The 57,671-nt window shown below is 64.8% G+C and carries 50 protein-coding genes and 2 tRNA genes (2 of these 52 cut by a window edge); 23 read left to right on the plus strand and 29 right to left on the minus strand.

From position 1 onward, the window contains the following. The 13 genes in view from AAGD32_00800 to AAGD32_00860 are tightly spaced (at most 35 nt apart) and all read right to left on the minus strand, a layout consistent with a single transcriptional unit that may run on beyond the window. Positions 1-378, minus strand: partial view of a sulfotransferase family protein gene (locus tag AAGD32_00800; protein ID MEM8872771.1) — the 5' portion only. Its footprint begins 333 nt before the window's first position; the window shows 378 of its 711 coding nt (coding positions 1-378); the start codon lies at positions 376-378; its stop codon lies beyond the left edge, outside the window. A 1-nt stretch (position 379) separates the two neighbouring features. Further along, positions 380-1,510: a glycosyltransferase family 4 protein gene (locus AAGD32_00805; GenBank protein ID MEM8872772.1), complete on the minus strand. Its 1,131-nt coding sequence runs from the start codon at positions 1,508-1,510 to the stop codon at positions 380-382. 35 nt (positions 1,511-1,545) lie between these two features. Continuing rightward, a complete protein-coding gene (locus AAGD32_00810; GenBank protein MEM8872773.1) occupies positions 1,546-2,742 on the minus strand; it encodes a glycosyltransferase in 1,197 nt (398 codons plus the stop codon). After that, positions 2,739-4,013, minus strand: coding sequence for a glycosyltransferase family 4 protein (locus tag AAGD32_00815; protein MEM8872774.1), 1,275 nt, complete (start codon positions 4,011-4,013; stop codon positions 2,739-2,741). Before AAGD32_00815 ends, AAGD32_00810 begins: the two co-directional genes overlap by 4 nt. After that, a complete protein-coding gene (locus AAGD32_00820) occupies positions 4,010-4,465 on the minus strand; it encodes a serine acetyltransferase (GenBank protein ID MEM8872775.1) in 456 nt (151 codons plus the stop codon). The genes AAGD32_00815 and AAGD32_00820 overlap by 4 nt, the downstream gene beginning before the upstream one ends. Position 4,466: 1 nt before the next feature. After that, positions 4,467-5,966 carry an O-antigen ligase family protein gene (locus tag AAGD32_00825; GenBank protein ID MEM8872776.1) on the minus strand — a complete coding sequence of 500 codons (1,500 nt, stop codon included), beginning with the start codon at positions 5,964-5,966 and terminating at the stop codon, positions 4,467-4,469. Then, positions 5,942-7,162: a glycosyltransferase family 4 protein gene (locus AAGD32_00830; GenBank protein ID MEM8872777.1), complete on the minus strand. Its 1,221-nt coding sequence runs from the start codon at positions 7,160-7,162 to the stop codon at positions 5,942-5,944. Before AAGD32_00830 ends, AAGD32_00825 begins: the two co-directional genes overlap by 25 nt. Further along, positions 7,159-8,544 (minus strand): oligosaccharide flippase family protein, encoded by a 1,386-nt coding sequence (locus AAGD32_00835; GenBank protein ID MEM8872778.1) that lies wholly within the window; start codon positions 8,542-8,544, stop codon positions 7,159-7,161. The genes AAGD32_00830 and AAGD32_00835 overlap by 4 nt, the downstream gene beginning before the upstream one ends. Next, positions 8,541-9,518, minus strand: coding sequence for a glycosyltransferase family 2 protein (locus AAGD32_00840; GenBank protein ID MEM8872779.1), 978 nt, complete (start codon positions 9,516-9,518; stop codon positions 8,541-8,543). Before AAGD32_00840 ends, AAGD32_00835 begins: the two co-directional genes overlap by 4 nt. Further along, positions 9,515-10,546, minus strand: a complete 1,032-nt coding sequence (locus AAGD32_00845; GenBank protein ID MEM8872780.1) for a polysaccharide pyruvyl transferase family protein — start codon at positions 10,544-10,546, stop codon at positions 9,515-9,517. The genes AAGD32_00840 and AAGD32_00845 overlap by 4 nt, the downstream gene beginning before the upstream one ends. Before the next feature lie 18 nt (positions 10,547-10,564). Further along, on the minus strand, positions 10,565-11,578 hold the full coding sequence (locus tag AAGD32_00850) for a glycosyltransferase (GenBank protein ID MEM8872781.1): 1,014 nt from the start codon (positions 11,576-11,578) through the stop codon (positions 10,565-10,567). Continuing rightward, entirely contained in the window at positions 11,571-12,401 is an 831-nt protein-coding gene (locus tag AAGD32_00855) for a sulfotransferase (GenBank protein MEM8872782.1), read from the minus strand. Before AAGD32_00855 ends, AAGD32_00850 begins: the two co-directional genes overlap by 8 nt. Further along, on the minus strand, positions 12,398-13,363 hold the full coding sequence (locus tag AAGD32_00860) for a glycosyltransferase family 8 protein (protein MEM8872783.1): 966 nt from the start codon (positions 13,361-13,363) through the stop codon (positions 12,398-12,400). The genes AAGD32_00855 and AAGD32_00860 overlap by 4 nt, the downstream gene beginning before the upstream one ends. Before the next feature lie 57 nt (positions 13,364-13,420). On the opposite strand from AAGD32_00860, the gene AAGD32_00865 reads away from it, so the two are divergent. The 3 genes from AAGD32_00865 (at position 13,421) to AAGD32_00875 (ending at position 14,794) form a co-directional block, all read left to right on the plus strand. Beyond that, a tRNA-Val gene (locus AAGD32_00865) sits at positions 13,421-13,494 on the plus strand. Positions 13,495-13,519: 25 nt separating this feature from the next. After that, a complete protein-coding gene (locus AAGD32_00870) occupies positions 13,520-14,653 on the plus strand; it encodes a hypothetical protein (GenBank protein ID MEM8872784.1) in 1,134 nt (377 codons plus the stop codon). A 54-nt stretch (positions 14,654-14,707) separates the two neighbouring features. After that, positions 14,708-14,794: transfer RNA gene (locus tag AAGD32_00875), tRNA-Ser, on the plus strand. A 16-nt stretch (positions 14,795-14,810) separates the two neighbouring features. On the opposite strand, the gene AAGD32_00880 is transcribed toward AAGD32_00875, so the two are convergent. From AAGD32_00880 to mnmA, 4 genes are read right to left on the minus strand one after another with little or no spacing between them, the layout of a single operon-like run. Further along, on the minus strand, positions 14,811-15,650 hold the full coding sequence (locus AAGD32_00880) for a glycosyltransferase family 9 protein (protein MEM8872785.1): 840 nt from the start codon (positions 15,648-15,650) through the stop codon (positions 14,811-14,813). A gap of 49 nt (positions 15,651-15,699) precedes the next feature. Then, positions 15,700-15,975, minus strand: a complete 276-nt coding sequence (locus AAGD32_00885; protein ID MEM8872786.1) for a hypothetical protein — start codon at positions 15,973-15,975, stop codon at positions 15,700-15,702. Next, positions 15,972-16,415: a hypothetical protein gene (locus AAGD32_00890; protein ID MEM8872787.1), complete on the minus strand. Its 444-nt coding sequence runs from the start codon at positions 16,413-16,415 to the stop codon at positions 15,972-15,974. Before AAGD32_00890 ends, AAGD32_00885 begins: the two co-directional genes overlap by 4 nt. 41 nt (positions 16,416-16,456) lie before the next feature. Then, entirely contained in the window at positions 16,457-17,578 is a 1,122-nt protein-coding gene (mnmA, locus tag AAGD32_00895; protein ID MEM8872788.1) for a tRNA 2-thiouridine(34) synthase MnmA, read from the minus strand. A gap of 56 nt (positions 17,579-17,634) precedes the next feature. On the opposite strand from mnmA, the gene AAGD32_00900 reads away from it, so the two are divergent. The 10 genes from AAGD32_00900 (at position 17,635) to AAGD32_00945 (ending at position 31,183) form a co-directional block, all read left to right on the plus strand. After that, complete coding sequence (locus tag AAGD32_00900; protein ID MEM8872789.1) at positions 17,635-18,216, plus strand: DUF3592 domain-containing protein; 582 nt, start codon at positions 17,635-17,637, stop codon at positions 18,214-18,216. Positions 18,217-18,246: 30 nt separating this feature from the next. Then, positions 18,247-19,137 carry a prepilin-type N-terminal cleavage/methylation domain-containing protein gene (locus tag AAGD32_00905; GenBank protein ID MEM8872790.1) on the plus strand — a complete coding sequence of 297 codons (891 nt, stop codon included), beginning with the start codon at positions 18,247-18,249 and terminating at the stop codon, positions 19,135-19,137. Positions 19,138-19,279: 142 nt separating this feature from the next. Beyond that, a complete protein-coding gene (locus tag AAGD32_00910; GenBank protein ID MEM8872791.1) occupies positions 19,280-20,317 on the plus strand; it encodes an isocitrate/isopropylmalate dehydrogenase family protein in 1,038 nt (345 codons plus the stop codon). Positions 20,318-20,425: 108 nt separating this feature from the next. Further along, on the plus strand, positions 20,426-22,603 hold the full coding sequence (locus AAGD32_00915; protein MEM8872792.1) for a glutamine synthetase III: 2,178 nt from the start codon (positions 20,426-20,428) through the stop codon (positions 22,601-22,603). Between the two features lie 104 nt (positions 22,604-22,707). After that, a complete protein-coding gene (locus tag AAGD32_00920) occupies positions 22,708-23,895 on the plus strand; it encodes an anthranilate synthase component I family protein (GenBank protein MEM8872793.1) in 1,188 nt (395 codons plus the stop codon). Positions 23,896-23,925: 30 nt separating this feature from the next. Further along, positions 23,926-24,813 (plus strand): aminotransferase class IV, encoded by an 888-nt coding sequence (locus tag AAGD32_00925; GenBank protein MEM8872794.1) that lies wholly within the window; start codon positions 23,926-23,928, stop codon positions 24,811-24,813. Further along, positions 24,800-25,882: a Nif3-like dinuclear metal center hexameric protein gene (locus AAGD32_00930; protein ID MEM8872795.1), complete on the plus strand. Its 1,083-nt coding sequence runs from the start codon at positions 24,800-24,802 to the stop codon at positions 25,880-25,882. The genes AAGD32_00925 and AAGD32_00930 overlap by 14 nt, the downstream gene beginning before the upstream one ends. Positions 25,883-25,902: 20 nt before the next feature. Then, positions 25,903-28,887, plus strand: a complete 2,985-nt coding sequence (locus tag AAGD32_00935) for an amidohydrolase family protein (GenBank protein MEM8872796.1) — start codon at positions 25,903-25,905, stop codon at positions 28,885-28,887. 104 nt (positions 28,888-28,991) lie between these two features. Further along, positions 28,992-29,921, plus strand: a complete 930-nt coding sequence (locus AAGD32_00940; GenBank protein ID MEM8872797.1) for a class I SAM-dependent methyltransferase — start codon at positions 28,992-28,994, stop codon at positions 29,919-29,921. Beyond that, on the plus strand, positions 29,918-31,183 hold the full coding sequence (locus AAGD32_00945) for an amidohydrolase family protein (GenBank protein MEM8872798.1): 1,266 nt from the start codon (positions 29,918-29,920) through the stop codon (positions 31,181-31,183). Before AAGD32_00940 ends, AAGD32_00945 begins: the two co-directional genes overlap by 4 nt. Here AAGD32_00945 and AAGD32_00950 read toward each other — a convergent pair. The 6 genes from AAGD32_00950 to AAGD32_00975 form a co-directional block, all read right to left on the minus strand. Further along, positions 31,175-32,233: an aldo/keto reductase gene (locus AAGD32_00950; protein ID MEM8872799.1), complete on the minus strand. Its 1,059-nt coding sequence runs from the start codon at positions 32,231-32,233 to the stop codon at positions 31,175-31,177. The genes AAGD32_00945 and AAGD32_00950 overlap by 9 nt on opposite strands. A gap of 5 nt (positions 32,234-32,238) precedes the next feature. Then, entirely contained in the window at positions 32,239-33,216 is a 978-nt protein-coding gene (locus tag AAGD32_00955; GenBank protein ID MEM8872800.1) for an MBL fold metallo-hydrolase, read from the minus strand. A 23-nt stretch (positions 33,217-33,239) separates the two neighbouring features. Beyond that, complete coding sequence (locus AAGD32_00960) at positions 33,240-33,893, minus strand: NAD(P)-binding domain-containing protein (protein MEM8872801.1); 654 nt, start codon at positions 33,891-33,893, stop codon at positions 33,240-33,242. 4 nt (positions 33,894-33,897) lie between these two features. Next, a complete protein-coding gene (locus AAGD32_00965; GenBank protein MEM8872802.1) occupies positions 33,898-34,467 on the minus strand; it encodes an NAD(P)H-dependent oxidoreductase in 570 nt (189 codons plus the stop codon). A 46-nt stretch (positions 34,468-34,513) separates the two neighbouring features. After that, complete coding sequence (locus AAGD32_00970) at positions 34,514-35,395, minus strand: trypsin-like peptidase domain-containing protein (protein ID MEM8872803.1); 882 nt, start codon at positions 35,393-35,395, stop codon at positions 34,514-34,516. Between the two features lie 131 nt (positions 35,396-35,526). Continuing rightward, positions 35,527-36,015 carry an FHA domain-containing protein gene (locus tag AAGD32_00975; GenBank protein ID MEM8872804.1) on the minus strand — a complete coding sequence of 163 codons (489 nt, stop codon included), beginning with the start codon at positions 36,013-36,015 and terminating at the stop codon, positions 35,527-35,529. Positions 36,016-36,365: 350 nt separating this feature from the next. On the opposite strand from AAGD32_00975, the gene AAGD32_00980 reads away from it, so the two are divergent. The 3 genes from AAGD32_00980 to AAGD32_00990 are packed head-to-tail and all read left to right on the plus strand — an operon-like array spanning position 36,366 to position 46,821. Beyond that, positions 36,366-44,855, plus strand: coding sequence for a kelch repeat-containing protein (locus AAGD32_00980; GenBank protein MEM8872805.1), 8,490 nt, complete (start codon positions 36,366-36,368; stop codon positions 44,853-44,855). A 19-nt stretch (positions 44,856-44,874) separates the two neighbouring features. Continuing rightward, complete coding sequence (locus AAGD32_00985) at positions 44,875-45,711, plus strand: Cof-type HAD-IIB family hydrolase (protein ID MEM8872806.1); 837 nt, start codon at positions 44,875-44,877, stop codon at positions 45,709-45,711. Positions 45,712-45,714: 3 nt separating this feature from the next. Next, positions 45,715-46,821: a tRNA pseudouridine(13) synthase TruD gene (locus tag AAGD32_00990; protein ID MEM8872807.1), complete on the plus strand. Its 1,107-nt coding sequence runs from the start codon at positions 45,715-45,717 to the stop codon at positions 46,819-46,821. Positions 46,822-46,908: 87 nt separating this feature from the next. On the opposite strand, the gene AAGD32_00995 is transcribed toward AAGD32_00990, so the two are convergent. Beyond that, positions 46,909-47,277: a hypothetical protein gene (locus tag AAGD32_00995; protein MEM8872808.1), complete on the minus strand. Its 369-nt coding sequence runs from the start codon at positions 47,275-47,277 to the stop codon at positions 46,909-46,911. Positions 47,278-47,602: 325 nt separating this feature from the next. On the opposite strand from AAGD32_00995, the gene AAGD32_01000 reads away from it, so the two are divergent. After that, positions 47,603-48,001: a DUF4174 domain-containing protein gene (locus AAGD32_01000; protein ID MEM8872809.1), complete on the plus strand. Its 399-nt coding sequence runs from the start codon at positions 47,603-47,605 to the stop codon at positions 47,999-48,001. 39 nt (positions 48,002-48,040) lie between these two features. Here AAGD32_01000 and AAGD32_01005 read toward each other — a convergent pair whose 3' ends face one another. Both AAGD32_01005 and AAGD32_01010 read right to left on the minus strand, forming a co-directional pair. Beyond that, positions 48,041-48,949 carry a lactate dehydrogenase gene (locus AAGD32_01005; GenBank protein MEM8872810.1) on the minus strand — a complete coding sequence of 303 codons (909 nt, stop codon included), beginning with the start codon at positions 48,947-48,949 and terminating at the stop codon, positions 48,041-48,043. A gap of 48 nt (positions 48,950-48,997) precedes the next feature. Next, complete coding sequence (locus AAGD32_01010; protein MEM8872811.1) at positions 48,998-49,999, minus strand: mechanosensitive ion channel; 1,002 nt, start codon at positions 49,997-49,999, stop codon at positions 48,998-49,000. Positions 50,000-50,019: 20 nt separating this feature from the next. On the opposite strand from AAGD32_01010, the gene AAGD32_01015 reads away from it, so the two are divergent. Next, positions 50,020-50,778: an alpha/beta hydrolase gene (locus AAGD32_01015; protein ID MEM8872812.1), complete on the plus strand. Its 759-nt coding sequence runs from the start codon at positions 50,020-50,022 to the stop codon at positions 50,776-50,778. Between the two features lie 33 nt (positions 50,779-50,811). After that, positions 50,812-51,321 carry a YajQ family cyclic di-GMP-binding protein gene (locus tag AAGD32_01020; GenBank protein ID MEM8872813.1) on the plus strand — a complete coding sequence of 170 codons (510 nt, stop codon included), beginning with the start codon at positions 50,812-50,814 and terminating at the stop codon, positions 51,319-51,321. Here AAGD32_01020 and AAGD32_01025 read toward each other — a convergent pair. Together AAGD32_01025 and AAGD32_01030 are read right to left on the minus strand one after the other, a co-directional pair. Next, positions 51,312-51,638 (minus strand): hypothetical protein, encoded by a 327-nt coding sequence (locus AAGD32_01025; protein MEM8872814.1) that lies wholly within the window; start codon positions 51,636-51,638, stop codon positions 51,312-51,314. The genes AAGD32_01020 and AAGD32_01025 overlap by 10 nt on opposite strands. Positions 51,639-51,897: 259 nt before the next feature. Then, the gene (locus AAGD32_01030) at positions 51,898-52,476 is read right to left on the minus strand and encodes a hypothetical protein (protein MEM8872815.1); all 579 of its coding nucleotides are present in this window, start codon (positions 52,474-52,476) and stop codon (positions 51,898-51,900) included. 280 nt (positions 52,477-52,756) lie between these two features. On the opposite strand from AAGD32_01030, the gene AAGD32_01035 reads away from it, so the two are divergent. The 4 genes from AAGD32_01035 (at position 52,757) to rarD (ending at position 57,447) form a co-directional block, all read left to right on the plus strand. Next, complete coding sequence (locus tag AAGD32_01035) at positions 52,757-54,907, plus strand: sigma-70 family RNA polymerase sigma factor (protein MEM8872816.1); 2,151 nt, start codon at positions 52,757-52,759, stop codon at positions 54,905-54,907. Between the two features lie 95 nt (positions 54,908-55,002). Continuing rightward, positions 55,003-55,284 (plus strand): hypothetical protein, encoded by a 282-nt coding sequence (locus tag AAGD32_01040; protein MEM8872817.1) that lies wholly within the window; start codon positions 55,003-55,005, stop codon positions 55,282-55,284. Beyond that, positions 55,281-56,540, plus strand: coding sequence for a glucoamylase family protein (locus AAGD32_01045; GenBank protein ID MEM8872818.1), 1,260 nt, complete (start codon positions 55,281-55,283; stop codon positions 56,538-56,540). Before AAGD32_01040 ends, AAGD32_01045 begins: the two co-directional genes overlap by 4 nt. A 31-nt stretch (positions 56,541-56,571) precedes the next feature. Beyond that, positions 56,572-57,447: an EamA family transporter RarD gene (gene rarD, locus AAGD32_01050; protein MEM8872819.1), complete on the plus strand. Its 876-nt coding sequence runs from the start codon at positions 56,572-56,574 to the stop codon at positions 57,445-57,447. Here the strand turns inward: rarD and AAGD32_01055 are convergent. Beyond that, positions 57,442-57,671 carry the final stretch of a polynucleotide kinase-phosphatase gene (locus AAGD32_01055; GenBank protein MEM8872820.1) on the minus strand. It continues 2,293 nt past the right edge of the window, so only the last 230 of its 2,523 coding nucleotides appear in the window; its start codon lies beyond the right edge, outside the window; its stop codon occupies positions 57,442-57,444. The genes rarD and AAGD32_01055 overlap by 6 nt on opposite strands.

The raw sequence follows: 57,671 nt of genomic DNA on the forward strand, positions 1-57,671 counted from the left end.
GGCAGGTCCAAAGATCCAGTCGCGCATCGGCGTCCGGTACTTCGGGCCGAAGTATCGCTCCACGCTCCCGATCCAACTCCGCAGGTCGCGCGTGCTGAGGATGAACTTGCTGCCCGGATAAGCGGCGTCGAGTTCGGTAAACAGCACCGGCCAGGGATTGTCCTGCACCGCGTCGTAGTGCTCGAGAACTTCCTGAGCCCGAGGCCAAGCATGCTCGGCAATCCGAGGATCATGGATCCCGAACGGCCCAGCAACGCGATAACCGAGCACCTCGAGTGCGGCACCCAGCGACGTCGTGCCGGTCTTCATGAAGCCGATGCAGAACACCTTCGGACGGTCGGCACTGCCATTTTGCGGATTGCTCGCTGCTGAACTCATGTCACTTACTCAGATCGACTGCTTGACGATAAACCCCAGCGACTTGCCCGGCGATGCGGTCCCACGCAAACCGATCGACCGCATACGCCCGGCACTGCTCGGCCGTCGGCATCTGCATCTCACCGGACAGCGCGGCGGCAAGGGTATGCGCGATCACGTCACTCGACGTTCCGGGCATCACGAGATCGGCTCGCCAGTCCTGCACCACCTCGGGCAGGCCGCCGACCGGCGTGACCAAGGCCGGCGTCCCGGCGGCAAGCGATTCGGCCACGATCAGTCCGAACCCCTCCAGCGCTTGCGTCGGCACCACGCTCAAATCCGCCGCCCGGTACGCCAACGGCAACTGCTCGTCGGGCATGTACCCGAGAAGTTCGACGTGATCGGCGAGCCCCGCCTCGCGCACACGACGCTCCAACGCGTCGGCGAGCCGGCCCTTGCCGATGATCTGGACCAACACGTCCGGGTGCCGCTCGCGCAAGGTCGCCGTTGCATCCATGAGAGATTCCAGACCCATGCGGGCGACAAGGCGCCGTACGCAGACGACGATCGGCCGATCGGACGGCCAGCCGAGTTGGGCCCGGGCATCGGCCCGTGGCATGGACGCGTCGAACCGCTCGATGTCGACGCCGCCGGGAATGATCGTAATGCGTGCGCGATCGACGCCATAGTCCTTGGCCAGGATGTCCGCAAAGGCGTTGGAGAGTGTGATGAAACGGTCGCCGGTGCGGTAGACCGCGCGTTCGACGCGGTGCTTGATGTGCGTGGCGATCCGACCGAGTCCCTCACGTGAACTCTCCGCCGCCCACGGGCCATGAAAGTGCACGACATGCGGCCGATCGCGAAGCAGATCCCGGCAGCCGCGGGCGTACAAGGCGAAGTGCGTCACGGCGAGATCGGCGTCCGGCAGACTCGCCCGCACCGCGCCGCGCATCCGGAGCAAGCGCCGAAACACCGGCTCGTCCGGGCCCGCGACCGACGCCACTTCCTCGCGCGCCTCAATCTCCTCCGACTCACCCGCAACCAGCAGCAGCTTCTGGTCGATACTCGCCGAGCCGAGGCTCCCGTGCAAACCGTGGACGTACCGGTTGAGCCCGCCGGGCTGTTTGGGAAACCAGCCCACGCCCAGGGTCATCGCCCGGAGCGTTCGTTGCCGTGGAGCTTGCGAGGTCATGGGTAATCCGGTGCGGCGTCGAAAGCCCTGTCGATCACGTCGGCGTAAGCGTCGGCCGTTCGTGACCATGTCAGTTCCGACACTGAGAACGGTGCGGCGTGTCGTAGTTGATTGACGAGCCCGGGTGATTCGGCCAGCCGCCGGAGCGTAGCGGCAAGGCCATCGACATCATTGGTTCCGGAAAGAACGTAGCCGTTCTCCCCGTCGCGGACCAGCGTGCTGGCACCGACCTGCGGCACCGTGATCACCGCCGCCCCGCTGGCGAGCGCTTCCGGCACGACCAGCCCCCACGGCTCGTAGTGTGACGGATACACCACGACATCCACCTGCGCAAACCACTTGGCCACGTCCGGGCGATGGCCAAGGAACGCCACCTTGTCCGCCAACCCCAGCGAGTTCACGAGGCCCGGGTACCTGCTGCCCGCCTCACCGCCCAGCACGAAAGCGTGAACGCCGTCGACCCTCCCCAGCGCGGCGAGAAGCAGGTCGAGGTTTTTCCGGTTGGTCTGCAAATCGCCGCAAAAGCCAAGCACCAGCTTGTCACGCGCCGCTTCCCACTCGTGCCCTTGGCGTGGTGAACCCTGGTCGGGCGTCCATGGCGTAAACGTGTCGAGATCCACGCCGGACTCGATGACACAAACACGCTGCGGGGCCACGCCGCAATGGTCGATGACGTCGTTCGCCACCTGCGGGGACACGGCGATGACCCTGCCCGCTTGCCGGTAAGCCCGACGCTCCCAAAGCGCGTTCCAGCGTGTCACGAAACCCTGGTACATGCCGCGAGCGCCGCCGCCGTGTCGCGGGTGGGCCGGGTTGGCCTTCCACGAGCCGTGGACGAAGTGCGAGGCGTTCACGTCGACCGGCCCGGTCAGCATCGCACCGTTCGCGACAATGACGCATCGTGCCCCGGCCGACTTGGCCGATGCCCGCGCTCGCCGCACCGCCCGGCCGGCCCGACCGGCGAACGACAGGTGCCGCAACGGCGTGGTCGGCAACGAACGCGGCAGCGTCTCCACGAACGCCACGCCCTCCGTCGCCGCAAGCTCCGCAGGCACGTCCGCCCCGATGAGCGTCAGTCGGTCGTACCGACCCGCCAAGCGGCTGACCACTTCCAGGTTCACCCGGCCCTGCCCGTCGGTCCGGCGGAACGTGTGGTTCACCCAGATCAGATGTCGCCGGGCCGAACCGTTCACCGCTTCCCTCCCTGAGCCGCGACGGTGCGGAGCATCCGTTCGAGTTGATCCACGACGCGACGGACGTCGAAATGCTCTTCGGCCGTGCGACGGGTGGACTCCGGATCGAGCAGTCGGCCGGCTTTCTTTCTCGCCGCCAGGTCGTGCAGCACCGCGGCAAACGTCTCAGGCAAATCGTCGGTCAGGCGGACGGACTGATCGCACATGAAATCGCCCGTCCCGTTGGTCTTGCCGACGACCACGGGCGTACCACACGCCATGGCCTCGGCGACGCTCGAGCCGAAATCCTCGTCGTCGCTCGGCTGAACCAGCACGTCGCACTGCCGCAACAACCCGACGACCTCCGGCCGCGGCACCCGTGGGTGATGCGACAAGTACTCGGGCATCGGGAACTCGTCGAGCAGCTTCCGCAGCCCCTTGGCGAAGCCGAAGTTGCCGACGATGTCGATGTGCAGCCGGCACCCTTGCTCGATCGCCAACTTGGCCGCGTCGAGGAGCAGATCGAGCCGTTTGCGTGGGACGATGCGACCGAGCCATAACAGCCGCAGCGGCTCGTCCGACGGCTCCGCGTCCGACTGCGGCCGGGGTGAAAAATCGCTCAGGTCGATCGGGTACGCCAACGCCGCGGTCTTTCCCGGGTCGACGCCGTAGTGGCGTGTGAGCAGTTCGCGCGATGTCGAGCTCCCGACGATCACCCGGTCACTGCTGGCGTAGTCCGGCAAGCCGAGCGTCAGCCGATACCGGCCGTAAGCCTTCATCCCGGCCAGGCGGATGCGCCCCTCGGTCCGGCGGAGAAGTGTCCCGCGCTCCGTCAACGACCGCACGTCCGAGCCGGGCGCGCCCTGCACCCAACTCACCGCCGGCAAGCCCGGCACGCGACCGAACGCCGGCACGCCGGAGAAGAACGCCACATCAAACGGATCGGCCTCGTGCAGCGTCTGAATCGCCCCCATCACCCGGCGACCGAACTTGCGATGGTTCACCCACGCGGCGGCCAAACCGGTCACGGGCCCGAACCTGGTCGCGAGCTTGTGAACCCGGTCCGTCGCGGCATCGCCGACGTCCTGGTAACTGAGATTTGGAAAGCGTTCGAGGAGCGACCGGGGATGCACGAACGACTTCTTGGAAACGAACGTGACGTCGTGGCCGCGTTCGAGCAGCTCTTGCAGCAGCATGAAGCCGGCCGTGGCGATGCTGCCGGCACTCGGCTCGACGTAGCCGTTGCACACGATCCGCAGCGGGCGTTCGGACTCCGTGCCTGGCGGGTTCACTCGACCTCCCTGGGCCGAGTCCGTGCCGGTACGCCGGTCGCGACGTGCTTGGCAGGCACGTCACGCGTCACCACCGCGCCCGCGCCGATGACCGCGTCATCGCCAATGGTCAGCCCGGTGTCCTTGCGCGGGATGATCTTGCATCCCGTACCGAGCATGACCCGGTCGCCGATCCTCACACGATGCGGCGACCCGAGCCAGGATTCCCCGGCGATGGTGACCTGGTGGTAGATGATCACGTCGTCACCGATGTCGCAGTTGGGGTGGATGACGGTCCCGATGCCGTAGTGGCGCAGCTTCGGGCGTTCGCCGACGCTCGCTTCGGCAGGGAGGAGGCAATGATGCAGCTTGAAGTTGAGCGCTTTGTACAGCGCCGCCCGGCGGCGGTGTCCCTTCTGATAGGCCCTTCGCGAACGCTCCCAGAGCCATTCGGGCGTTGGTTTGAGTCGCATGTCAGGGTCGCCGTCGGAGGGTTGAAGGTCGTGCCGGCACGGGCATCGGGGAAAGTCGCGGCGTGAGCCGTTGCCGGGGAAGCTCGACCGGCCGTCGTTGCGGCATGGTTTGCTTGCGATAGACCATCCCCGCCAGCGTTCCGAGCATCAGCCAGACGAGAAGCGCCATCTCGGTCCGCAGGAAGTTCGACGCCGCCAGTTGTGCGAGGTGGCCCACGACGAACGCGGCCATCATCATTTTCAGATTCAGGTCCGGATCGCCGCGCACCCAATCCTGTCGCAACCCGGCCCAGATGTACTTGCCGATTTTGTAGAACCCGAGGATCAACAACGCCGCACCGGGCAGGCCCAACGCGAAGCCGATTTGCAGGTAGCCGTTGTCGAACGCGATCAACGACTGCCGGCCCGCAAGTCGCCCGGCGAGCCCGGACGCGCCCATGCCGAACCCGTACGGCCGACTGATGATCATGCCGATGGCACGCTGGCTGAACTCGACCCGACCGTTGAAGCTGCCGTCCTCGGCCAGGTTCGTCAGCGAGTCGAGCCGATCGACCACCGCCGCCCCGCCGGGGATCACCGGCAGCGCCACGAACCCCGCGATCACCACGAGCGTCGTCACGATGACCAGGCGAATCTTCTCGCTGAACCGGGTCACCGCCATGTAGATCAGCGACGCCATCATCAGTGTGAGCCACACCGAGCGGACTCGGCCCATCAGAATCCCGCTCATCAGAAACGCAGTGATCGCGAGCCACAGCGCGTTGCCGCCGGGACGGACTCGCTTGTCGACGAGCATGAGCAACAGCGCGAGGCCGGCGAACTGCTGCACACGCCCCGGCCCCGAGAAGGTCGAGTAGAACCTTGACCGCCGTGGCTCGGGCGCGCCCATCGACGCCATGTCGCTCTCGATGACCCAAAACGCTTCCCAAGGCGGCAGCACGAGCCACTGGTACCAGCCGTATGCGACGCAGATGATCGCGATCACGACCATGCCTCGGAACCAACTGACGATCGTCGAGATGTCCGGCCGGAGCCAGACCAGGAACAGGAACAACCCCAGCGGCGCCGACCAGGTGAGCGCTTCGAAGATCGCCCCGATGCCGTTGGTGATACCCACCCCGAGCGCCAGCCCCACGGCCCCCGCAATCAGGCAGGTGCCGATGCGCAACTGCCGCGGGATCGACTTCCACTGCCCGAAAACGAATAGCAGAAGAATCAGGCAGAACAGCTCCGGCACGATGCTGGTCAGCGGCGTCTGCGAAAACTCCCCGACGTTCCAATCGGTGATCCTGCGGACCCAGCGGTTGAAGGCGACCAACGCGAGGAGATACAGCGGGGCCTGCGTCGGCCGCGTCGCCAGGATGGAGATCCCGACGAGCAGCATGACGGCCGCAGAGAGCGAGTTCATCGCCCCGCCAAGACCCGCGATAATCCAGCCTAGAGAACCCATGATCGTGGCCAGTCCACAAAGCGCAACTACGGTGACTTGCTGGGATCGCATGGGACACTGGAGGGTGTAACGCCGGTCATCGGCTCGGGCATACGCTGGTCGTCAAACCAGATGCCCGGGTCGGGTCGGCCCTGAATGCACTGTACTGTTGCATCGGTCATCCTGCGCACGAATGCTTGCTCCGAGAAGGTTTTTGCACGGTCCTGAGCTCGTGCGGATTCAATTTCCCCCGACAAAGCCCGGCCGATCGCGGTCGCGAGTGGATCGGGCTCACCGTAGTCCACGAGCAGGCCGTTGACGCCGTCCTCGATCACCCACGCGGGGCCGCCGGGCTTGGTCCCGATCACCGGCTTGCCCAAACCCATGCCCTCGACCACGACGATCCCGAACGGCTCGTCGCGGCTGGCGTTGACGATCACGTCCGCCGCTTGCATGTATCGCGGCACCTGCTCATGGGGCTGGGCACCAGCAAAAATCACCTGATCGCGAACGCCGAGCTGGTCGGCCAACTGCTGCAAGTCGCGCAAATGATCCGGCTCCCGGTCGTGCTTGCCGCCCACGATCACCACCCGCGCGTCGGGCCGATGGGCATGTACGGCGGGCAGCGACCGGATCAGCACGTCGAAGCCCTTCCAGGCTTGCAGTCGTCCGACGATGCAGATCAACGGGAAGTCTTCCGGCAATCCCAGACGGCGGCGATTGTCGGCCGGCGAGCCCAGTTGGACCGGATCGAACGACGACAGGTCCACCGCCGACGGAATCACGAACATCGGCGTGCGCGGACTATGCACCCGCTGTGCGTGAGCGGTCGGCAGCGAGTTGGCGAAGATCGCCCGCGTGGGAAGCTTGCCGAGCACCCGCTCGGTCCATGAGTCGGCGTGCGCCCCGCCTTTCTGGAACCACACGCTCGGCACCCGCGCGGCCATCGCCGCGAGGCAACCTCGGAAATGCGTGAACGCCATCCAAGAGATGAGCAACTGCGCGTGTTGGTCCTTGATCATGCGTGTGAGTTGCCGGGTGGCACGGGCCATGCCGCGAACGTCGCGTGTCCGGCACGGTGGAAGCACCAACGTCTCGAGACCGAGGGCATCGGCTTCCTCACGAATCGGACCGTCCTCGAGCAACGCCAGCGACCACCGCACGCCCATACCCCGACCGTGCCGCAGCAGGTGCAGCAACGACAACTCCGCCCCGCCCTGCTGGCGACCGAACGGCGACAGGATGCAACAGCTCGCCTCGCGTGTCATGACGCACCACCCCGACGCAGCCGGCGCGCGGCGAAGCGATCCCAGAGGCGTTGCATGTCGTCGCCACTGATTGTCGGCACCGGCACCCGCAGCTTGACGATCAACGGATACGCCCCCGCCAACAGCACCGCCCTCACGCACATCGCGATCGCGATCGCGCCGGCTGCACCCAGCAACCCGTAACGCGGAATGGCCAGGAACAACAGCACGATCATCAACGGCACGATGACGAACTGCAACGCCGAGTTGACGCCGGGCCGACCGATCGCGGTGAGCCCCACCGACAGTGTTTCGCAGAACGACATCAACACGAGCCGCAGAAGCAGCAGACCGATCAGCAGGGTGAGGCCTGCAAACTCCGGCCCGTACACGAACGGCACCACCCACGGCGCGATCGCGAGCAGTCCGACCGACGCCGCCACCATCAGCACGAGCGTCACGCCGCTGGAGCGTGAGATCATGGACGGCACTTTGGCACGGTCACTCCCGGCCAACGCCGGGAACAACACCGGCGTCACGGCCGTGTGCAGCATCCACGGCACGCTCGCGACACTGACGGCGATGCTGTAAAGCCCGAGTTCGCTCGCCGAGAGGAAGCCCGCCAACAACGAGCGGTCGGCCTCGGAGCCGATCCTTGTGACGAACGTGCCGACGTAACTCTTGAGCCCGAACGAAAGGAGCAAGCGAACGTGGGCAATCGGTTGCGCGAGACGCGGCCGCAACTGCCTGTGCAAGTGAATCAGCAACGGCAACAACGTCACGAACGAAACGATCACATGCGCGAGCGCCGCCGACACCGGCGACAACAGACCGACTAACCACAACCCGCCAAGACTCACCACGTACCCGATCGCCGTCGCACCGAGCTTGGCACTGCGCAGGAGAAACTCGCCCCGGGCTTCGAGGCACGCCATCGTGCTCAGGCCGATGAGGCTGATCGGCGTGGTGAACACGTAGATCTGTGCGAAGTGACGCAACTCGGCCGACAGCCCGTCGAGCCACCAAGGGATGATCAGGCAGGCGATCGACGCCGAGATCAAGCCGGCCAACAGCATCGTCAGCACACCGCTGCCGTAGAGCGCGCCCGCATCGGCGGACTTGCGGCGGATGTGGTAGATCAACCCGCTCGGCACGCCGAGCGTCACGATCGACGCAGCCAGCGTCGGTGCGAGCATCACCGCGACCAACTGCCCACGCCCGTCACTACCAAGCGTCCGCGCGGTTATGATCCCCGCCGCGAAGTTGCAGCCGTAGGCGAGTAGGTTGACGCCCAGCGTTTGGCTGACCGACTTGGCGAAGCCGTGCAACGTCGAGCCTGAACCCGCGACCGGTTCCGGTGCCGTTTCGGTCGAATCCACGTTGGGCGCGTCGGGCCGACTCATGTTGGACGCACCGTGCCCGTCGAGGCTGAATCGAGCTTGGTCGTTCCCAAAGCCGACCACCGCCCGCGAATACTCGCAACCGCTTTGGATACCGCGAGCCGACCCTCACTCGGTACGAACCGCAGCGCCTGGGCAATGCCATAAAACCGACGCGTGCCGATCAACGTCGCCCAGACGAGGAACAACACACGCCTCGGAAACGAGAAGTGTTCGAGGATGCCGAGCGCCTCGTTGTGGGCGGCGTTGGCAAGGTCGTTGGCTTCGAAGCGGACACGGTCGTCCCCTTCCACGCGCGTGGCCGGAAAGTGATCGACCAACACAGCGGGGTCGTAGATCAACCGCCAACCGTTACGGCGCATCCTGAGACACAGGCCGACTTCATTCCCGACCTGCGCCCCGCGCCCGCGCAGTCGCATGTCAAAGCCCACCGGCACGATCGCATCACGCCGGAAGCTCATGTTGACGCCCTTGAGAATGTCGGCATCCCGAGCGTCACCCGAACCCAGGTGATGGCCGCCGATGAGCTTGCCGTAGGCGGTGATGCGACCGACGACATCCGCCCTGCCATCCAGCAGTGAGCCGTTCTCAAACACGCAATCACGGCCGCCCACCCCGCCGACGGCTTCGTCTTCGAAGTGACGCAGGATGTTCCGCACCCAATCCGCGTGGGGGGCCGCATCATCGTCGGTGAAGGCGATGACGTCCGATCGCGCTGCGGACAGCCCTGTCTGCAGAGCATAAACGAGCCCAGGCTTATCGACCGGAACCGTCTCCACGGGTAAGCCCGACTCCGCCGAGGCGGCAACGGCCTCCACCGTCGCGGTGTCGTCGGGCCGCACGACGATGAAAATCGTCTCGGGCATCCGGCTCTGCCGGGCGAGCGCATCAAGGCACCGCTTGAGGCTGTCCGCCCTGCCGTAACTCGGTATCACGACGTCGATCGTGCTCGAACGCCTTCCGTCCGGCGTGGTCACGTCGTCGACTCCGGTTGGCCGGCGTCAGACACGAGCCTGACGTTCGGCATGTGCGACATCGACAGGTTGTAGATTCCGTCGATCTTGCCGTACTTCTGCGGGACGAGGTAGGTCGGCTTACCCAGCAACGCCGCGAAGATCCCAGCGTGTAGCCGCGTCGAGACAACGACCGCCGCATCCGCGATCATCTGGCAGAATGTGTCGAACCGGAACAAGCCGCAATCGCTCACGTCGGCGTTGATGATCGGCAAGTCTCGCCAAGCCGGTTGGTCGTCGAACGCCGGTTGCAACAGCCGGTGCGTCCGGTCCGTCACCGGCATGATCCCCAAGCCGGCGAGTTCGGCCTTCGCGGCACGGTTCGGATTGCTCTTCACACGCAACCACGGCCGCAGACGGTGGCGCCAGAGCTTGAGCGGCGTCATGACTTGCCGCTGATACCCGGCCGGCTCGAAGGCGACATCCGACGATGCCTCACGGTCCTGACGATCGACAACCAGCACGTGCTTCTCCGAGCCCTCACGTTTGTACTTCTCCACGATTTCTGATCCGTGAAGTTCGAGCGCGGCATCATCCGAGAGACGCGGTTCACAGCCGTCAGGCAACGTCACGTCCGCGAGGCGCTGGGCGCTTTGGCGTTCACGTGCCAGCAGGATGGTCCGGCCCTTTCGCTGACCGAGAATGCCGGCGAGATCGGTCTTGTCGAACAGGAAACTGTTGGGCATGACGACGAACGGCTTGTTCGGAAATCGGCGCGAATATTGATCCAGCCGTCGAAAGCCAGCGGGCCAGAAATCCGTCATCGTCGCCCCGCCATTGAGAAAAATGACGTCGGCCGACGACGCCCGACGGACAAGTTCGATCTCGCCACGTCGGCACGCTTCGAGCGTACCCAGATAGATCAGGTGATCGCCGTTGTTCCCCGGCGGCGAAACGAAATGCGCACGCCCACCGCGAAACGGTTCGAGCACGTCAGGCAGCGATATGTAAGGAAGGGGCTCGGACGGCGTCTCGGCCGAGTCTGCGATCATTTCGGTCTGCATACGGCGTCACTTAGGCGTTGAGTGAACCCTCTGGGCCGGAACCATACCACCTGATTTGTTGGCGTCTCGTAATTTTTCGCTCATGCCAGTTCCCGAGACGGGGACGCCTGCTTTCCAGGCACCCGTTGCGATGCACCGAGCGAGCATGCCACTGGCGCGAACGACCTGCCAAGTGGCGGCCACCCCGGCCTTCAAGCCATGACGCTGGATCGCGTGGGCGACCATGCGTGGCGGGCCGAGCAGCAGAAAAGCCGCCGCGCGGGCCGGCCGACCGTCATGCAACAAGTGCCCCTTCGCCGTCGCATACAGGTAGCTCGCCCCGACATGCGCCCGATAGCCGGTGCGGTTGACCAGCGACGGATTGTGTTTCACCTCGATCCCCGGGTCGTACACGATCGGCACACCCAACCGGCGTGCACGCCGAACGATGTCGACCTCTTCGGAACCGAACTTCAGCAACGGATCGAACTGAGCTTGGTCGAAGATGTGCGCGGGGAACGCGGCGGCATTGATGACGATCGTGTTCGGCTGGTCGCTGTTGCTTTGGGTACCCCAGAAGCCGACCCGCCCCGGTCGAATCTTCGCACGACGATCCGCCGCGACCTGCTTGTCCTCGCCGCCGGACACGATCGCCTTGAAATCGGTTTCGACCAGGCGCGCGTGGACTTTCTCGAAGTGATCCGGCGGCACCACCACATCGTCGTCGATAAACATGACCGCCCTACCACGCCGGACGGACAAACACGCGTTCCGATTGGCACCCAGACCCTGACCGGGGCCGATTTGATACTCCGCCCCAGGGAACGCTTCCGTGGCCGCCCGGACCTTCGACCGCATCTCCGGGTCGGGCGAATCGTCGCTGACCATGACCTGTCCCGGACGAAGTCGCGCATCGGCGACGGACTGCAACGCGAGCCGCAAATCATCCGGCCGATTCATCGTGCAAATGAACAACGACAGGTCATCGCACGATTCGTCGATTTGGCCCGAGGCATTGTGTGCGACGGAAACATCAGCCATGACCACCTCGCGTTGCATCGGATTGGTGTTGCATTTCCCTGAGATCGTGTGCCTGCCCGACTTCGTTGCCCCGCACCCAGTATCGCGCTGTCTGTCGCAAAGACCACCAAAATCGCTCGACGGCCGAGCCGCGGACGTTTTCTCGCGGAAAACCGTCGGCCGCGACCGAGATGCCGGTGACGTCGCACAGCTTGCTCCACGCCTCCGGGGCGCTCACGTCGAAACGCAGGATGTCCATGCAGTGCTCACGCTCCGTCTCCCGAACGAGGGCATCATGCTCCGAGTGAACGCGCCGGCAGGCATCCTCGTCAATCGTGGCATAGGGAACACCGAAAAACGCCTCGGCTGCCCCTAACACGTCTGGCGACGCAATGACGTCCGCGTTCGGGTCGTAGCCCTCCCACGTCCGGCAACGCTGCTTCCACTGACGGCGATAAAACGGGTGCCGCAGGTGGGACAAGACGCTGCCAACCCATCGCTCGACGGGACGTTGGGTCACGATGAACAACGCCCCACGATTGGCGGCGACGACCTGCTTCATGACGCTTGGCAGAAACAACGGAAAGTCGCCGACGGCCATGCCAAGCTCCACCCGCCGCCGATCGGCCGGAACATCCGCACTGAACGTGTATCCAGGCGGAGCACCGGTGCCGCTGTACCACGTGTCGCAAACGAGGCCGGGCAGGAAGTGACCGGATCGGTAGCCGAGCATCGCCAAAGCGAGCGACATGGAACTCGTGCCGGTCTTCATCATGCCGAGGTTCACCACGCTCGGGAAAGCGGCATCCGAAGGCAGGCTCTGACGCGGTTCGTAAACAGTCACGAGGTCTTCGCCCCCCGGCCGATCTTGCCGATCTGCCGAACTGCCTCACTCCCCACACGACCCACACGCCAGCAGAGAAACTCGCCCGGCGAAAACCAGCCCGAAGCGCGTAACTGCGACTCATAGTCACGCCGCAGTCGGTGACGCAAACCGGTCGCCCACGGTTTGTTGGCACCCACGAAATGCGAAATGCCGTCTCGGTTCATCCGAACCTGCCCGCCGGGCTGGGACCAACGGCCGCTGACCTGCTGATTCCAGCGGCCATCGAACTCGTGCCAGCGACCGTTCAACACGACGTTGAGCGCATCCTGATCAGCCCAGTTCAGTCGATCGCCGTGCCGCTCGATGAAATCCAGCGCACGCCGGCTTACTTCCTGCGACCGCCATCGGTCCAAGTCGATCAACATGACGCCTGAGTTGAACGCGGCGGCGTCGGGATCATCCAACTCGTCGACCGCGTAACCGACGCAGTTGTCCGAACCGACCCGGGGCATGAACTCGTCCCGCACCGCCCCGACCGCGTGACCGTTCAGCTCGGTATCGAACAAGCTCGCCGGATCTTCGAAACAAACCAGGTCACTGTCGAGGTAAAGGACTCGGTCCTTGTCCGGAAAAAGTTCCCCAACAACGAGCCGTGCGTACGCGGCCCGCGAGAAGCGTTCGGTCACCGCCAGGTTCCGCGGCAACAGCGAGCCGCTCTCGAGGTCGATGATCTCAAGCTCGAACGGCCGGGCGACCCGCCGAATCCGCGCCCGACTGTCGTCCGACAAACCAACGCTGCCCACATAAAACCGCACCTCACGTGCCGTCACATGTTTGGCGACGCTGTACAACGCCACGCCCAACGGCATCGCCATGGTTTCGTCCGCGCAGAAGAGGATGTCAACCGCCCGGCCCATCGGTCGATCATAGCTGCAAGCCGCGAACCGCCAGTTCGCCCGACCCTCGCAGTGGAACTCCACCCCGCTACCTTCGTATGCTCCCGCATTCGCACCGGCGTCAGCGTCGGAACCGATCAAGGGCCGTTAGCTCAGTTGGCCAGAGCGCCGTGTTTACACCGCGGATGTCGCAGGTTCGAGCCCTGCACGGCCCATTTCGCTCTCTCCGTAGGCTTTGTCATGTTTCACACCCGTGCCATCCCGTGGGTGATCTTCGGGATGATTCTCTGCGTGTTGGCCAGCGGCTGCGAGGAGACAGAGTCGGAGTTGGGATGGATCGATCTGACCGAAACCCGGGTCGATCAACACACGATCGAAGTATTCACCCAGTTGCAGGCCGGGCCGGCGTCGGTCGCGGCGGGAACCGACGGAACGCTGTACTTTTCCGTTCGGGGGGATGGGCGGGACGATGCGGTCTATGCGGTGCGGTCCAAGGGGATTCCGCGAACGGTCGGGCTCGATGTCAACGCCGCACTGCGAGCGGCGGGACTCGACGACGGTGCCGGGCATTTCAAGGCGCTCCTGCCAACGCCTGAGGGGTTGGTTTACTACTTCTCAGGCGGGACCAAGCGGGCGTCGGCCGATCATCTGGGGTTGTTGCCAACAGGCACGCAGACACCGACCGTGTTGGCGCGGGCCGGACGACTCGGCGACATCAGCGGACTGGGCGGCACGATCGTGCTCGCCGAGCCGGCGCTGGTGGGTAACGACACGACGGCCACGCTCTTGCTACGAACGCCCGGCGACGCCGCGCTGGTCCAGTTCGACCTACGAGACCTTCGCCGGCCCGACAACGCGGTCCGGTTCGGCCAACTCAGGCTCCCGATCATCGGCCCCTTCGGAAAGCTCACGCTCCGCGAGCCCGAACTCAGCATCGGTGCAGCCGATGACCGCGATCGGCTGCTCGTGACCGACCCGGCGGGCAAGGTGTACAACGTGAACTTCGCCAGCGGGCGTGGACGAACCGTGGCCGAGTTAACGACGCTGCCCTCCCCGATTCCGCCGGCCCAACAGGTCAACGCGGACCAAACCGGCAACTGGGCCGTGATCTACGCGCCACCGTTGTCATGGCAGGAGATCGTTCCGGGCACCGAGCAAGTGGCTGGGACGCCGAAGGTCTGGCTCGTCAACGGGGACCGCCACGACGGCACGTTTATCGAGGCCCGACAGTTCGAGGCCGGGCGTTTCTTCCCGACGTCCATGCTGCGAGTCGATGACACGACGTACCTGCTGCACGACCCCCAAACCGGCGCGGTGGCGAAGCTCACCGTGCTGTTACCCGAAGGCTTGGCCGACGAGAACCCGGACGGATAGAACCGCTGCCCCCGGTCGACTACAGTGCCCACTGCGTCGGAAAACGAACACCCCGGAGAGGTGTCCGAGTGGCTTAAGGAGCACGACTGGAATTCGTGTATGCGTGAAAACGTATCGGGGGTTCGAATCCCCCCCTCTCCGCTTCCAACAAGTTGGTTCAAACAAGTTTCTTGACCAGCGCCGCGATCTCCGCGGCGTTTTTGTTTTGCATCTCAACAAGAGGGTGGGTTTGAGCGCCGATCGGTGCCCAGTGCGTGGGGTCGGTCGGGCCGAACAGGGCAATGGTGGGCAGGCCCAGGACGGCGGCGAGGTGGGTCGGACCGGTGTCATGGCCGACGTAGGCGACGGCGGTGCGGAGCTTCTCGTGCAGCGCGGCGAGCGTGGGGATCACCGTCGCGCCCTCAGGCACCACGCCGCGGTCGGCCTCGGCTTCGCCGCAGATCAGCTCGGCGTTCTTCAGCTTGCCGGCCAGTTCGACCCAGCGCTCGACGGGCCAGCACTTGTCGGTGCCGCCGCTGCCGGTGTGCAGGAGGATCGGGCCCTTCTTGGGGCGGACATTTTGCAGGCCGTGATTGCGGATGCGGGCGATGGACTGACGCACGCCATCGGCGAGGATCGGCTCGGTCAGCGCGTCGGCGTAGGTGTCGGTGATGTGCTTGCCGGCCGGGCGGTTGGGCAAGGTCGTCACGGCGACGCCGCGATCGGCGAGGGTCGCTTCGAGCTTGCCGGGCTCGCCGAACGTGTACGCCTCGGCGGTCAGGTCCACGCGCTTGGCAAGCTCGTCGGAAAGCTCACCGCCGAACGCCCCACTCCATCGCTCGGCATCGTCCCACTCGACGCCGATCACCCGCTCGGCCAGCTGCCCCTTCTCGCTGTGCGTGACGTACACGATCCGCTGCTGCGCCCGCAGCCGCGCCAACGCCATCGCGATCGGCCAAGTGAGCACGAAGTCACCGAGCCCGCCGGCGTGGAAGATGAGAACGTAGCGGCGAAGCACGAGCCCACTCTACGCGTCGACGCCTTCGAGTGCGGCTCGTCGCGACAACTCAGATTTCGACGCCCAAGCGCAGCGAGAGCACGCTGACGTGTCGGCTACCAAAGTCGTACTCCAGTTGAATGAGCAAGACTTGCAGTCGGCCATCGGCCAGTTCGATGGGCAGTGAGTGAAAGTGGGGCACGGAATCCGCCGACTGTCGGGACGCTGAAGGATCGGCGCACAGCCGCTCGATCTCGTCCCAAAACAGTTCTTGAAAACTGACCGGCAGTCGGTCGAGGCTCGGGCGGACATCCGGCGCGAGGCGCGGAACCCAAGAAGAACTCATTGCTCCGCCCGCAACTTGGCCAAGCGTTCACGCTCCCGCGCGATGTCAAGCGGAATCGTCTCGATCTCGCCGCTCCGAATTTTCATCAAGCGAACCGCTTCCTCTCGCGGAGGCACTTGAATGATCGCGGCTGCGCGGGCGGCTTGGATACGCAGGTCATGGAAGCCGGCAAGCCCCGCGCACTGTGAGGGGCTCAACTTCTCGCGGATCAAACGGACAAGAACCTGCGCCTCCTCGAACCAGGCAGACCACTGTTCGTGTAAGTGCTCGGCGCGGGCGAGCGGCTCCGGGTCGAGCGTCGCTGGCAACAACTCTCGGTCGTACTCCTGAAGCGCACGTGCGGTAGCCAGGGCCGCACCGATCCATGCTTCGGCTTCCGCCAGCCGCAGTGGACGGTTGGTCCCAGAACCGTCCGTAAAGGTGAACTGACAAAAGCCCATCGCACGATTGTACGAGAGACCCGATTTCGTGTCACTCCGATTTACAAGGCGTGGCAAGCACGCTCGATCCAGCCGCCGCCGAGGACGATGTCGCTGTCGTACAGGCACACCGCCTGGCCGGGACTCACCGCCGCTTGCGGGTCGGCGAACTTCACCTCGATCTTGTCGTCGCCGACGCGCTGCATCGTCGCCTCGACCGGCTCGGCGTTGTAGCGGATCTGGGCTTGGCATCGCATCGGCTCCCACGCGTCGATCGCACGCTGGGCGATGAGATTGCATTGGTCGGCGATCAGCCCGGGGCTAAGCAAGTCTTGCTTGTCGCCGACGACGACGCGGTTGGATACCGGGTCGATGTTCGTGACGTACACCGGCTTGCCGACCGCGAGCCGCAGGCCCTTGCGTTGGCCGATGGTGTACTTCTGGTAGCCGGCGTGTTGGCCGAGGACGTTGCCGGCGGTGTCGACGACCTCACCTTCCTCGAACGCACCGGTCCGTCGCTCAACGAGGCCGGCGTAGTTCTGGTCGGGAACGAAGCAGATCTCCTGTGAGTCCGGCTTGTTGAACACCGGCAGGTCGCGCTCCTCCGCCAGCGCCCGAATCTCCGGCTTGGTGAAGCCGCCGATGGGCAAGAGCGTGCGATCGAGCGTTTCGCGGTCGGTGCCGAAGAGGACGTAGCTCTGGTCCTTGGCGGTGTCGACGCCGCGCATGAGGCAGCGCTCGCCGCTGACCGGGTCGGTGCCGACACGGGCGTAGTGGCCGGACGCGACGAACTCCGCCCCAACGGCCTCGGCGTACTGCTTGAGCCGGCCGTACTTGAGCCAGTCGTTGCAGCGGACACACGGGTTGGGCGTCCGGCCTCGGTTGTACTCGCCGACGAAGTAGTCGATCACCTTCTCGAACGCGTCGGAGAAGTTCAGCACGTAGAACGGAATGCCGAGCATCCCCGCGACTCGCCGGGCGTCGTTGGCGTCGAGCACACTGCAACACCCCTGCTTGCCCGGCTTGGTCGAGCACGCCTGCGCCTCGGCGACTTCCGGCGGAGTTCCAAGCCGCATGAAACAGCCCATCACGTCGTACCCCTGCTCCAGCAGCAGCGCAGCAGCGACCGAGGAGTCCACGCCACCCGACATCGCGACCACGACCTTTTTCGCCTTCCGCGGCATGTGCGATCGTAGGTGAGGTTGCACCCGGCAGACGCGAACCGATCCTACGGTTCGGCATGAGCCGCTCATCGACAAGCAGTTCCGTCGCGGCACTTCGGAAACGGGCCGCGTCGTGGGCCCTGCTCGTCACCGGTTGCCTATTCCTGTTGCTAACGCCGATCGGAGCTTGGGGCGCGTGGTCCGCGTTTACCTCGGCCCATGCCAGTTCAAGCTGGCCTTCAGTTGACGGCACGATCATCAGGAGCACCGTCCACGGCGTCGGTGAAGGCCGCGACAAGGCATTCATCGAATATCGCTATGCCGTCGATGACCACACACACACGAGCAACCGGATCAAGTTCGGCAGCATCGCCGGGAACAGCGAAACTGCCCAACAGGCCATCGCCGACAAGTATCCCATCGGTACAACGGTCAAAGTTCATTACGACCCGGACATGCCAACCAACGCTGTGCTGAAACCTGGCGTGGGGGCCGGGACTTGGTTCTATCTCGCGATCCCGTTCGTTCTTCCGGCACTGGGGCTCTACTTGCTGAAACTCCGCCGCTCGGCATCGGCGACGAACACGAAAGGCAGTGCCACCTCGGATAATGCGAGACGGACGGGGAATTCCGATGAGATTTTGTCGCAACAACCTTGACAGCCGACCCGCGACTCCTATTTTTCGGGCATGCGTGAGAATGAATCTCAAAAACATCCGGGCGGCTTCACACTCGTCGAGCTGCTCGTGGTCATCGGCATCATCGCCCTGCTCATCGCAATCCTGCTGCCGTCGCTGAACCAGGCACGCCTCCAGGCACGCACCGTCCAGAACCTCTCCAACATGCGGCAGACCGGCATCGCGCTGGAGAACTACCGCTCCGACTGGGACGCGACCTACCCGATGCACTCCTCGTCCAAGTCCGAGACGACCGCACTCGGCTACCCGCGGACGCGCTGGGCGGACTATCTGTATCCGTATCTGAACAGCACCGAGGTGTTCATGTCGCCGCACCTCTCCGAGGACGAGCGGGTGCGGATGCGCAAGCCCTTCGCGCACACCGTCACCGCCGACCCCGGTGGTTCGCCGATCGAGGACGAAAACACGATCTATTTCGGCGGCTACGGCTACAACTACCAGTACCTCGGCAACAGCCGGAAGCCCGGCACGATCACTCGCGCGTTCTTCGCCAAGACCAGCCACGTCCGCGCCGCCAGCGACACCATCGCCATCGCCGACACCGACGGCTCCCGTGACGGCACCGACGCGTTCACCGAGCAAGGCGTCTACGTCGTCGACCCGCCGCTTCACAGCGTCGAGCTCGGCAGCCTCGGCTCGCGCAAGAACGACACGCCCGTGACCTTCGCCAGCGCCAACGGCAACGCCACCTATCGCGGCCAGGACACCGTCACCCTCGCCTATCGCTCCACGCCGGCACCGCGCAATCGCGACAAGGTCGCCATCATCTTCGCCGACGGCCACGGCAACACGATGACCCCCGACGAGATGGACGACATTGACGAGAACGGCGAGCCGAGCAACCGGTACTGGAACGGCCTGGGCGTGCGTGATCGGCGGTGATGTTGGAATGACGAATGACGAGTTCCCGAATGACGAATGAAATCCGAAAGCCGAATGACGAAGCTCGCAAGCAAACTCGTCATTCGGCTTTCGGATTTCATTCGTCATTCGCCGTTTCGGATTTCGTCATTACCCTCTGGCCATGCACAAGATCGTTCTCATCCCTGGCGACGGGATCGGGCCGGAAGTGACCGGGGCGGCTTGCCGGGTCATCGACGCGGCGGGTACGAAGACCGGCGTGAACATCGACTGGATCAAGTGCCCCGCCGGTGCGGAGGCGTTGCAGCAGGGACACGATGATGTGCTGCCGCAGGTGACGCTCGACGCGATCGCCGAGCACAAGGTCGCGCTCAAGGGCCCGGTCACCACGCCGATCGGCAAGGGGTTCACGTCGGTCAACGTGCAACTGCGCAAGAAGCTGAACCTCTACGGGGCGGTCCGACCCGTGCGGAACCTCTCGGGTGTGAAGACACGCTTCACCGACGTGGACCTCGTCATCGTCCGCGAGAACACCGAAGGTTTGTATAGCGGCATCGAGAACGAGATCGTCAGCACCCCCGGCGCGAGCGTGGTGACGAGTTTGAAGATCGCATCGGAAGCCGCCAGCCGACGCATCGCGAAGTTCGCCTTCGAGTACGCCCGGGAACGCGAGCGCAAGCGCGTGACGGTCTTTCACAAGGCCAACATCATGAAGCTCTCGGACGGGCTGTTCATTCGTTGTAGTGCCGAGGTCGCCAAGGCGTATCCCGACATTGCTTACGACGAACGCATCATCGACGCCGGTTGCATGAAGCTGGTGCAGGACCCGAACCAGTTCGACGTGCTGCTGCTCGAGAACCTTTACGGCGACGTGATCAGCGACCTTTGCGCGGGGCTGGTCGGCGGGCTGGGCGTGGTGCCGGGGAGCAACATCGGCGACGAGGTTGCCGTCTTCGAGGCGGTCCACGGCTCGGCCCCCGACATCGCCGGCCAAGGCGTGGCCAACCCACTCGCGGTGCTCATGTCTGGCGTCATGATGCTCAACCACCTCGGCGAGACCGACGCCAACGCCAAACAAGCCGCCGAGAAGATCAAGCACGCTTACAACGCCGTCCTCGACGAGCACACGACCGTCACCCGCGATCTGGGCGGTACGGCAAGCACCGCCGCCTTCACTGACGCACTGATCCAACGGCTGTAGCCCTGGTCTGTTTGCTGATGCCGCAACCCACGCAATAACTCTTGCGATTTTCGCGCGGCCTGCCTACACATGTGGACCAACCGCACGGACCCTCGGACCTACTCACCAATGTCTAATCCTCGCCACGCCGCCCTTAAAGCCATCGCAGACCAACAGTCCGACTGGGACCGCCTCGACTTCGAGGGCAACCACGTCAAGGACCTGTTCGGGAACAACGTCTTCAACACCGAGCAACAGCGCCAACGCCTGCCCAAGGAGGCCTTCAAGGCCCTGCAGCAGACGATCCAGTACGCCACCCCGCTGCCCATGGAGCACGCCAACGTCATCGCTACCGCGATGAAGGACTGGGCGATGGACATGGGCGCGACGCACTACACACACATGTTTCAGCCCATGACCGGGCTGACCGCCGAGAAGCACGACAGCTTCCTCTCCCCCGGTGAGGGCGGCCGTGCCATCGCCGACTTCTCCGGCAAAGAACTCATCAAGGGCGAGCCCGACGCGTCGTCGTTCCCCTCCGGCGGCCTGCGTGCGACCTTCGAAGCGCGTGGCTACACCGCCTGGGACCCGACGAGCCCCGCGTTCGTCATGCACAACCCCAACGGCGCGACGCTGGTCATCCCGACCGCGTTCCTTTCCTACACCGGCGAGGCCCTGGACAAGAAGACGCCGTTGCTCAAGAGCATGGCCGCACTGGACGTGCAGGTCCGCCGTGTGTTGAAACTCTTCGGCAAGGACCCGCAGCGCGTGACCACGACCGTCGGTGCCGAGCAGGAATACTTCCTCGTCGACAAGCAGTTCTACGTGCTGCGTCCGGACCTCGTGAACTGCGGCCGAACGCTCATCGGTACTGAGCCGCCGAAGGGCCACGAGCTCGACGACCACTACTTCGGTGCGATCCCCGAGCGTGTGCTGGCTTACATGTCGGAAGTCGAGGCCGAACTGTTCGCTCTAGGCGTGCCGGTCAAGACACGTCACAACGAGGTAGCCCCCGGCCAGTACGAGATCGCCCCGATCTTCGAGAACACCAACGTCGCGACCGACCACCAGATGCTCATCATGCAGCTGCTGCGGCGTACCGCCGACAAGTACGGCTTGGTCTGCCTGATCCACGAGAAGCCCTTCGCCGGCGTCAACGGCAGCGGCAAGCACAACAACTGGTCCATGGGCACCTCCGACGGTGAGAACCTGATGGACCCCGGCGACAACCCGCACGACAACGCCCAGTTCCTCGTGCTCTGTGCGGCCGTCATCCACTCGGTCTACAAGCACGGCGACGCCCTCCGCATGGCGATCGCTTCCGCCGCCAACGACCACCGCCTTGGTGCCAACGAAGCTCCGCCGGCGATCATGAGCGTCTACCTCGGCGATCAGCTCACCGACGTCTTCGAGCAGATCGAGGGCGGCAGTGCCAAGAGCAGCAAGCAAGGTGGCCTGTTCCAGACGGGCGTCGACATCCTCCCCGAGCTACCCAAGGAAGCCGGCGACCGCAACCGCACCTCGCCGTTCGCCTTCATCGGCAACCGCTTCGAGTTCCGTGCGGTAGGTTCCAGCGCCAACATCGCCGGGCCCAACACCGTCATCAACTGCATGGTTGCTGAGGCGATGGGCATGATGGCCGACAAGCTCGAAGCCGCGACCAAAGGCGGCACCGATCTCAACGAAGCCATCCAGTCGCTGCTGAGCGAGGTCATCAAGGAAGCCAAGCCCGTTCTGTTCAACGGCGACAACTACTCCGAGGACTGGCACAAGGAAGCCGAATCGCGCGGCCTGCCGAACTTCAAGAAAACCACCGACGCCCTGCCGGTGCTCAAGAACGAGAAGACCCGCAAGATGCTCGCGCCGGCCTACACCGGGCCCGAGGTCGACTCGCGGCTCAACATCCTCTCCGAGGCCTACGCTGCCCAGCTCGACATCGAGGCCGACACCATCGCGCTGATGGCCAAGACGCACGTCCTGCCTGCCGCCCACCGTCACCTTGGGCAACTCGTCGACTCCATCACCGATCAAAAGGCGATCGGCATCGACGCTCCGGCCGGCCTTGACACTGCCAAGGCACTGAGCAAAACCGTCGCGGACCTTGAGGTTGCCGTCACGAAGCTAGACAGCGAACTCGCCGAGGCGAAGGCGTTCGATGGCGAGCCGCTCGACCACGCCACGCACTACACCAAGGCGATCATCCCCGCCATGGACGCGGTGCGGGCGTTGGCCGACAGCCTCGAAACCGTCGTCGCCGACGATCTCTGGCCGCTGCCGACCTACCGCGAGATGCTGTTCCTCCGGTAAGTGCGTCAGACATCCGAACCAAGAAAGCCCCACGCTCCCGGAGCGTGGGGCTTTCTTTTCGCATGAATGCCCATGGCTTTGGCCGCGGGTCCGTACCCTCCCAGGTGCAGCAATCGCGCACCATCCTCCACTCCGGCGGCCCGGTCACCCGCTGGTCACGCTACACCTACATCCTCGGCGATCCCGTCGACGAAATCCAAGGCACCCTCGCCGACCTGCCATCCCTCGGCAACGAGCCCGCCGACGAAGACGCCCCACCCTTCACCGGCGGCTGGGTCGGCCACATCAGCTACGACGCCGGCCGCGCCCTCGAGCCCGACAAGCTCACCGCCGCCCCGCCCGACGACCTGGGCATCCCGCACATCCATTTCACACGCCACACCGACCTGCTCGTCCACGACCGACTCCAAGATCGCTGGACCACCATCGGCGCCCCCCGACTCGAGCCGGGCCTGTTCACTTCAGTGAACAGGGCCGAACCCCGACAAACCTTCGCCCGAGCACGGTTCGAGTCTTCCGTCCAACGCGTCATCGACTACATCGCCGCCGGCGACATCTTCCAGGCCAACCTCTCCCAGCGCTTCTCCATTCCCTGGCGTGAACCGCCGCACGTCCTCTTCGAGCGCCTGATCGAACGCAACCCCGCGTGGTATGGCGCGCTGCTCGACCGGGGCGACTACGCGCTGGTCTCCAACAGCCCCGAACTGTACCTCCAACTCGACCCGACCGGCCGCGTCGTCACCCGACCGATCAAAGGCACCCGCCCCGCCGGCACCGATCCCGACGAGCTGCTCGCCTCGGCCAAGGACGCCGCCGAGCTGAACATGATCGTCGACCTCGAGCGCAACGACCTCGGCCGCGTGTGTGAACTCGGCAGCGTGCGCGTCTCAGAGCCGCGCCACATCGAGGACCACGGCAACGTCCTCCACGGCGTCGCCACGATCGAGGGCAAGCTGCGTGATGACGCTACCCTCGCCGACGTCATCGCCGCCACCTTTCCCGGCGGCTCCATCACCGGCGCGCCCAAGGTCCGCGCCATGCAAATCCTCGACGAACTCGAACCGGTCCAGCGCGGCCCCTACTGCGGCGCGATCGGCTTCATCTCCGACACCGGCCACGCCACCTTCAACATCGCCATCCGCACGATCGTCCTCGCCGGTTACGGAGAGGAAGCCTGGGCCCACGTTAACGTCGGCGGCGGCATCGTCGCCGACTCCGACCCCGCCGACGAGTACGAAGAAACACTCGTGAAAGCGCGTGCCATGTTCGACGCGCTTGGATTTGAGATTTGAAATCTGAGATTTGAGATCTCAAATGGGCCCATGCCCGAAGTTTGGCTCAACGGCGACTTCATCCCCGACGACGACGCGACCGTCAGCATCCATGATGGAGGTCTGCTCCATGCCATCGGCGTCTTTACGACAATGCGCGCCGTCGACAGCAAGGTCGAGCGCCTGCCGCAACACCTGCAACGCGTCCGACACGACGCCGACGCGCTGGGCGTACCGGTCACGTTCGACGATGACGCTTTGACCGCAGCGGTCGGCCAACTGCTCGAACGCAACGGCCTCACCGACTCCCGCCTGCGTCTGACCTTCACCCGCGGCGTCGCCGAGACCGGCCCGGCGACCGGTGCGTCCAAGCCGACCGCCTTCATAACCGCGACCGAGTTCGCGCCTTACCCCGACGACTTCTACGACCGCGGCATGACGGTCAAGCTCGTCGACGATCAAAAGGTGAATCCCTACGACCCGCAGGCCGGCCACAAGACGCTCAACTACGCCAGCCGATTTGCCGCCCTGCGCAACGCCGCCCGGGCCGGTTGCGGCGAGGCGTTGCTGTTCAACGTCCACAACTTTCTCTCCTCCGCCTGCGTCGCCAACGTGTTCGTCGTGAAGGACAACACGCTGCTCACCCCGCCGACCAACGCCGACCTGGGGGACGAGGCCATCAAGGACAAATGTCCTTATCCGAAGTCGGCGGTCTTGCCGGGCACGACGCGCGGCGCGGTGCTACACCTCGCCGAGGCCGCCGGCATCCAGACGATCCGTGCCGGCATCGACGTGAACTTCCTGCTCGAAGCCGACGAGGTGTTTATCACCAACAGCGCGATGGGTGTGATGCCCGTGACCAAGCTCGAAGCCAAGGACCTGGGTGAGGTCGGCCCGATCACCCGCCAACTCCGGGAGGCCCTCGATGAAAGTCGCTGATCTGGTTGCCACGATGGAGACGATCGCCCCGACCCGCTTCGCCGAGTCGTGGGACAACGTCGGCCTGCTCGTGGGCGACCCGGACGCCACGGCGACCACCGTCGGCCTGTGCATCGACTACACGCCCGCCGTTGCCAACGAATTTGCCGAACGCGGCGTGGACTTCGTGATTACCTATCACCCCCCGATCTTCAAGTCGCTCAAACGGCTGTCGCCCGGGACGATTTTCGACGCCATCCGTCGCGGCGTGGCGATCTACTCCCCGCACACCGCGCTCGACGTCGCGGCCGGCGGGACCAACGACGTCCTCGCCGACGCCGTTGGCATAACCGCCGAGCGCCGGCCCATCCGACCCAGCAAAGTCGCCGACTGCGTCAAGCTTGTTACCTTTGTCCCCGAAGCGAACGTCGACGCCGTGAGCGATGCCGTCTGCGCTGTTGGCGCAGGGACGATCGGCGCTTACGACCATTGCACGTTCCGCACCCCCGGCACCGGCACCTTCTGCGGCGGCGAAGGCACCGACCCCGCCATCGGCCGGCCCGGCAAGCTCGAGACGACCCCGGAGATCCGCCTCGAAACCATCGTCCCCGAAGCACGAATCTCCGCCGTGGTCGCGGCGTTGCGGGACGCCCACCCTTACGAAGAACCCGCCTTCGACCTGCTCCGCATGGCCGACCTCCCAAGCAACATCGGCCTCGGTCGCATCGGTGAGCTATCCGAGCCCACGCCGATCGACACCGTCCTCGATCGCATCAAGACCCACCTCGGCATCGACCACCTCCTGCTCGCCGGCGACAACATCCGCACCATCGAAACCGTAGCGGTCCTCGCCGGCAGCGGTGGTGACATCGTCCACGACCTCGCGGGCAAGTGCGACCTCTACGTCACCGGCGAGCTCAAGCACCATGATGCGCTGCCCGCCCTGACCCAGCGTCCCGCCATCGTCTGCACGCTCCACTCCAACAGCGAACGCAAGACCCTCGCCGTCGTCGCCGAGCGCTTGCGTGAGATGCTTCACGTCGAAACGGTGCTGGTCGACGAAGACAGAGATCCGTTCGCGATCGTGTGACCGATCCGTATCATCGGGACATGCCATCTTTGTTGCTTGCCGTGCTGCTCCTGGCTCCGCCGTCGAACGCCGCGACCGAGCCGGTCGTCGGGCTCAAGCAGGCCGACCCGGCCGTTCACGCGCTCACCAACGCGACAATCCACGTCCGTCCCGGCGAGGTACTCGAAGATGCGACGCTCATCGTCCGCGATGGCGTGATCGAAGCGGTCGGCGATGTCGACGTCCCCGACGATGCACAAGTCTGGGATGCAACCGGCAAGACGATCTACGCCGGCTTCATCGACGCTCACATGCCGACCAAGACGACACTCCCCAAGTCGACCGTCGGTTACTGGAACGACAACATCCGCCCGCAGGTAAGCGTCGCCACTTCCTGGTCGTTCAACGAAAAGACCGCCGAGCAGTGGCGGGCGCAGGGCATCGTCCTGCAGATCGCGACGCCGACCGATGGCCTGATCCACGGCACCTCCGCCGCCGTGCCCACAGGCGGCGACGACCCGCTCCCGTTGACCGGCGCGACCGCGCTGCACGCCAAGCTCCGCCCCGGCGGCTCGTGGCGTGACCGCACCTATCCCAACTCGCCGATGGGCGCGTTCGCCCTTATCCGCCAGGCGTTCTACGACGCCCAGTGGCAGGAACGCACCAACGACGCCCCCCGAAACGACGCACTGGCCGCACTGATCGAGCATCGGGAACTGCCTGTCGTCGTCGCCGCACCCAACGAGCTGCACACGTATCGCGGTCGAGCACTCGGCGAGGAGTTTGACTTGGACGTCATGCTGCTGGGTAGCGGTCGGTCGTATCTCGCGGCGGAGACGCTCGGCGAAACGCCGGTCATCGTGCCGTTGAACTTCCGCAAGCCGCCGGACGTCTCGTCGCCGGCCTTGGCGTCGTTGGCGTCGCTGCGGGAGCTCATGCTTTGGGATCTCGCCCCAGAGAACCCGGCCCGCCTCGCCGCGGCCGACGTGCCGATCCTGTTCACGGCCCACGGGCTGGACAAGCCGAAGATGTTCCTCCCGGCAGTGCGCAAGGCAGTATCTCGCGGCCTCTCCGCCGAGGACGCACTCGCCGCCCTAACCACCGAGCCGGCCGAGCGGTTCGGCCTCGACAGCCACGGCACGCTCGAAGCGGGAATGGCCGCGAGCTTCGTCGTGTTCAACGGCGATGCGTTCGACAACGCGAAGCTGACCGACACATGGGTCGCCGGCCAACGCTACGCCATCGTGGCGGATAAAGCTTTCGAGCCGAGCGGACGCTGGGCGTTCGACATCGGCGGCGATGCGCTGTTCGTGCAGATCGACGAGAAGATGAAGGGCAACGCGATGGTGTTTGGCCGCAGGTTGATCGCGTTTCCGTTGAAGAACATTGCCGCAGAGTCGCGAAACCTGCGCTTCACGCTGCCGCTGGCCGACGATTCCGTTGCCACCGCGAGCGTCACGGTCATCGGCAACGACGCCACCGGCACGGCCCTGTTCCCCGACGGCCGCACCGTCGCGATCCGCGGCAACCGCCTCGGCGATCTCGAACCGAGCGAAGCGGACGATGCCGAAGACGAACCCCGCATGGCCAGCTACGAGCCGCAGTATCCGCTGGGGGCGTATGGCAGGGACGAGCTTCCACCACAAGCAGGGACTCACATCATCGGTGCCACCGTGTGGACAATGACCGATGATGACGAACCAACCACATCGGTGGTCAAAGTCCGCGATGGTCGCATCGCCAGTCTGATGACGGTCGAAGACTACCGGGACGAAGTGCAGTTCGTTCCAGGCATCGAAGAAGTCGAAGCCACCAGCTACCACCTCACCCCCGGCCTCATCGACGCTCACTCCCACATTGCCACCGACGGCGGCATCAACGAGTCCGGCCAGGCGATCACCTGCGAAGTCCGCATTGCCGACTTCCTCGATCCGACCGACATCGCCATCTACCGCCAACTGGCCGGCGGCACCACGACCGCCAACGTCCTGCACGGCAGTGCCAACCCCATCGGCGGACAGAACGCGGTGATCAAGTTCCGCTGGGGCGTGACCGACCCCGACGACCTGCTCATGACCGAAGCTCCGCAAGGCGTGAAGTTCGCGCTCGGTGAAAACGTCAAGCAGTCCAACTGGGGCGACGACGCGACGACCCGCTACCCGCAAACGCGCATGGGCGTGGTCGAGATCATGGAGGACGCCCTGCGTCGTGGTGCCGCTTATGCCGAGGATGACGACCCCGACAAGCGGATCGACCTCGAGCTTGAAGCACTCGCCGAGGTCATCGCCGGCGATCGGCTCATCCATTGTCACAGCTATCGCCAGGACGAGATCCTCGCGCTGCTGCGAACGCTGGAGTCGATGGACATTCGCATCGGCACGCTCCAGCACATCCTCGAAGGCTACAAGGTCGCCGAGGAGATCGCCGCCCACGGCGCGGGGGCGAGCAGCTTCAGCGACTGGTGGGCGTTCAAGTTCGAGGTATACGACGCGATCCCGTACAACGCCGCGCTCATGCATCGGGCCGGCATCGTCGTGAGCCTCAACAGCGACGACAGCGAGCTCGGTCGCCGGCTCAACACCGAAGCGGCCAAGGCCGTCAAGTACGGCGGCGTCTCCGAGGTCGAAGCGCTCAAGATGGTCACGATCAACCCCGCCATCCAGCTCGGCATCGACGAGCACACCGGCAGCATCGAAGTCGGCAAGAACGCGGACCTGGTCCTCTGGGATGGCCACCCGCTCGACAGCCGCAGTCGACCGATCAAGGTCTGGGTCGATGGCCGATTGATGTGGGACCGCGAGACCGACGCCGCCGAGCGCGAACGGATTGCCGAGATGCGAGCCACGCTCATTCAGAAGGTCCTCGCCAGCGGCGAGCAACCCGCCGACCCCGGCTCCGAACAGCCCGGCGAAACGCTCTACCCCGACCACGACATCTTCTGCCACGGCGACCACGGCCACGAACACGGGCACGGGCACAGTCATGGGCAGGGCCACGACCACGGTCATGAAGGCCACGAACACTAACCCGTCATCCCGAGCGCAGCCGAGGGATCTAGCTTCGGTTGCCCAGCGTTTCATTCAGCCGCCGGACTTTCGAAGCTAGATCCTTCGACTTCGCTCAGGATGACTTGCAGTTGAAACGTCTCGCACGCAACTTCATCAAGCACCACTGGAAGCGCACGTTCGAGCTTGGCCAACGGCTCGGCGTCGACGTGCTGCCACGACACTTCTACGCCAACACCCCCGACTTCCGCGAGCTGCGCAGAAGCGACGACTGGCGGCGGCCGTACGACATGGTCGGCGTCGCCGGGGCCGATCTCGACGGACAGGTCGAGCGCTTGCGAAGCTGGGGCGACCACGACCCCGGCGACGTCTGGCAAGACGCCTGCGACGACAACGGCGAACCCGGCTATGTGCAGACCGACGCCGACGCGCTTTGGAACTTTCTCGCGCACCACCGCCCGAGCCAAGTCACCCAGATCGGCTGCGGCGTGAGCACGGCATTGATGCTGCGTTGTGCCGAGCGGTTCGGGTTCGACTGTGCGATCACATGCATCGAGCCGTACCCGACGGACTTTCTCAAGACCGCCGCAGCGGACGGGCGGATCACGCTCATCGCCGAGAAGGCCGAGGCCGTCGACGCCGAGCGGATCGCCGACGTTCCGAGCGGCGGCTTGTTGTTCATCGACTCGACCCACGCGAGCCGGCCGAATTCCGACGTACACCACCTGCAACTGCGCGTCATCCCGCGCCTGCGGCCGGGGGTACACATCCATGTGCACGACATGCAGTTCCCCTACGACTTCGGCCCGAACATTCTCGGCCCGGGCGACCTGTTCTTCGGTGCCGAAGCCGTGCTTCTGCACGCACTGCTCGTCGACAATGCGAAGCTCGCGATCGACGTGAGCATGAGCGCGTTGCACCACGGTCGGCCCGACGTACTCCGCGAACTGCTGCCCCACTACGACCTCCCGCCGACCGACCGAGGCCTCAACCCGCCCGAGGCTTTCGGCCTCAGCCCTTCCGCCTGCTACCTCGTCACCAAGGAACCGTCATGAAGTACCTGCTCTGTCTCACGCTCCTGCTTTACGTGGCAATGTCGGACCAGATTCCCGGCAAGCCGCAGACCGCGCCGATCGCGTTGACCAATGCGACGGTCCACACCGTCAGCGGCGACGTGCTCGAAGGCGCGACGCTCGTCTTCGACGAAGGCGTCATCACCGCGATCAACGGCGAGATTCCCGAAGGCACCGAGGTCATCGACGCGACCGGCAAACACGTCTACCCGGGCCTGTTCGAGGGTGCGACGGACCTGGGCCTGTTCGAAATCAACGCGGTGCGCGCCACGCGCGACCAGGCGGAGGTCGGCTCGTTCAACCCGAACGTCCGGGCAGAGGTCGCGGTCAACCCCGACAGCGAACTCATCCCCACCACGCGGGCCAACGGCATTCTGCTGTGCGTGACCATGCCGAGCAGCGGCGTGGTCAGCGGACAGGCCGCCGTGCTGCAGCTCGATGGCTGGACATACGAGGACCTCACGATCAAGAGCGGCGCGGGCATGGTCGTGAACTGGCCGAACATGCGGCCTAACCGCGCATGGTGGGTCGAAGAGTCCGCCGAGGAGCAACGCAAGCAGCGCGAGAAAGCACTACGCGAACTCGAAGACGCGGTGCGTCTGGCCAAGGCCTATGGCAAGTCCGACGGGCAGCACGACGTTCGTTGGGAAGCGATGCAGCCGGTGATCGCGGGCGAGATGCCGCTGCTGGTGCGGGCGAATGACGCGCTGCAGATCGAAGCGGCCGTGGCATTCGCGGCGACGCACGAGCTGAAGCTCATCATCATCGGTGGCCGGGATGCGTTGCAATGCGCGGCGTTGCTCAAGACGCACGACGTGCCGGTGGTGCTCGATGGCATTCACCGCAACCCGAGTCGGCGTGACGCGGCGGTCGATGAACCGTTCACGCTGCCGGCACGGTTGCGCGACGCCGGAATCAAGTTCGCGATCAGCAGCAATCGCCGGGCGAGCTTTGATCGGAATCTTCCCTACCACGCGGCGACGGCCCAGGCGTTCGGGCTCACGGCCAACGAGGCCCTCGCGTCGATCACGCTCTGGCCGGCGGAGATCTTCGGCGTCGGCGAGCGCGTGGGCTCCCTCGAGGTCGGCAAGGCCGCGACGTTGTTCATCGCCGACGGCGACATTCTCGCCGTGCCGACGCAGGTCGAACGGGCGTGGATCAACGGCGCCGAAGTCGACCTGACCAGCCGGCACACAATGCTCAACGACAAGTACGAGCAGCGGCTGGAGCGCAAGTCAGACTAACCGGCCCTTGGGCGGGTCGATGACCGTGTTTTTCGCGACCGTCATCGTGTCGACGATGTTGAGAAACTCATGGGGGAATCCGAGCGGTTGCGCGGTCGCCTCGTCGAGTTTCTGTATCTGCTTATCGGACAGATCAACCGTGACCGCGTCGAGATTGTCCTCAAGGTGGTGAACCTTGCGGGCACCGACGATCGGCGAGACAACGGCGGGCTGATGCAGCAGCCACGAGAGTGCGACCTGAGCCGGCGACTTGCCGATCTCCTTCGCGACCTCGACGACGGCTTTTGCGGCACTGACGGCGTGATCGTTGACGTACTTGCCGTCCATGCGGTCGGGGTTGTCCTTAATCCGACCGCCCTCGCCGTCTTCTTCGAGGTACTTGCCAGTGAGCACGCCCTGCCCGAGCGGGCTCCAGGGCGTCACGCCCAGATCGAAGTCGATCGCCATCGGGATCAGGTCCCGCTCCACCGTCCGCTCGACCAGCGAGTACTCGATCTGCAACGCGATGAACGGCGACCACCCGCGGAGCAGTGCGATCGTGTTCGCCTCGGCGACCTTCCACGCGGGGCAGTCGCTGATGCCGACGTAGAGGATCTTGCCCTGCTTCACCAAGTCGTCGAGGGCGCGCATGGTCTCGTCGATCGGGGTTCGGCCGTCGTAGGCGTGGACCCAATAGAGGTCGATGTAATCGGTGCCGAGGCGTTGGAGTGAGGCTTCAACGGCTTGCCGCATGTGCTTGCGGTGGTTGCCAGCCGAGTTCGCGTCGCCGCCCTGCATGTTGAAGGTGTACTTCGTGGCAAGGACGAACTGATCGCGGCGGTCGCCCATGAACTTACCAACGTACTTCTCAGACGTGCCGTTGGTGTAGATGTCGGCGGTGTCGATGAAGTTGCCGCCGCGGTCGACGTATGCGTCGAAGACTTTGCGGCTGTCTTCCTCGGGCGCACCGATCGGCCAGTCGGTCCCGAAGGTCATCGTGCCGAGACACAACGGGGAAACACGCAGGCCAGACCGGCCGAGCAAACGGTAATGATCAAGTTGAGTGGGCATGCTATTTACCATTTCCAGATCTCGGGTACGTAGCGGTAGCCGCCGGCGACGCGGTCGACGTAACCGAAGCCGGGGAAGTTCAGGTGCGAGCCGGCAATGCGATACTCATCTTCGTATGCCTTCTCCAGAATCGACTTGCGAGTCGCGACGGCCTCATCGGGGAAGGCGTCGAAGCTGACCTTCCATGTGGGGTGGGCCATCTGAACAGCCGGGAAATGGAGCAGGTCGGTGACGTACAGGAGTTTCTCGTCGCCGGAGCTGAGGATCAGGCCGCAGTGGCCGGGGGTGTGGCCGGGCAGCGGCAGGACACGAACACCGGGCGCGAGTTCGGCGGTGGCCTTGACGATCTCGGTGCGGCCGGCGATCGCCTGGGTCGCGACGGCCATGTTCTGCTTGAACCCAGCCTTGGCTTCCTCGGGCAACAGGTTCTGGCTCAGGTCGGCATCACCGCCCCAGAACGCGGGCTCTTCCTCCAACATCAACACCGGCACCTCGCCGAAGGCTTTGCCGTAATCGCCAAGCAACCCGCCGACGTGGTCGGGGTGGATGTGGGTCACGAGCAAACCCGTGAGGCCGGCCGGGTCGATGCCGAGTGCCCCTAGCCGCTCGACGAGCTTGCCGGTGTCCGCCCCGAAGGCCGTGCCGCAACCGGCGTCGACAAGAATCTTCGCATCGCCCGACTCGACCAAAAACGCATTGACGTGCCCGATCTGATGACCCGGTTTGACGTGGGCCGCTTTGAGCGCGGCATCGAGCGCGTCGTCTCCGCCATCGGTCGGCACCACCGGCAGCGGGTCCATCGGGAACCAGCCGTCACTAATGAGCGTCACCGCGATGTCGCCGACGCTGGACTTATAGAAACCGGCACCCTGGGTCGGGGCGGCTTTGGCGGCGGCGTGGTCGTGAGCACGAAGCGTCGGTGTAAGACCAAACGCCGCGGCCGCCGATGCGCCCCCGGCTAGCAACGCGTTTCGACGGGACAAGGAAGTGTGTTGGTTCGGCTCGGTCATATGATGGCTTTCTTCTCGGGTTGGATCAGGGCAAAGACCGTGTGCGGGTCGGCACCGTTGAGTAGGAGTTGGATAGTCATGGCAGCCATCGCTTCGAGCTGCCGGGCGTAGGTCACGTCGCCGAAGTCGTGCGTGTCACAGCCGACATCCGCCGCGAGTTGGTGGACGATTTGCTTGGCGTTGGCGTCGTTGCCGCAGGTCGGCATCACGAACTGTCGGCCGTCGAAGTTTAGTTGCGGCATCGCCCACACCGCCGCTTGGCAGGTGTTGAACGCTTTGACCACGTGAGCCCGTGGCAACTTGTCGGCGATCGCTTCGGCCAGACTCTTCCCATCGTACGACTTGAGCGCGAAGTCACCGTCGAACGCGCCGGGGACGGGGTTGTTGATGTCGATGACGATCTTGCCGGCGAATGCCTCAACCCCCACTGCATCGATCGCGTCAAAGACCGCGCCGTGCGGCGTCGCGATGACGACGACCTCGCCAAATGCGACAGCCGCTGCCGTATCGCCCGACGCCGAATCGTACTCGGCGGCGACGCCGGCAGCTTTCTCGAGGTTACGGCCGCCGATGAACAGTTCGTGCTTGCCGGCCCACTTACCGGCCAATGCCTTGGTCATGCTGCCATAGCCGATGAACGCGATCTTCATGGGTTTATCCTCGGAACTTGAGCGTCACCTCGGCGACGCGTTTGCCATAAAGGCGACCGGTTTTGAGATCACCCTCGCTCGGACCACCGCCAGCGCTGTTGCTCTTGGACATCACGCCCATGAACGCACCGAAGCGGTTGACCGCGTCCGGGCCGGGGCTTTCGATACGTTCGTTGTTCTCGGGCATCTCGGCTTGGCCGACCCAGATCATGCCGTGTTGCAAAGCATTCACGATCAACGCTTGGAGCGTGCCCTGCTTGTCGCCCGAAAGGCTGCCGGAGTTCGTGAAGCCGCCGGCGATCTTGTCCTTCCACGCTTGGCTCAGCCACTTCTGACCGGCGGCGTCCATGAACTTCTTGAACGCCGCGGCCGGACCGCCCATGTAGGTCGGTGTACCGAAAATGATCGCGTCGGCGTCGTCGAACATGTCGAGCTTGTCGGGCTCGCCGTGGTTTTCGGCGTCGAGCAGGTGGGCTTCGACCCCCCCGACACCGCTCACACCTCCATGGACGGCTTCAGCCAAACACTTCGTGTGGCCATAACCGCTCCAGTAGATTGTGATCACCTTGATCATGCCGTTGAATGTTGCGAGAGACGACGGCGTTCGACAACGCTCAAAATCAAGGACGTTCGGCCGGAAGCAAATGCCGATGTTCGAGCCGACCGTTGCGTACGAACTCGACGACGCACGGCTTGCCGACCCGCTGCTCCGTCAGCAAGCGCTGCAGCGCGTCGATGCCGTCGGTCGGCTCTCCGTCGAAGCGGACGATCAGGTCTCCCTCGCACAGGCCTGCTGCCAGCGCGGGACCGCGCGGTTCGAGTTGCGACACGAGCACACCCGTGTCGGCCGGCAGTTCCGCGGCAAGCACGAGCCGACGCGGAATCGGCACGGTCTGCCCGCCGAGTCCGGCATAGCTGCGTTTGATCCGGCCGTCACGAATGAGCCGCGTCGCCGCCCAGCGCGCGGTGTTCACCGGAACGGCGAAGCAGATGCCCTGTGCCCCGGCAATGACGGCCGTGTTAATGCCGATGACGCGACCGGAACTGTCGAGCAGCGGGCCGCCGGAGTTGCCGGGGTTGAGCGCGGCATCGGTCTGGATCACGTTGTCGATCAGCCGACCGGACTGTGAACGCAAGCTCCGCGCCGTGCCACTCACGACACCAGCGGTGACGGTGGTCTGAAAACCGAGCGGGTTGCCGACGGCCACGGCGATCTGGCCCGTTCGCAACGTGTCGGAGTCGCCCAGTTCCGCGACGGCTTCGGGGTGCGTTTGAAAACTCTCGAGCCGAACGACGGCGAGGTCGGTATCCGGGTTATCACCGACGAGGCCCGCGGTAATGGCCGATGCGCCGCGCACGACGTGGCTGTTGGTCAGTGCGAAGCCGTCAGGCGTGAACACAACACCGCTACCGGTGCCGGCACCACGTTTGCTGGCGACTTGAAGGTGAAGCACGGCCGGGCGGACGCGATCGACCACGCCCACCACCGTGCGGGAATACACGTCCAACAACGAGGCATCGTTGTTAACAGATACGGTTGAATACACAGGAGCCATTCGGGCCATCCTTTCGATAAGCATCGAAAGAGCAGGCTCACAAACGACTTGATGTCGACGGATCCCACTCAGGCCGGCTACTTCTCGGCACCCAAGTCGATGATCTCCTCGTCGTCCTCGAAGATTTGCAGCCCTTCGCTGCTGGACACTTCCGCGTCACCCGCCTCGGCGGCGGCCGTCGGGTCCAACGCCGCGGCTTTGCTGCCCTTGGCCACACGGGTGGTGCTGGCGTCGATCTTCTCAGGATCCTTCGCGAGTTCGTCGGTGCTGGGGCTACCGTCGATTTGCACAACAAACACCAGCGAGCCGATCTTGACCGTGTCGCCCGGGTCCAAGTCTTCTTCCTGGATACGCCGGCCGTTGACGTAGGTGCCGTTGGAACTGCCCAGATCGCTGACCACGACGCCGGCGGCATCGACGGTGATCCTGCAGTGCTTGCGACTCACCTCGCCCAGCGGGATGCGCAGCTCACACTGGTCGCCCCGGCCGATGACCGTTTGGGGACGCGACACCGGGAACGTGCGGTGCCGGCCGTCCGGTCTGAACATCACCAGTGCGACTTCCATACGGGCAGACTCCTGAGTGCGAACTTCCCCAGAGTAGGATTCGCCCGCGATCCCTGCAAACCCCCGCCGGCCAGACGCCAGCGTGCTAAAGACCATCCGCACAACAGTTAACAACGGCACAAGCCGATCGGCTGTGACAAATACACCGGGAACTTCCGGTCGATCCGTGGCGTCATTCACTACGTTCCGATGCGAAGTTTCCGACAACGTGTGAGTCCGCGTCAATCACTGCCAAAGCGGTGCGTGACGTGTCCCGATACCGAGAACGTCCGCCGGATGCCGCGCCCGACGTGCGCCGACCGCTCGCACCAACGTTTGTACCCCCACCGCCGAACCGAGAGAGAATGCAAGTGACTCGCGAAGACCAGAACACCGATCAGCCGTTCGCCAAGAACAACGACACCGCGGCGACCGATAAAAACGCCCTGCTCAAAGCGGCGTGGTCCCCGATCTTCGAAAAGCTCGAAACCCGCAAGCTGCTTGCCGACGTGACGCTCGTTGATCTCGGCTTCGACACGAGCACCCCCGGCACGCTCGTCGACACCGACGGCGAGGGGACCGGCTTCGCAGGATTTCAACAGAACGACGCCGGCGACGGGTTCAACGCCGACGGCCTCGACCTTGACACCGCCACCGGCCTGCTACGCGTCACGACCGCCGGCAACACGTCCAACTTCCGTGACGCCAACACCCATCAGAACGTGCTCGAAAAGTCCTTCGACGCGACCGCCGGTTCGTTCACGGCGCAGGTCCGGCTCGACGGGCCGACCACGGCGTTCGACCAGCAGTTTCAGCAGGCGGGCCTGACGTTCGGCCCCGACGCCGATCATTACGTCAAGGTTGTCGCCGGCCGCTGGCCCGAGGGGCAGCGGATCGAGTTCCTCTACGAATCCACGGACACCGCCGGCTCGTCGATCATTCCGTTCGAGGCGAAGCTCGACGCGGGCAGCCTTGACGGCCAACAGCACATCGACCTGCGTTTGCAGATCAATGCCGACACCGGCACGGTCAGTGCCGGCTATCGCCTGCCCGGCGGAGACTGGGTGGACTTCGGCACGACCGTCACGATCTCGGCCGACGATCGGGTGGCCTTCTTCGCCACCGATGCCAAAGCCGGCATCGTGCAGAACGATTCGCAGGCCGCCCCCGCGAACATCGGCTACGACAGTTTTTCGCTCGTCCGCCACAACGGATCGGAAGCCGACCGCCCGACCGTGACCGGTGTCAATCCAGCCGACGGCGCAACCGGTGTCACCCGCGACATCGGCATCTTCGCTAACATCGCCGCGGGCACCTCCGGCGGCCGCATCGACCAAGCCACGCTCAACGCCAACACGGTTTACCTCGAACGCACCGACAACGGCCAACGCGTCACCGCCAACGTTCAAACGTCCGGTGCCGGTGATGTCATCATCCTCACCCCCAGCGGCAGCGTCCTCGACGCCAACACCGACTACACCTTCGTCATCACCGATGGCGTGAAGGACATCCTCGGCAACGCCGTCGTCCCGTTCACGTCCTCGTTCACCACCGGCACCGCCGGCGGGACGATCGACACGTCGATCAGTTTCGACCGCACACAGGTCGCGCTCGCCGACGGCGAACGTTGGACCGGCGTGACGTTCGGCCCGGACGGTCGGCTGTACGCCACCACCCTCGACGGGCTCATCTACCGCTTCGACGTCGACGCCGATGGCGCGTTCTCGAACAAGACAGAGATCACCACGCTCCGCGACGACGCCGGCTTTCGGGCGCTCATCGGTTTGACCTTCGACCCGACCTCCACCGCCGACAACCTGATTGCCTACGCCATCCATGGCGACTTCGAGGGCATCCTCGCCGGCGACGCCCGGGACTGGACCGGCAAAATCTCCGTGCTCTCCGGCGACGACCTCGGCAACATCCGCGACCTCGTCACCGGCCTGCCCCGCAGCGTCGGCGATCACCTGACGAATCAAGCATCCTTCGGTCCCGACGGGATGCTCTACCTGTCGCAGGCGGCCAACACGGCGATGGGCGCCAGCGACCCGACGTGGAGCGAAGCCAACGGCACGCCCCGGCCCGAGCGGCTTCTCACCGCCGCGATCCTGCGTATCGACGTCGCCGCGATCGGCACCGGAACCGTCGACGTGCAGACCGCCGACACCGACACGCCTTATGACCCGTTCGCTGCCGACGCGCCGGTGACGCTCTTCGCCACCGGTGTCCGCAACGCGTATGATCTGCTCTGGCACTCCAACGGCACCCTTTACGCCCCGACCAACGGCTCGGGCAACGGCGGCAACACCCCCGCCGACCCGTCACAAACAGGCACCGACCTCACCAACGTGCCCGAGGTCCAACGCGACTATTTGTTCGCGATCAACCAAGGCGGCTACTACGGCAGCCCCAATCCCGTCCGCAATGAGTTCATCCTCAACGGCGGCAACCCCACCGCCGGCGTCGACCCGCATGAGGTCGCCACCTACCCGGTCGGCACGCAGCCCGACGCCAACTGGCGTGTCGACGACATCGCGTTCGACTTCGGCCTGCGTGTCTCGCCCAATGGCATCATCGAGTACCGCGACGACGCCAGCACCGGCAGCCCGTTCGGCGGTGACCTCGACGGCAAGATCTTCGTCGTCCGCTACGCCACGCCACAGGACATCCTCATCCTCACGCCGGGCGCCGGCGGCGGCATCGTCGACGCCCGTGACGGGTTCAGCGGCCTCGAAGACTTCGCCGCACCGATCGACATCATCCAGCAGCCGGGCACGGGCAACCTGCTCGTGGCGGACCTCGGCACGAGAGCGATCTACCTTCTGCAACCGGCGGAATCCAACGCCGCACCGGGCAACGCGACTGTCTCCGACACGACGCTTTACTTCAACGACAATCACACCTCCGGCGACCGTTCGCCGGCACAGGCCGTCACCGTCACCAACACCGGTGCCGGCCCGTTGACGCTCAACGGATTCGACCTCGACGGAGCCGATCCGGCCGACTTCCGTATCACCGGTCAGCCGATCGCCGGGACCGTGCTTGGGGCGGGCGAGAGCATCACGCTCTCGGTCGATTTCCGTGCCGACGCCAAGCGCATCCACGAAGCGACGCTCACGATCGACACGACGAACAACGACGTGATCGTTCGGCTCCGCGGCATCGGCACCACCGGCCTTGACGGCCAGAACGAACCGTCGCTGCAGCGCATCCTCGACCTCTACGAAATCCCCGTCAACGTCGGCGATCCCGATCCCAACACCACGCACTACCCCGACGACAGTTCGCTGCGCGGCGACGAAGTGATCGCGCCGCGCTTCACCAAAGCCGGACCGGGCGAGGTGAGCATCGAAGTGCTCGCGACGATGGCCGGTCAACAAGGCAGTAACTCGCTGATCTTCGGCACCTACGAGCCGGGCACGCCGCAGACGATGACCGAATTGTTCCGCGTCGCCGCCGAGGATCGTCAGTCGGTCAATCCCGGCATCGACGGCGTCACCACCTTCGACCCCGGCTCTGACGCGTTCGCGCTCTGGTCCAGCTATGCCGCCTTCGACCATCGCGTCGTCTACGGCGAGGACGTGCTCAACACCTGGGAGAACAACCCCGATCAACGCCGCAAGGTCCGCGTCTTCCCGCTCAAGGACGCCAATGGCGACGTCGTGCCCAACGCCTACGTCGTCGGCTTTGAGGAATGGGAACAGCAGTCCGACCAGAACGACATCGTCTTCGTTATCCGCAATGTTGCCCCGGTCGTGGGTGCCGAGCTTGGCATTGAGAATCTCGACAACGTCCCGTTCGCGGATCGCCTGGTCTTCAGCCGCATCTCGCCCGACGGCGTCGACACGGTCAACCCCAACACCGTCCACGACACCGCGACGCTACGCATCCGCAACACCGGTGAGTCGCCGCTGACGATCAACGACCTCCAACTCTCCAGCAACGAGTTCGAGATCATTGCCGGCGACGTGAGCAGCCCCGTCACGCTCGGCCGTAACGAGTTCCGCGACGTCACGGTCCGCTTCATCTACGACCGCGCCGGCGACGGGCAGGAAGTCCGCAACGCCACGCTCACGATCATCAGCAACGACGCCGACGAGGCCAACCGCCAGGTCCAACTCGCCGGCCTCTGGCAGTCCGACTCCGAGAACAACAGTCGCGGCATTTCCCAGGAGCCCAAGGTCACGACCATCATCGAGGCCCTCGGCTACTCGATCGACGTGGGCGATGTCGACACCGGCGGTGCCTACGAGGCGGCCGGCGAGGAAACGCTCAGCCGCTACTGGACCCGCGCCGACGACTCCAAGCCGGTCGGCGTACGCATCCTCGGCGCGTGGCACGGGCAGGGCACACCGTCGCAGAACTCCGCCTCGACCGTCCGCTGGTTCCCCGAAGGCAACGCCGGTCAACGCAACTTCCTTTTCCGCCACGCCGCGACCGACGGGCAGACGCTGTTGCCCCGCCACTCCAACGGCGGGCCCGGCTACGCGGAGTTCACCACCAACGGCAACTTCGGCTTCTTCGCCGACGGCTCCTACTCCGACGAGCAGTTCCACGACAACCTCAACAACGAACATGCCTGGCGGTTCTACGCGGCCAAGGACCGTGACGGGAACATCATCCCCGGCGCGTACATCGCCGCCCACGACTACGTCGGCGCGACCTTCACCAACTACGACTACCAGGACAACGTCTACCTCATCACCAACGTCAAGCCCGTCACTGGCCCGGTGCAGGTCGCGGATCTGACGGCGACCCCGGCCAACGGCGTAACGCTCAACTGGGCCGCCAACACCGCCGGCAACGTCATCGGCTACGACGTCTTCCGCGACACCGGCTCGGGCTTCGTCAAGCTCACCGACACGCCCACCGCGCAGACGACGTTCATCGACGCCGGCGCTTCCGGCTCGGCGACCTACCGCGTCGTCGCCGTCGACTACCAAGGCACGTCCGGCACCCCGGCCGACATCCAGGGCAACGGCGACGGCACCGGCGGTGAGGTCACGCAACCCGCCACACCGACCGCCCTCGCCGCGAGCCTCGACGGCAACCAAGTCATCCTCTCCTGGAACGACAACGCCACCAACGAGACCGGCTACCAGATCGAACGTTCCACCAACGGCGGCCCGTTCTCCCTGCTCACCAGCGCACCGGCGAACAGCTCGACCTACGTCGACCTGACCACCACCAGCGCGACGACGTACCAGTACCGCGTCCGCGCGATCAACTCCGCCGGCGCATCGGCGTTCTCCAACGTCGTGACCGCCACGACCCCGGCGAGCAACGTCTATAGCTCCACCGACATCGGCTCCCCGGCGCTGGGCTCGACGGCGCAGCTCGCGCCCAACGTCAACTACGACCTCACCGCCGGCTCCGGTAGCAACATCTCCGGTAACGCCGACAACTTCCGCTTCCTCCACCGCGCGATCTCCGGCGACTTCGACATCGCCGTCACGCTGCAGGACATCACCGGCCCCGACGAGGGTGTCGGCGGCATCATGGCCCGCAGCTCGCTCGGCAGCGGCAGTGCCCACGTCTCGGTGCTGTTTAGCGCCGATAGGCTCGGAAACTTCGCCTACCGCGATGCCAACGGTGGCTCGACGACAACCACCGGCAACGCCGCTGCCGGCCGCCCCACCGAGGTCCGTCTCCAACGCGTCGGCACGACCTTCACCGCCTATGTCATGCTCGACGGCGCGACGTGGACCCCGCTCGGCACCGCGCAGCTCGCACTCGGCGACACGCTGCAGGTCGGCTTCGCCGCAGCCGGCAACAGCGACGCGGGCGCGACCGTCCGGCTGCGCAACATCCGCGCGGTCAGCATCACCGCCACCGCCCCGGCCGCACCGACCGCCCTCTCGGCCGTCGCCTCCGCGGACCGCATCACGCTGAACTGGACCGACAACGCCAACGACGAAGCGGGCTTCCGCATCGAACGCTCCACCGGCGGTGCGTTTACAACCCTCGCGACGCTCGGCCCTGATGCGACGAACTACGAGGACACCACCGCCGTCGCTGGCACGACCTACACCTACCGCGTCGTTGCCTTCAACGGTGGCGGCGAAGCAACCAGCGCCACGGCATCGGCGACGATCACGCCCACCGCGACCGCACCCGACGCACCGACCGGCCTCGAAGCAACCATCGTCGAGACCGGCGTTTCGCTCGAATGGTTCGACAACGCCGACAACGAGACCGGCTTCCGCATCGAACGCCGGACCGACGGTGGCTCGTTCGCGCCACTGGCCAATGTCGGAGCCAACATCACCAGCTTCCTCGACGACACGACCGATCCCGACACGACGTACGAGTACCGCGTCTTCGCCGTCAACAGTGCCGGCGACAGCGGTGCGTCCAACACCGTCAACGCGACCACGCCGGCCGATGACAGTGGCGAGACCGTCACCGTGCTCTACGAGCAGAAGTTCGACGGCAACGGCAACCTGGACTTCCGCACCTACACCGGTGGCGTTCAGTCCGGCGGAACCTTCGACGTTGTCAACGGCCAGTTCGTTGCCGACAACACCGGCGGCTTCGGCTCGTGGTACACGGCCAAGCTGCCCATCCCCGACTCCGGCCAAGTCAACTTCTCGATCGACGCGAGCAGTTCCGCCGACGTTGCCGGCCAGCTCAATGTCGGTGTCCGCATCGACGGCGGCGCGTATCAACTGCTCCGCAGCTTCCGCGGACCCATCGACGGTGTGATCACGGTCGAGCTCAACGACATCGACGCGAGCCAGATTCAGATCGAGGTCCAGGCACGTACCACGGCCGGGCAGTTCCGCTTCGACAACATCCGCATCACCGACGGCGCGGCAGCGGACACCGGCGGCGGTGACGCGGGCGGCGGTGATGGCGGCGATACGGGTGGCGGCGACACGGGCGGCGACACCGCGACCGACGTCCTCGTCGAAACCTTCGACCTGCCCAACGGCACCCAGCAAGGCACCGGCGAACTCCCGTGGCGCACCTATGTCGGCGGCGTCCAAGGCGGCGGCTTCTTCGGCGTCCGCGACGGCGCGTTCGTCGCCGAAAACACCGGCGGCTTCGCAAGCTGGTACACGCCCAAGATCACCCTGCCGACCGGCGGGCCGTACACGTTCTCCGTCGACGTGAGCAGTTCCGCCGACGTGGCCGGCCAGCTCAACGTCGGCGTCCGCATCGCCGGCGGTAGCTACCAACTGCTCCAGTCCTTCCGCAACCCGGTCACCGGAACCGTCAGGGTTTCGCTGGCCGACATCCCGGCCGATCAGTTCCAGATCGAAATCCAGGCACGCACGACCGCCGGGAGCTTTACGTTCGACAACGTGAAAATCACGGAACCCGGCACGGACACCGGCGGTGGTGGCGGCGGCGACACAGGTGGCGGCGACACCGGAAACGGTGGCGACAACGGCGGCGGTGATGACGGTGGAGGCAACACCGGAGGCGGTAACAACACCGGCATCGACTTCCTCGTCGAAACTTTCCCGCAGGCCAACGGCACCCAGCAAGGCACCGGCGCACTCTCGTGGCGTACATACACCGGCGGCGTTCAGTCGGGCGGGTTCTTCGGCGTTCGCGACGGCCGACTCGTCGCCGAGAACACCGGCGGCTTCGCAAGCTGGTACACGCCCAGGCTCAACCTTCCCGCAGGCGACACGTACCGCTTCAGCGTCGACGTGAGCAGCAGCGCGAACGTGGCCGGGCAACTCAACGTCAACGTCCGCATCGGCGGCCAGTCGCAGGTGGTCCAATCCTTCCGCGACCCGGTGACCGGCACGGTCACGGTGACCCTTGATGCCATCCCGGCCGGCGAGTTCCAGATCGAGATTCAGGCAAGGACCACGGCCGGCTTCTACGCCTTCGACAACGTCCGCATCGCGACCGTTGGCTCCAATGGCAGCGGCGGTAGCGACGGTAACACCGGCGGCGGGGATGACAACGGCGACGACAACACCGGCCCCAACGTCACCGGCATTACGTGGACCGACGCGCCCCAACCCGGACGCAGCTACGCCGAGAGCAGCAAGGCCGTCGTCGGCGATGACGTCTTCATCTTCGGCGGCTACCGCGTCGACTTCTCCAGCGTCCGCGACGTCTACCGCTTCCGCAACAATCAGTGGACCCGCATGGCCGATATGCCCGAGGCGATCACCCACGCGGGCGTCGAAACTGTCGGCAACGAAGTCTGGTTCGCCGGGGCGTACATCGGACGCGAGGGCCTGGAGCAGATCTACGGCTCACGCAAGGTGTGGAAGTACGACACGACCAACGACGCTTGGTCGCGCGGGCCGGACCTGCCTGTCGAACGCGCCGGCGGTGACCTTGTTCTTATCGGCCGAAACCTCCACTTCCTGGGCGGCCAGAACATCGCACGCAGCGTCGACACGCGTGAGCACTGGGTGCTGAATCTCGACAACCAGGGCGCCGGCTGGCAAAGCCGGGCCGACATGCCCGTCGGTCGCAACCACCTCGCCGCCGAGACACACAACGGCCTGCTGTACTTCTTCGGCAGCCAGTCCGGCCACGACGAAGGACTCACGCCCCACACCGAGGTCTACTCCTACGACCCCGCAACCAACAGCTGGACCCAGCGTGCCTCGATGCCCGCGCCGCGTAATCACATGCACCAGACGCTGGTGAAGAAGGAAGACAAGCTCTACATCTTCGCCGGACAGTCCGAGCACAACCAGTCCGAGGATGACATCTTCGAGTACGACTTCGCCAATGACAGTTGGCGCACGATCGGCACGACGACCGAGCCGCGCACCAGCCCGGCTGTCGCACTGCTACCCGACGGCCGCGTGCTGATGATCGGCGGCTTCCGACCGGGACTGATATTCCAGGCCACGTACTTCGGCGAGTTCGATTTCGCGTGATCGGCATATCATCGCAGCGATGACGACGCCCGTGGCTGCCGTACGTCCGTTACCGATCCGCTTGGTCGCGATCGATCTTGACGGCACGCTGCTCGATGCGAACAAGAAAGTCAGCACCAAGACCGCCGACGCGCTGCACGAGCTGCGTGAGACGACCGACGTGCGCGTCGTCCTCGCCACCGCCCGCCCGCCCCGCTCGGTCCGGCCGATCTACCGCGAACTCCGGCTCGACACTTGGCAGGTCAACTACAACGGCGCGCTCATCTGGGACGAGCCGGGCAACATGGCCCACTTCCACCGCCCGATCCCCGGCGAGCTCTGTTTCCGCATGTGCGACACCGCACGCGACCTTTTCGACGAGGTGCTCATCCATGCCGAGATCATGGACAAGTGGTTCACCGACCGTGAGAACGACCCGGAGCACACCACAGAAACCGGCAAGATGTTCCAGCCAGACGCGATCGGGCCGGTCGAGGACTTCTGTCGCTTTCCGATCACCAAACTGATGATGCTCGGTGAGCCGGCCATGCTCACGCGGATCGAAACCGCCCTGCTAGCCGAGTTCCGCAAGGACGTTCAGATCCTGCACACCGACCGTGACCTGCTGCAGATCATGGACAAGCGTGTGAGCAAGGGCGTCGCGCTGTCGAAGATCGCCGGCCACTTCGGCATCCGCGCAAGCCAGACCCTGGCCATAGGCGACAACCTCAACGACGCCGGCATGATGAAATGGGCCGGCCGGTCCGTCGCGATGGGCAACGGTCACAAGCACATCAAGAAAATCGCCGACTTCGTCGCACCGTCCAACGAGGAGGACGGTGTGCATGCGGCGCTCGAGTGGGCGCGGCTACTGTGAGCGGTGGAACTGCCTCATCTCACCAGCGCCCCCGGCATCGGCGGCACCATCAAAGCCCGACCGACCGACTTCTTCGTCCAGGAACTCTCCGACGACGAGGCCACCGGCGATGGCGAGCATGTGCTCTTCGAAATCCGCAAAGTCGGCATCACGACCGACGAAGCCGTTCGACGCATCGCCAACGCACTCCGGCTCGACCCACGCAACATCGGCACCGCCGGCCGCAAGGACAAGTGGGCCGTCACCCAGCAACGCATGACCGCACTTGGTGCGCGTGATTCGCAAGTCATGGCGCTGCAAGCCGACGATTTGCAGGTGCTTTGGGCGGCACACCACCGCAAAAAACTCCACGCCGGGCACCTCTCGGGCAACCGCTTCGCCGTGATCGTGCGCAACGTCAACCCGACCGATGTTGTCAAGCTCCGCCCCGTGCTCAACGAACTGATCGAGCGTGGCATGCCCAACTACTTCGGCCCGCAACGCTTCGGCAAGTACGGCGACAACGCCGAGCGCGGCTTCGAACTGCTCCGCGCCGGCGAGCAGGCGATCCGTAAGACGCCCAGGTCCAAGCGTGAGATGCTCGTGAGTGCCGCCCAGTCGGCGGTGTTCAACGCCGTCGTCGCGGAGCGGATTCGCCAAGGCATCTTCGACAAGCTCATCCCCGGCGACGTCGCGAAGAAGACCGACACCGGTGGCTGCTTCGTGGTCGAGGACGTCGAGAAAGAGCAACCGCGATGTGCGAACTGGGAGATCAGCCCGGCCGGCCCGTTGCCGGGGCCGAAGCTGCTCGCGGCGAAGGCCGAAGCGTTGGCGTTGGAGCAGAAAGTCTTCGCCGAGTTCGGCGTAAAGCCCGAAGACTTTGCCGCCGCCGGCCGCAGCTTTCCAGGCGAACGCCGCGCGATCCGCGTCCGCCCCGAACAGACCGAACTCGCCGGCGGTGTCGACGACTTCGGCCCGCAGATCACCGTCGCCTTCAACCTCCCCAAGGGCAGCTACGCCACCACGCTCATGCGCGAGCTGCTCAAAGTGGACGACATGGAAAAGCGCGACGACCGCGGCCCGATCGAAGGCCTGCAACCCCGCGTCGGGGCGCCGGACGGGAAAGTGTGAGCGGCATAACCGCGTTGCGGAGCAACGCAGCTAGGCGCGGCTTTCACAAGCACATCGAGCGCACAGCTGCGTTGCTCCGCAACGCGGTTATGCCGCCGCGAGCTTGCGTTGCTTACGTGCGACAATGAACGACCGTACGCCAATCGCAACGTAACCCCAAAGCAACACAAGTGTCGCGATCTGCACGAAGGTCGCGAGCGCGGTGCCGAAGTTCCCACCGGCCCAACGCACGATGATGCCGCCCGGCGCCAGCGCGGCGATGACCACCGCCAAGTGCGCGACGATGATCGTGAGCAGCTTCACCTTTGGCAGCATCAGCCCCCCGAACACCAGAAAGAGCCCGCCGATGTACGCCGGAATCAGTGCCGTTTCGGGCTTATCGCTGGTACTGACCGAGTACGCACCGACACCGAGGATGATCAGCAGGACACCGAGGACAAGGGTGATTTTGGCCATTTGCTTGGGGTTTGGGGCGGTATGCCTGTCCGATAGGGACTGGTTCTTTCCGTTTTCGAGCGGCGGATCGTAGGTTGCAGGTGCGTTCAATGTCGGCCGCCAGACCGACACGGGGCCGTGGCATTATGCCGCGGCCAAACCGGAGAAATGCATGGCCGACGAAACCGTCCGACTTTCGATCCCCGAACGAATCGCCGCTTGTCTCATCGCCGGCGTCACCGCCGCCATCGTCGCGTTCGTCTCGACGTAGACTTTCTCGATGAGGCCCTTCGCGCTGGTCGCTGTTTTGCTCTGGTGCGGGTGCGAACCCAACGCACCCGCCACCATGCCAGCCACCGAAGAACTTGCCGAGCCGTTTTCCCTGTCCGAGTACCGCTGGGCACAGCGCCCGCTGCTGATCTTCGCGCCCGACGAAGGCCACGATGCATTGCGACGCATGCGCGGTGCGGTTCTCGCCAGCGAAGAAGCGTTTCTCGACCGTGACATGGTGCTGGTCACCGCGATCGGCACCCGCCTGGGACATGCCAGCGATCGGGAACTGACGGTCGACGATATTCAATCGCTGCGACTCGAATACGACGTGCCGGTCGACCAGCTTGCCGCACTGCTCATCGGCAAGGACGGCGGCGTCAAACGCCGCGAAACGTCGTTCGTCTCCCTCACCGACATCTTCGAACAGATTGACGGCATGCCAATGCGTCAAGACGAGATGCGTAAGCAATAGCTCCCGAGACGGGTCAGCCGGGGAACTCCCGTTGGTCCATCATGTCGCCGCGACCTGGCGAATCACTTTCCGCAGGACCGCCGCGCTCGTCCGGAGCTGCTTGGTCTCACTCTCGTCGAGGTCGATCGGCAACACCTGCTCCACCCCGTGCCGACCGATGACGCATGGCAAGCTCAGGCACACGTCTCTCACGCCGTGAAAACCGTCAACGTAAGTGCTCACCGGCATGATTGCCCGGCTGTCATGGTCGATCGCGTCGCAGATCAACATCGCACTCATCGCGATGGCATAGTTGGTGTAGCCCTTCTTCTCAAACACGTTCCAACCGGCCTTGCGGGCTTGTTCGAAAATCTCCTGCACCCGGGCGTCACCACCCTTGAACTTCACGCCACCGGCACTGGCGACCGAGAGCGCGGGGAATTGGCTCTCGCCGTGCTCGCCGAGGATATAGGCGCGGATGTCCTGAGCGTTGACGCCGGTCTCGGCACTGAGCAGCGCACGAAACCGGCCGGTGTCGATGAGCGTGCCGGTACCGAAAACCTGGCGCGGGCTCAAACGTGACGCCTTGAGCGCGACATAGGTTGCTACATCGACCGGGTTGCTCAGGATCAGGAAGATCGCGTTGGGCGATGCCTTCACCAGCGGCGGAATGATCTCGCGAAGAAGTGCGGCATTCGGGGCGGCGGCGTGGAGACGGTCCCCGCCCGAGTCGGTCGCTCGACAGGCCGCGACGATGATGATGTTGCTACCGGCCGTTTCCTCGATCGTGCCGGCACAGATTCGCATCGGCCTGATGAACGCACTCGCGTGCTGCAAATCGACCACGTCGCCTTCGACCGACTCGGGCGTGCTTCCGACGCAGATGAGCTCCGACGGCACGCCCCGCGTTACCAAGGCAAACGCCGTCGCACTTCCGACACGTCCCATCCCGATAACACTGATCTTCATGCCGACAGACTAAGCCCCCGCTTGGTGTCGACCCACGACAAAAGTCGGTCAATCCTCGGAAGATTCGTCGCGGCTTGGATGCACCAAGGGTAAGGGCTCCTTGAACGTGAGCGTCCGGTACGGGAACGGAATCTCGATGCCCGCATCGTCGAGCGCACGCTTGACGGCAGCCACGATTTCGTCGCGACTCTGGCGGAGTTCCAACGGGGTGCTGCCGGTCCACCACGTCACCTCGAAGTCGATACTGCTGGCACCGAACGCCTGGGCGAAAACCTCGACCTTCCGATGGCCCTTGCGAACCGTCGAGCAGGCTTCGACCGCCTTGCGAATGACTTCACGCGACGCATCGACATCCTCGCCATATGCCACCCCGCAGATGACCGTCAATCGCTTTTCACGCCAGTTGGTCTGGTTGTAGGTGGGGTTCAGGAACAGCTTGGAGTTGGGGACGATGATGAGATCGCCCTCGACGGTGCGGACGTGGGTCGCGCGGATGTTGATATCCTCGACCTTGCCGGCAACGCCGTCGCAGTCGATGTAGTCGCCGATCTCGATCGGGTAGCGCCAGAGAATCAGAAAGCCGGCGATCAGGTTTTCGACGATGTCCTTGAACGCAAACCCCAGCGCGATCGACCCGATGCCCAGCCCCGCAACGAGTCGGCCGACCGTCAAATCCGGGAACACGATCACCCCCGCGACCAGTAGGCCGACCAACCAGAACACGATGTACGCGATCTGCCCGATGAGGTCGATGAGCGACTGACGCACCTTGAACCGGCCGATGACCTTCTTGGTGACAAACGAAACAAACCGTGCCAGCGCGGCCGTCAGGAACACCACGGCTATCGCCAACACGAGCTGCGGCACGAGCTGAAGAAACCCACGCCACATTTCGTCGAGCTGCTGCAGGATCGTGTCGAGATCCTCGGCCCTCGGCGTAACGCCCTCGATGTCGTCGGCCACGCCCGCGTCGGGAGAGTCGGCCGGGGGCGTCTCGGCCGGAGGCGTTTGATCAGGGTTGGAAGTTTCCAGCGTTGGCGGTTCCTGCATCTGCTCGTGATGATGCATTGGTGTCGGTTCAACACCAACGCCCAAAGCTCGTCGGCCCCAACGAACCGACCGAACCACGCCCGATCCCCGGGCACCGATGCGAGCAAGTCGCGCCGGCAAAACTGATTCTGATCCCCGGGCTTGGGGCGAACCGACGACTCTACGAACCACAGCTCGATATCGAACCGACCTTGGCGGTGCCGACATTCATCCCGGAGCGGCCACGTGAGACGCTCGATGCTTACTGCGCAAGGTTCGCCGATCACATCCGCAAGACGCTCGACCTGGACGACGACTTTTGCATCGGCGGCATCAGCTTCGGCGGGATGTGCGCCTTGGAAATGGCGGCGACGCTTCGGCCGCGGGCGGTCGTTCTCGTCGGGGCATGCACGACGCCACGGCAAATCTCCCTGCAGTTCCGCACGATCGCCCGGCTCGTGAGCATCACCCCAACGCCGATCGCAACGCTCGTGCTGAACAGCCCCGTTGTGCGTTGGTCGGCGCGATGGCAAGGCATTGACGGCGAGAACGTCGACAGGCTTGCCGCGATCGCTCGAGAAACCGACGTGCCGTTTACCAGGTGGGCGGCACGCGCCTGTGTCAACTGGGCCGGCGCGACCGAACCGTTCACGCCGGTTCGCCGAGTACACGGTCGCACCGACCATGTCATCCCGCCGACCGACGACATCGAACGCCTCATCGACGGCCGACACTTGATCAACCTCTCGCACTCCGCCGACGTCAACGCGTTTCTCGCCGAGGTGCTCGCCGACGTTTGAACTCCGCAAGAACTCCGCGCGTAAGCTCCCGTCATGGCGAAGGACAACAGCTTTGACATCGTGAGCGAAATCGATATGCAGGAAGTCGACAACGCCATCAATCAGGCCCAACGCGAGGTCGGCACGCGCTACGACTTCAAGGGCTCGTCGGCCGGCGTGGAGTTCAACCGCAAGGACGAAACGCTCACCTTCACCGCCGACCAGGACCAGCAACTCAAGGCCGTCCGGCAGGTCGTGACCGAGAAGCTGATCAAGCGCGGCATCGAGCCGAGCGCGCTCGACCTGCAAAATCCCGAAGACGCATCGGGCGGCACGCTCCGACAAGTCGCCAAGCTCCGCAGTGGCATCGACAAGGACACCGCCAAGCAGATCACCAAACGGATCAAGGAACTGCAGAAAGACCAGAAGCTCAAGGTCAACGCCCAGATCGAGGGGGACACCGTGCGCGTCAAAGGCCCGAAGCGGGACGACCTGCAAGCGGTGATGAAAGACCTCAAGGAAAACGGCCCAGAGATTCCGTTGCAGTTCACCAATTACCGGTAACGCCAACTCACGAGCATGCCGACCGGAATCGCCGGCAGCGCGTACAAACCGGTTGCGAAGACGAAGCCGGCGGTCGCGCCACGCTTGGAGTGCCATGCGAAGTAATCGCCGGGCAACCACGGCTCGGCCACGTTGCGAAACGCGATCAACCCGGGCCGGTAGAAGCCTCGCATCTCCCAGTACTTCGTCCACGTCGGCTCGTCCAAACGCACGGCAATCGCCGCGAGCTGCGCGACCCAAACCACGACAAACACCAGCACGCCCCACCGCAACATGCGTCGGAGCGTGCGTCGGCGTTTGGACAAGCGCTTGGCCACGGTCGGAAGCGGCGGATGAATTAAAAGCTCCCGAAGGGGTGGCTCCAAGATTCCGCCTTCGGGAGGGTGGGGCGAACCGGCCGGAGGCCAGTCGCCTGAACTGGGTTGTCGAACTCAATCTACACCGGTTTCGCCCCGGCGAGTTACGAAATATACCGACCCCGCGCGCGCCCTGTCAAACCGCGTTCTGCGGAGCCGTCCACGACAATGCCGTGCGTTAAATGAATGAAGCCGAATAACTTATGCGAACAAGCGCGTTTCAGTGCGACAGATTGGCACGATCCTGCCCGTCTTCACACGCACAGGCGTTGAGCGGAAACTCACATTTGGGGCAATATCCTGCCACAAGAAACTCACGACGCCGATCCCGCACCCGACGCCAGATCGTCCACGCCAGCGGCGGCACTGCGAAAAGCACCATCAGCGTCGACCACTTGATCCGAACCCACGTTCCTTCGAACGGCATCTGGGGCACCGGCGTGAGTTGCCCCCAATCAATCCCGATCAGCTTCCAGCCGCTGTCCTGCCAGGGATCTTCCCCGGTCGCGGCCGGCATGTTGCGGTAGTTCCAATCGAACGGAACGAAATCGTCCTGGCTACCCCACGGCTGTGAAAGACTCCGTATCACCAGGCGATCCACGCCGCTGACGATCATCCAGGCGTGGTCGGGCGTCGCGGATTCCACGACGTCGAACGTGTGCGGGCTGCGGTACCAAAACGTGCCCGATAGCAAGGAAAGGCCGATGCAGAACAAAAACACAAGCCTCACGACGCCCCGGCCGATGCCGCCGAGAAGGTATCCGAGCGTGTTTGCAGGCTGATATCGCTGTTGTCGCATGAGCGCATTCCGCCAAGCCGTTATACTCCAAAGCTTGATCCGCGAGACGCCCGAATCTGATCGGCTTCCAAGTTCCGAATCCTGCAACGGGGACGGCGTCGCAGATTTTTCTGGAACAACCCGTCGGACCGTGGCGTCTCATTGCCAACGGGCCCAGGGCTCCGGGAGCGACATGTCAGGCAGGCAAAGCAGTATCACCGGCCACACCCGTGGTGGCGAGAAAAACGGCATTCGGCGCTGTAATGGCGTCGAGGGGCGTTCCGTCGCGCCCGCAAATGGCTTGCCCGTCAAACGCGAGACCCCAGGCCACAACCGGCTCAAAGACCTCGACGGCGTCCCACGCTTCCGCAACAACGGACGACTCACCACCGGGCAACGCCCCGATCTCGAAGACCTCGAACCCGTGGAACTCCTCACCGAGTTCCACGACAACAACGACAACGGCGCGTTCGAAGAGCTGATGAACCGTTACGGGGGCATGGTTTTCTCGACCTGCCGTCGCGTGCTTCGTGACGATCACGAGGCCGAGGACGTCACACAGGCGACGTTCCTGATGCTCGCCAGTCGCCACAAAGCGACTAAGAACGTCCACAAGGTCGGGCCTTGGCTCCGCAAGGTGTCCCACCGCCTCTCGCTCGATGCGCTGCGGACCAAGAAGCGCCGGGTCAAGCGCGAGAATGACCGACCCATCTGGAACGACGGCGAAAAGCTCGCCGACCATCATGTCGGGACCGAAGAACGCCGTCGGATCGTGCGGGAGTGCATCGACGAACTGCCGGTGAAATACCGGATGCCGATCATCTTGTTCCACTTCGGCGGGATGAGCCGGGACGAGATCGCTAGCGAGCTTGGTTGTCGTGCCAACACGCTGGGCGTTCGGTTGCACCGGGCCCGGAACATGCTCGCCAAGAGCCTCGAGTCTCGCGGCGTCACGATGGCGGGTGTCGCAATGACCGCGTTGCTGACCGACGCCGTCCGCACCGCGATCGGCTCGTCGATGATGCAACAAACCTCCGTGGCGGCCGGCGAGATCGCGGCCGGGAACGGCGGCGTGTCCGCCCTGCTCGGTTCGGACGTTTCGGCCAAGGTCCTTGCCCTGACCGAATCGACCGCCGCCTTGAGCATGGGCAAGGCCAAGATGATGGCCCTGATGTTCGCGGCTGGGAGCACGATCCTGACCGGCGGCGGTTTTGCCGCCCACTATGCCGGGGCAAGCGAATCCATCCATGACGCCGTGGAGAACGTCATGGACGGCACCCCCCGTCTCTTCGACGTGCAGAACTTCTGGCCGACCTTGGAGTTTCCGTCGAACCTCCCCACGATCGAAAGATCGCTCAATCTCGGCAGCATCAACGACACCGAGCTGACCGATGCGGACGACGGCTCGAACGGTTTGCCCCTGCCGCAGGTCGCGGCGTTGAAGTCCAATCCGTTCATCGACAATCTCGCCGAGCGACGCCGCCAGTGGGCGAACGTCCGACCGGCGAACGTCTCCGGCGATGCGAGTATCCCCGTGCGGCCGGTTGCATCGGGCAGCCGCCCGTTGGTGCTGCCGCAGGAATCGCCCGGTGCCGCTCCTTCCGTCGGACCGCAAGGCCCAGACCGCCCTGTCGCCCGGCCGATCGATACCGCTCCGGCGGCCGACACCGCCGTGGCGCGTTCGACTCCAGCCAGCGCCGGCAATGGACGCTCGCAGCCCGGCCGCACCGCGCCTGGGGCTGCAACACCCGAGCCGTCGACACCGCAGCCCGAAGCGCCGACCGAAGTCGCTAACAACACACCCGCGAACGACCCGGCACCTGTCGCATCACCCACACCCACTACGCCGACCTCGTCGATGCCGGTCGTCGCCGCAAGGTCGTCGGCCCCGACCACCATCCTTCCGCCGAGCCCGTCACCGGAACTGGTGGCGATCGCCGGTCGCGCGACGCCGCCGACGCAGGCGTATGCCGCCGTGCTCCCGCCCGTCCAAGTTTCGACGCAGGCCATCGCCATGGCGGAGGTCGCCCCGCCGACGTCGGTCTTGCCGTCCGAATCGCTCTTCGACCAGCCCATCGACCCGCTCAGCGACGCAGCCCCCGAGACGCCCGGTCAACACACGTTCATCGCGATGTGGGACATCGAAGGCGAAGCACTCGCGGTGGAGCTTCCCTCGCAGTTCGACGAGATCGAGATTGCCGTCCCGTACGACCCGAACGCCGCCGCCGCGACCGGAGCGCCGATCGAGCGACTCAAGCTCTGGGCGTTCAACGAGACCGACGGCTGGGAGCGTGTCTACGACGAGTCCCTGTACCACAACATCACGGATCACATTATCGGCGGCCGCGTCTCGACCGACGTCGCGATCGTCGGCGTGAGCTTCCCCGAGCCGGCGGTCATGGGTCTGCTCGCGACCGGAGCGGCATTGTTGTTGCCGCGGCGCCGCCGATAAGCTCGCACTCGGTACGAACTGTTCTTTCGCCGATAACGCCTGTTGCTTTGCCCGGCGGTCTACCGTCAAGTACGGTTGCACCAAGGAGATCGCCCGTGAGTAAGAACTTCAACGACTGGCTCGCCGAGGGCGAGGATCTGTACAACACCGCCGTCGCCGAGCTCGAAGAGCTCGTGCAGCAGCGCAACGAGATCGACCAGCGCCTTTCTGCCAAGCAGGACGAGGTCAACCAGATCGCCAAGGTCATCGGCAAACCCGAGGTGGAAGGTGCCGAGCCCGACGTCGAGATCGTCGGCGGCGAGGGCGGCGTCCGACGCGCGCCCAACAGCTCCAACACCATCGCCCGCGCACTCACTGGCCAAGGTCTGGCCCGTTGAGACATCGCCGCATCAGCGACGACCAACTCATTGACGTAGCCCAGCGCCACGCGTTCGACTTCTTCGCCAACCCGGCGCACTGGCGACCGATGGGTGTGCTCGATCGCGACAGCACCACTTCCCCGATCAGCTCCGCCGCAACCGGCTTCGGTTTCGCGGCTTTTGCCGTCGGTGTCGAACGCGGCTGGATCAAGCGTACTGACGCCCTTGAACGCCTCCGCACCGTCGCCGCGAACTTGCGTGCCTCGGAGCAGTCCAACGACGCCTTCGCCGCCGGGAAGAACGGCTTCTTCTATCACTTTCTCTGCCCCGATACCGGTCGGCGTATCTGGAAGAGTGAGCTATCGAGCATTGACACCGCCCTGCTCGCGGCCGGCTTGCTCTGGGCGGGCGCGTACTTCGATGACGCGGAACTCTCCGAACACGTCGAGGTTCTGACCGACGCGATCGACTGGAACTGGATGCGTCACGGGCAACGCCGCATCTCCCACGGCTGGCATCCGCACGGCAAATCGTCGGGCCGGTTCATGAAGTACCATTGGCACGGCTACAACGAAGCGCTGCTGCTGCAACCGCTCGCGCTCGGCTCACGCACCCACCCCGTCCCCGCCGACTGTTACGACGCATGGCTGGAGGACTACACGATCGAAACGCACTACGGCCAGACTTACATCTTCTGCGGCCCGCTGTTTACCCACCTTTTCCCGATCTGTTTCCTCGATCTGCGTGGTCGACACGACGCGTTCACGGCCGAGCACGGCTTCGACTATCACGCCAACGCCGAGCGCGCCACACGCATGCAGTCGACTTACGCCGGGGCGAACCCCGACGGCTTTGCCAGCTACGCCGCCGATTGCTTCGGCGTCACCGCCAGTGATGGCCCGCACCTCGGCGAACACAACGGTCGCCGCTACTACACCTACCACGCCCGATCGGTCCCTTGCGGCCCGGACGACGGCACGATCTGCGCACCGATGACAGCGGCCGCACTCCCGCTCTGCCCGGACGTCGTGCTGCCGGCCATGCAAAACTTTCATCAGCGTGGCCTGCTCAACCGTACGTTCAACGACACTTTCCCCTGGGTCGCGCCCGACCTGCTCGGCGTCGACGTCGGCCCGACCGTACTCATGATCGAGAACCACCGCAGCGGGCTCATGTGGGATCTTTCTCGCGAAATTCCCCAGGTGCAGACCGGGCTCGACCGCTGCGGCTTCAGCCCCGCCCCTACCGTTGGCGTTCATGCTGCGGCGCATTGAACCCCTGTCATCGACACACGCTGGAATCGCCATGGGCGTATCGGCGCATGTGATGTGGGGTTTGTTCCCGCTGTACTTTGTGCTGGTCAAAGTAGTGCCGCCACCGATGATTCTTGGCTATCGGATCATCTGGGCCGCATTGCTGATGGCCGCGCTCTTGCCCGTGATCAAGATCAACGCCTCGATGCGTTCGGCCATCGCGGACCGCAAGACACTCGCCAAGTTGCTGAGCACGTCGGTGCTGATCGCGATCAACTGGCTCGTGTTCATCTACGCCGTCACCACCGGACGGGCGTTGGAAGCTTCGCTCGCCTATTTCATTTCACCGCTTGCGATCGTTGGGCTCGGCGTCGTCTTCCTGGGCGAACGGCTCAACCGCGTCCAACTCGGTTGCCTCGCGCTCGCAAGCGCCGGCGTGGCGTACAAGATTTACGCCACTGGCGCGCTGCCGTGGATCGCGATCGTGTTGCCGGCGTCGTTCGGCCTCTACTCGCTGATCCGCAAGACCGCCGCCGCCGACAGCCGGACCGCGCTCTCGGTCGAAACCTTCATCCTCGCCCCGCTCGGCGTCGTGTACGTCGTGTTCATGCACGGAAGCGGCCAGGTCGATGAGGTGCCGTGGAGTGTTGGCCTGCATGCGATGCTCTCGCTCAGCGGCGTGATGACCGTCGCACCACTGCTGCTTTACGGCGGGGCCGCCAAACGCCTCACCCTCAGCAGCCTCGGCTTCATCCAGTACCTCGGCCCGACCCTGCAAATGCTCATCGCCACACTCGTCCTCGGCGAAACGTTCGGCCCCGACAACGTCATCACCTTCGGCCTCATCTGGATCGCCCTGGCCATCTACACCTACAACGCCGTCCAACGCGAACGTCGGCGACGCGCCGCGCCGCCGATCCCGTCATAACCGCGGATCGACCGGCTCGCTCTCCAAAGCGAGCACGCCGAACACACACTCGTGCACCCGACGAAGCGGCTCGCGATCGATGAAGCGGTGTAACGCTTCGAGCCCGAGGGAGAACTCACGCAGCGCCATCGACCGCTTACCGCCGAGGTGTCGCCCGCGCAGCTGGGCGAGGTGGGAGATGTACTCGGGTCCGTAAATGATCCGCAGGTACTCGCGTCCACGAA

The organism is Planctomycetota bacterium, from assembly GCA_039182125.1.
In the GTDB taxonomy this organism is placed as follows: Bacteria; Planctomycetota; Phycisphaerae; order Tepidisphaerales; family Tepidisphaeraceae; genus JBCDCH01.

What these genes read in the sequence shown, in the direction of transcription:
- AAGD32_00805 (MEM8872772.1), bottom strand. Translation starts at nt 1,510, where the DNA reads ATGACCCTGGGCGTGGGCTGGTTTCCCAAACAGCCCGGCGGGCTCAAC.
- AAGD32_00820 (MEM8872775.1), bottom strand. Translation starts at nt 4,465, where the DNA reads ATGCGACTCAAACCAACGCCCGAATGGCTCTGGGAGCGTTCGCGAAGG.
- AAGD32_00825 (MEM8872776.1), bottom strand. Translation starts at nt 5,966, where the DNA reads ATGCGATCCCAGCAAGTCACCGTAGTTGCGCTTTGTGGACTGGCCACG.
- AAGD32_00830 (MEM8872777.1), bottom strand. Translation starts at nt 7,162, where the DNA reads ATGACACGCGAGGCGAGCTGTTGCATCCTGTCGCCGTTCGGTCGCCAG.
- AAGD32_00835 (MEM8872778.1), bottom strand. Translation starts at nt 8,544, where the DNA reads ATGAGTCGGCCCGACGCGCCCAACGTGGATTCGACCGAAACGGCACCG.
- AAGD32_00845 (MEM8872780.1), bottom strand. Translation starts at nt 10,546, where the DNA reads ATGATCGCAGACTCGGCCGAGACGCCGTCCGAGCCCCTTCCTTACATA.
- AAGD32_00850 (MEM8872781.1), bottom strand. Translation starts at nt 11,578, where the DNA reads ATGGCTGATGTTTCCGTCGCACACAATGCCTCGGGCCAAATCGACGAA.
- AAGD32_00870 (MEM8872784.1), top strand. Translation starts at nt 13,520, where the DNA reads ATGTTTCACACCCGTGCCATCCCGTGGGTGATCTTCGGGATGATTCTC.
- AAGD32_00885 (MEM8872786.1), bottom strand. Translation starts at nt 15,975, where the DNA reads ATGAGTTCTTCTTGGGTTCCGCGCCTCGCGCCGGATGTCCGCCCGAGC.
- AAGD32_00890 (MEM8872787.1), bottom strand. Translation starts at nt 16,415, where the DNA reads ATGGGCTTTTGTCAGTTCACCTTTACGGACGGTTCTGGGACCAACCGT.
- mnmA (MEM8872788.1), bottom strand. Translation starts at nt 17,578, where the DNA reads ATGCCGCGGAAGGCGAAAAAGGTCGTGGTCGCGATGTCGGGTGGCGTG.
- AAGD32_00900 (MEM8872789.1), top strand. Translation starts at nt 17,635, where the DNA reads ATGAGCCGCTCATCGACAAGCAGTTCCGTCGCGGCACTTCGGAAACGG.
- AAGD32_00905 (MEM8872790.1), top strand. Translation starts at nt 18,247, where the DNA reads ATGCGTGAGAATGAATCTCAAAAACATCCGGGCGGCTTCACACTCGTC.
- AAGD32_00910 (MEM8872791.1), top strand. Translation starts at nt 19,280, where the DNA reads ATGCACAAGATCGTTCTCATCCCTGGCGACGGGATCGGGCCGGAAGTG.
- AAGD32_00915 (MEM8872792.1), top strand. Translation starts at nt 20,426, where the DNA reads ATGTCTAATCCTCGCCACGCCGCCCTTAAAGCCATCGCAGACCAACAG.
- AAGD32_00925 (MEM8872794.1), top strand. Translation starts at nt 23,926, where the DNA reads ATGCCCGAAGTTTGGCTCAACGGCGACTTCATCCCCGACGACGACGCG.
- AAGD32_00930 (MEM8872795.1), top strand. Translation starts at nt 24,800, where the DNA reads ATGAAAGTCGCTGATCTGGTTGCCACGATGGAGACGATCGCCCCGACC.
- AAGD32_00935 (MEM8872796.1), top strand. Translation starts at nt 25,903, where the DNA reads ATGCCATCTTTGTTGCTTGCCGTGCTGCTCCTGGCTCCGCCGTCGAAC.
- AAGD32_00945 (MEM8872798.1), top strand. Translation starts at nt 29,918, where the DNA reads ATGAAGTACCTGCTCTGTCTCACGCTCCTGCTTTACGTGGCAATGTCG.
- AAGD32_00950 (MEM8872799.1), bottom strand. Translation starts at nt 32,233, where the DNA reads ATGCCCACTCAACTTGATCATTACCGTTTGCTCGGCCGGTCTGGCCTG.
- AAGD32_00960 (MEM8872801.1), bottom strand. Translation starts at nt 33,893, where the DNA reads ATGAAGATCGCGTTCATCGGCTATGGCAGCATGACCAAGGCATTGGCC.
- AAGD32_00965 (MEM8872802.1), bottom strand. Translation starts at nt 34,467, where the DNA reads ATGATCAAGGTGATCACAATCTACTGGAGCGGTTATGGCCACACGAAG.
- AAGD32_00975 (MEM8872804.1), bottom strand. Translation starts at nt 36,015, where the DNA reads ATGGAAGTCGCACTGGTGATGTTCAGACCGGACGGCCGGCACCGCACG.
- AAGD32_00985 (MEM8872806.1), top strand. Translation starts at nt 44,875, where the DNA reads ATGACGACGCCCGTGGCTGCCGTACGTCCGTTACCGATCCGCTTGGTC.
- AAGD32_00995 (MEM8872808.1), bottom strand. Translation starts at nt 47,277, where the DNA reads ATGGCCAAAATCACCCTTGTCCTCGGTGTCCTGCTGATCATCCTCGGT.
- AAGD32_01000 (MEM8872809.1), top strand. Translation starts at nt 47,603, where the DNA reads ATGCCAGCCACCGAAGAACTTGCCGAGCCGTTTTCCCTGTCCGAGTAC.
- AAGD32_01005 (MEM8872810.1), bottom strand. Translation starts at nt 48,949, where the DNA reads ATGAAGATCAGTGTTATCGGGATGGGACGTGTCGGAAGTGCGACGGCG.
- AAGD32_01010 (MEM8872811.1), bottom strand. Translation starts at nt 49,999, where the DNA reads ATGCAGGAACCGCCAACGCTGGAAACTTCCAACCCTGATCAAACGCCT.
- AAGD32_01020 (MEM8872813.1), top strand. Translation starts at nt 50,812, where the DNA reads ATGGCGAAGGACAACAGCTTTGACATCGTGAGCGAAATCGATATGCAG.
- AAGD32_01030 (MEM8872815.1), bottom strand. Translation starts at nt 52,476, where the DNA reads ATGCGACAACAGCGATATCAGCCTGCAAACACGCTCGGATACCTTCTC.
- rarD (MEM8872819.1), top strand. Translation starts at nt 56,572, where the DNA reads ATGGGCGTATCGGCGCATGTGATGTGGGGTTTGTTCCCGCTGTACTTT.